The sequence below is a fragment of the Pantoea sp. AG702 genome, assembly GCF_003182295.1.
Lineage (GTDB): Bacteria > Pseudomonadota > Gammaproteobacteria > Enterobacterales > Enterobacteriaceae > Pantoea > Pantoea ananatis.
This window is the reverse complement of record NZ_QGTU01000003.1, coordinates 228,290-285,960: the sequence shown is the minus strand read 5'-3', so window position 1 is coordinate 285,960 and position 57,671 is coordinate 228,290. Positions and strand designations below refer to the sequence as shown.

The following is a 57,671-nucleotide window of genomic DNA, read 5'->3' as shown; positions in this document are numbered from 1 at the left end:
GCGGTTACCGATATTGTCGACGGGTAACATCAGGCTGTTGAGCGGTTCCAGCAGCATAATTAGCCGGTTCGCCACGATTTTCACGTCGCGGCGAACCTGAGATATCGCATGCAGTAACGCCATGCCGTCGATGGTACCCAGTGGATGGTTCGCCACGATCACCACCGGTCCGTGCGATGGGATCTGCTCCAGATCGCGCTCGCTAAGTTCGCAACGGACGTCAAGATGTTCCAGTACCTGCTCGACCATATCCAGCCCTTTCAGGTGGGGATAGCGCGCGGCAAAGCGCTGGAATTCATCTTCACGTAGAATCCACTTCAATATCCGTTTCTGCCAGTTGGCAGGACGCTGGTTCGGCCAGAAACGTTCAATGACCTGATCGACTGAAAACATAGTTAACCTTTCGTGCCTGTCCCGGAGATACAGCGAAAGTAAGTCGCATTGTTTGCACTTTTATGAATTACGGCAGGTCGGCAGGCAAATTTGTTGGCGCGGTCAGCGGCACATAAGCGCCTAAACAGGTTTTCATCAGGAAAAACAGCAGGATAAGACAGGATGTTTCGCCGGTTCGGCGCGGCGCCGGGATATGAAAGATCTTAATACTGGTTGCTATAAAGGCGCTAACGTCTCCTGGCCGCCTCTCAGTAGGAGGCAGCGGGGCCGGTTGCCGCTGCCAAACCTCTGCAGCCACGTCTTCATCCCTTCCGGGCAGCCGGTCCCTGTGCGCGCTACGGGTTGTGCATCATGGCGGCAACCGGGGTCCAGATCTCGGTCATCGCACCCGCTTTACCCGTAAAGGGATCCCGTTTTGGCAACGGGACTTTTTTCACTTTTTCCTGGGACAGTTTGAGCTGGCCGATTTCATCGCGCAGAATTTCAGGCTTCAGCCCTTCAGGATAGGCACCTACCGCCAGGAAATCTTCACTGGCGGAAACCTGTCGATGCCCGACACCCGCAGGGACCAGCACGGCATCCCCTGCCCGCAGGGTAATCATGCGGCCACTGTCGCCCCCAAACAGCACTTCCGCCCAGCCTTCAGCGACGCCAAGAAGCTCATGCGTATTGGGATGGTAGTGCATATAGGGAAACAACTGATCGCGCCAGTCAGGCGGCCAGCCATTTTTTTCAAAGGTTTCCTCGAACCAGGTGGCGATATTCTCTTCGTCCTCCGGCACCACGCGTGGCCAGATAATCAGCGGCAGCGGATTGTTTGGTACGCCGGCAGACGGGCTGGCGAACATCAAATGTTGTGGGTTATTTGATGCCCCAGCTGAAAATGTGCCTGCTGCGAAAGACATCAGCAACATCAGACTGGAAGTTTGGGCAGTCATACAATGTCTCCTTTTTTTCTTTAGTGTGACAAAGGTCGCAGGGTTGGAATGTGCGCTATACATCACAATTTACATAATCACTCTAACTCGCTAACCAAAGCCAAATTAGTTGTTAACAATATCTCCTTAACCCGCTAAGTCTTTTTTATCTGGTAGGATTAATCTGTAAACGGTGCGGCGGCCATCGTTGCCCGCTGAACCGCCCGCTTTTTTGCCGCCGTCAGCGCGAAGATGAAGACCAATACCGCCAGAAAATGACGGGCCGATGACACCGCCCCGATCTGCTGCGCGGGCTGTTGCAAGGAAATAAAAAAACCCGCCAGAGCTGACGGGTCGGTGCACGTTCATAGGCTTTAACGGAAGCGCCTGGCTGGCTCGTTTTACTCAGTAAACAATCCCGGGTGGATTAACCATCGAATGGGTAATCGCCTCATCCTGCTCGCCCCAGCGTTGTAACACCTGGCGATACTGCCCGCCGGCAATGGTGCCATCCAGCGCGGTTTGCAGCGCCGCGGCCAGGCCATTGCCTTTTTTCGTGGTCACCGCTACCCAGGCGCGGTAGGGCCCCTCGCCGACTAATTTCGTCTGGCCGCGTGACGCCACCTTCCAGGCCGCCACGGCGTGCGGACCAAACATCGCATCTGCCCGCCCTGAAAGCAGATACAGCGTGGCCGAGGCATCGTCGGTCAGGTAAATCGGCGTGACCGGTGGCAATCCTTTCGCCCGGTTCTGTGCGTCCCAACTGAGTAAAATACGTTCCTGATTGGTGCCGGAGGCCACGATGATGCGTTTGCCCGCCACGTCTGGCGGAGAAGTTATCGCGCTGATCGGACTGTCCGCCTTGACGGCAAAGGCGTGGTTATCGGCCCGATAGGTCGCAAAATCAAACTTCTTTTTCCGCTCTTCGGTCACCGCGATATTAAACATGGCCACGTCATAGCGCCCGGCACTGATCCCCAGCGGCCAGTCCTCCCAGGAAGCCGGTACCAGTTTAAGTTTCAGCCCGAGGCTGTCCGCCAGCAGGCGGGCAATATCCGGATCGCTGCCAATGCGGGTCACGTTATCCGCCGCCAGCAGCGCCAGCGGCGGTGAGTGAGTGGCTGAAGTCGCTACCGTTAACGTGCCGGGCTCAACAAAATGAAAATCCGCCGGAATTTTTTTAACCGCCTCAGGGTTCACCGGCGCGTGAATCGGCTGTTCATTTCGGGCGACATCCGGTTTTTCCTCGGCAAAAACCGCGCCGCTCACCAGCAGCGCGCACAGCGTCACACAGGCATATCTCATTCTGGCCCCTTAGAGTACGCGCGCCAGAAAGCGGCGCGTTCTCTCATGTCGTGGGTGGTTTAACACCTGGCTACTGCTGCCCTGCTCGACAATTTTTCCGTCCACCATAAACACCACGTTGTCAGCTACCTCGCGGGCAAATCCCACTTCGTGTGTCACGATGACCAGCGTGGTGCCCGATCGGGCCAGCTTTTTAATCACGTCCAGCACTTCGCCGACCAGTTCCGGATCCAGCGCCGAGGTTGGCTCATCAAACAGCATCACCCGGGGTTGCAGCATCAAAGCCCGGGCAATGGCAATGCGCTGCTGCTGCCCGCCAGAGAGATGCCGGGGCCACGCATCGGCCTTATGACGCAGGCCGACGATATCCAGTAGCTCACCGGCACGGATTATCGCTTCACGCTTCGAGAGCTGACGGTGCGCGATGGGCGCTTCGATTAAATTTTGCAGTACCGTAAGATGGGGAAACAGATTGAAGTTCTGAAAGACATAGCCCACGTTAATGCGCTGACGCAGAATCGCCCGCTCCTTCAGCTCATATAGCCTGTCACCCCGACGCTGATAACCAATGTAATCGCCGTCAATCTGGATAAACCCTTCATCCACGCGTTCCAGGTGGTTAATGGTGCGCAGCAGCGTCGATTTTCCCGATCCTGATGGCCCCAGAATCACCGTAACGGAACCGGGTGCCAGATCCAGCGAGACGTTGTCCAGCGCCTTGAGCCTGCCGAAACGTTTGCTGACGCCGGTAATGCTGATGGCTCCGGTGGTAGGGGATAAGCGGTAATCAATGGCTTCGGACATGGCCGATCTCCTCAACAGGATTAAGCGGTGCGACGCGAGTGCGCCATTGTCGCCAGCGCGACGGTTGGGGTTCACGGCTGACGCTGCGAGCCAGCCAGCGCTCAACGCTGTGCTGAATCACTGACAGGACGGTGGTGATAATCAGATACCAGGCCGCGCCGACCATCAGTAACGGGATCACTTCCTGGTTGCGGTTGTAGATCATCTGGATGGTGTAAAACAGTTCCGGCATCGCCAGCACATAGACCATCGCCGTGCCCTTCGCGAGGCTGATAATCTCGTTAAATGCCGTCGGAATAATGGCGCGTAACGCCTGAGGCAGAATGATGCGAAAGGTGCGACGCGACGCGGACAGCCCGAGGGCGGAAGCCGCTTCCACCTGACCATGATCGACACCCAGAAAGCCGCCGCGAATGATCTCTGCACTGTAGGCTGCCTGTACCAGCGTCAGACCAATCACCGCCGCGGGAAACTGGCCCAGCACATTGATGGTCTGAAAATGGCCCCATGACAGCGAGGTAAAAGGCACGCCAAGAGAGAGCGTGTCGTAGAGATAGGAGAAGTTGTAGAGAATGATCAGCACCACGATCAGCGGCAGCGATCGAAACAGCCAGATGTATCCCCATGCCAGGCTGCTTAACAGCCAGGACGACGAGAGCCGCGCCAGCGCCAGTACGCCACCGAACAGCAGGCTGAACACCGTGCCCAGCAGGGTCAACAGCAGCGTTTGCCCCAGGCCATGTAAAATTACCGGATCAAAGAACCAGCGGGCAAACACGCCCCATTCCCAGCGTGGATTAAACGCTACCGACTGCACCACGCCCGCCAGGATAAACAGCGCTACCACGGCGCCCAGGGTGCGGGCGGGATAGCGGGCAGGCACCACATGAAGTTGTTGTTGATGACGCATGCTCGCTCCTTAACTTGCCTGCGCAACGCTGTGCACGTCGATGACTTTGATGAAGCGTAAGCGTCCATCGTGCGGTGGCTGTCCGAAACGCTCCAGATCGCCACTCAGATCGAACTGCGGCTCATAGCCGTGGCCGGTATATAAGCGCACCGCCTCGGGCTGGCGGAAACCGGTGGTCAGAAACAGGCGCTGATAACCGGCGCGCAGCGCCCGTCGCTCCAGCTCTTTTAGCACCACCAGCGCCAGCCCCTGACGGCGCAGGTCGCCACGCGTCCAGATGCGCTTCAGCTCTGCCGTGTGCGCGTCGTAAGGTTTATACGCGCCCATGGCGATAATCTCGCCGTCGCGCTCCAGCACAATAAATAAGCCGTGCGGCGGCAGATACCATTCGGCCTGCTCCTGTTCCTGATGGCGGCTGAAATAATCGCCATAGCGGGCCGCATATTCACCGAATAAACCGGTCAGGATGGGCACCAGCTCCGGCGCATCCGGTGACAGCTCGCGGAATTGCAGTTCACTCATCATGCGCTCCTTAGTCACCCAGACCCGGTGGATTAATCTCGGAATGGTCGATGCGTTCAACGCCCTCGCCCCAGCGATCCAGCACCTTCTGATAGTCACCATTTTGAATGACGCCGTTCAGGGCGGTGCTGATCGGTTCAGCTAACCCACTGCCTTTTTTTACCGTGACGGCAATGTGCGCGGCTTTCGGCCAGCCCCCATCAACGCTGCCGACCAGGCGGGTTTTGCCGTTGAGCGCGGCTTTCCAGGCACCGATCACGTTAGGACCAAAGTACGCATCCGCTCGTCCGGCCTGCAGCGCCAGCGTCTGGGCGGCGTCATCTTTGGTGTAAATCGGCGTGAAAGGCTTAAGGCCCCTGGCCTGATTTTCTTTATCCCAGGCGAGTAAAATCGCCTCCTGATTGGTTCCAGAACCCACAATGATGCGCAGTCCGGCAATATCCTCGGCTTTAGTCAGCGACTGGATTGGGCTGCTGGTTTTGACGTAAAACCCCAGCGAGTCTTTACGGTAGGTCGCAAAATCAAACTTCTCTTTGCGCGCCTTCGTCACGGTGATGTTGGTAATGGCGGCATCATATTTTCCCGAGGCCACGCCGAGCGGCCAGTCTTCCCAGGAGGCCGGCACCACGTTGAGCCTCAGCCCCAGGCTGTCGGCCACCAGCCTGGCGATATCGACTTCGCTACCCAGCAGCGTTTTATTGTCATCCGAAAAAACAGTGAGCGGCGGGGAATTCAGCGCCGCTACCGCCACGGTCAACGCGCCCGGTACGGCAAAATGATAGTTGGCGGGCAGCTGCGCCACCGCGCTGGCATTTTTCGGCGTGTGGATCGGGGCTTTGTTGGCCTCAAGACTGACGCGCTGGCCATTTACGGCGACACTGGTGCTTTCCGCCAGGCTGCCACCGCTGACGCTAAGCATCAGCAAGGCGATAAAACTCGTTTTATGCATAGCAAAGGCTCTTATTGTGAGGTGAATTGATTAACCGGCTGTGGCAAGGCAAAGCTGTCACGCAGCGTTCGGCCCGGGTAGTCACGTCGCGCTAACCCGCGCGCCTGCAAGACGGGCACCACCTGGTCAACAAAACGCTCAAAGGTATCAGGCGTACCGCCGTTGATGATGAAACCGTCTGCCGCCTGGCTTTCAAACCACAGTTGCAGGCCGTCGGCGACCTGCTCCGGTGTGCCATGAAACAGCGGACGTGGCGTGGCCGCTTCCAGCGCAGCCTGACGCAGCGTGTGCCCCTGCTCGCGGGCTTTGCGTTTAATCTCGTCGGTGGTACTGCGGAAACTGTTCTGGCCGATATCACCGAGATCGGGAAAAGGCGCATCGAGTGGATACTGTGAAAAATCGTGATGGTCGAAGAAGCGACCGAGATAGTTGAGCGCATCCTGGATGGAAACCAGCGCGGCGGTGGTTTGATATTGCTGCTCCACCTCCTCTGCATCTCTGCCGACAATCACGCTTACGCCCTGAAAAATATGCAGATCCTGTGGCTGACGGCCGTTTTTCACCAATTGCGCTTTAACATCCCGGTAAAAAGCCTGGGCTTCTTCTCGCGTTGGCTGATGCGTAAAAATGGCATCGGCATGACGCGCCGCCAGCTTTTTGCCGTCCTCCGAGGCACCTGCCTGAAAAATGACCGGTCGGCCCTGCGGCGTGCGGGAAATATTGAGCGGTCCCTGCACCTGAAAGAAGTCGCCATGATGGTTAAGCGTGTGCAGCTTCGCGGGATCGAAAAACTGACCACTCTCTTTATTGCGAACAAAGGCATCCTGTTCCCATGAATCCCACAGCCCTTTCACCACCTGCAGATATTCGTCTGCAATACGGTAACGCAAGGCATGTTCAGGGTGCTGCTGGCGAGAAAAGTTCTTCGCCGACCCTTCCAGCGGAGAAGTGACCACGTTCCAGCCCGCACGTCCGCCGCTCAGGTGATCCAGGCTGGCGAACTGGCGCGCCACGGTAAAGGGCTCGCTATATGAGGTGGAGACGGTGCCTACCAGCCCCAGATGTTCGGTGACGCCAGCCAGAGCCGACAGCAGCGTTAAGGGTTCGAACCGGTTCAGAAAGTGGGGAATCGATTTTTCGTTGATAAATAAGCCGTCGGCGACAAACAGAAAATCCAGTTTGCCCTGCTCCGCTTTACGCGCGATTTTTTTCGCGTAGTCAAGGTTAATGCTGGCATCTGCCTGGGCTGCCGGGTGGCGCCAGGCCGACATGTTTCCAGAGGCGCCATGCAGAATGGTACCCAGTCGAAGCTGTCTTGTGGTCATGATGTGCTCTCTTTTGTGCATCAGGATGCCAGGCAGCTGTCCGGGACAGCCACACAGGCACTTCAGGCGGTTGAAATCAATTCAGGGCGGGTTCACGACATCGGTCGTGAAGATGGTGCAATGCCTGCCGGGCGAGTTGCGCAAAATAGTGAGCGGCGGGCGCTATCGAAGCTTCGTCGGGGGTGAAACCGGCATGATGCAGGCCAAAGTCGCTGGCGCTGCCAATGCTGACAAACGCGCCCGGCACCTGCTGGAGGTAGAAGGCGAAATCTTCCCCACCCAGGTGTAGATCGGCAGTCTGAACCCGATAGCCTACCTGGCGAGCCACCTCACTGCTGAACTGCGCCCAGTCCGCGTCGTTAACCAGTACGGGCGGTCCGGCATGCCAGTGCAGACTGGCCTGAGCGCCATTCGCCAGGGCGATGTTCTCCACCAGCGTGCGAACACGTTTTTCCAGTTCCGCCCGCAGTTGCAGATCGTGGGTGCGGGCCGTACCGCCAAACTCCACCGTTTCCGGCAGCACGTTCCAGGTCTTGCCGCCGTCAACGCGGGTGATACTGAGCACCAGGCTATCGAGCGCATTAAAGCTGCGACTGGTCAGCGCCTGCAGTGCCTGAATGATCTGGCTGGCGACCACGATGGCATCAACGCCCTGCTCGGGATGCGCAGCGTGCGCGCCCTTACCTGTCACGTGGATAACAAACTTGTCGGCATTGGCATAAAACGCCCCACCACGCGTGGCGAAGGTCCCGCTCGGCAAGCCTGGCTCGTTATGCATGCCAAAAATGGCCTGTACCTGATCCAGCACGCCAGCCTGAATAAACTGCCTGGCACCGCACGCAATCTCTTCGGCTGGCTGAAATAAAATACGCACCCGCCCACGAAGCTGATGTTGCTGAGCCTGCAGTTCGAGCGCCGCCCCAAGCATCACGGCACTGTGTAAATCGTGGCCGCAGGCGTGCATGACTCCCGGCTGGCGAGAGTGAAAACTGACGCCGCTGGCCTCGTGGATAGGCAGCGCATCAATATCGGCACGCAGTGCAATCAGGTTTTCACCGCTGCCGATTTCCGCGACCACGCCGGTTTCCAGTGGATAATCCAGCAAGCGAATGCCGGCATTCTGAAGCCACTGGCGTAACCGCGCGGTCGTCGCAAACTCCTGGCCGGAGAGTTCGGGCCAGGTATGTAATTCACGTCGCCATTCAATTAACTGTGCTTCGTTCAGACTCATGGTTTACCTCGGCTAACACATCGTGCTCAGGCGGCGACCCACTGATGGGTGGCCAGTAGCTCCAGCGATCGGTAACGCGCGCGGGGATCGGCAATCGGCGTGTCGACAACAAACTCGTCAATGCTGAAGTTGCGCTGCAGGGCCTCCAGTTGGGCGTGGACCTGTGAAGCGGTGCCTTTCAACAGGGACGGCGTACGAGGCTCAATCAGGTAGTCCGTAAAGCCGCCCTGACGAACATAACGCTCCGCCTGTTCCAGGCTGGCGACGTTCACGCCTGGCCCGTTTTTGACCTGCACGTGGAAATGCCTGAGATCGGCCACCAGCAGCTCGGCCTCGGCGGGCGAGTCAGCTACGACCACCTGCACCGCCACCAGCGCCCGTTTGCCCTGTGCCTGTTGTGAATAGGCCCGCAGAGATCGCGCCAGAAGCTGACGATCGCCGTTGATATGCGCGGCAAACACGAACTGCCAGCCCAGCCGGGCCGCCAGCCGTGCACTCTCTTCGCTCCCGCCTAACAGAAACCGCTGTGCCGGACGGGCCGGTAACGGCGTCGCGCGCACGGCTTCGTCCTCGTCCCGCGGTCCTGTCTCAGGCTTCAGCCAGCTGTCCAGTTGCCTAAGCTGTTCGTCAAAACTGCCCTTTTCGTCCTGATGGACCCCAAGCTGCAGTGCCCGAGTTGAAAGCGGCAGGCCGCCCGGTGCTTTACCGATGCCCAGATCGATCCTTCCCGGCGCCAGCGACGCCAGTAAATTAAAGTTTTCTGCCACTTTGTAGGGGCTGTAGTGCTGCAGCATCACCCCGCCAGAGCCGATACGAATATGTTGAGTTTGCGCCACCAGCCAGGCGATCAACACCTCAGGTGACGGGCTCGCCAGCTGCTCAATATTGTGGTGTTCAGCCAGCCAAAAGCGGTGATAGCCCCATTTTTCAGCCTGTTTCGCCAGCTGCAACGTGCGCTGGAGCGACGCCGCCGGTGTTTCACCTTCCGCTACGGGGGCTTTGTCTAACAGACTTAACTGATATGCCATTCACCTGTCCTCACTCATTTCCGTTATGGGCCAGTGTGGCGATGAGGATATATTTCGTAAAACAATAAATATGAGAATATGAAGTTAAAAAACGGCAATAGAATTTAAATAATAAAGTAATTAACCGAGGGGATTATTATTTCCGCGCGTAAAACATGATCGCGGAGAAGAGTAAAAAATCGCTCAATCACCATTTGCGTATTTTAACTAAGCTTTGATTAATTCCTTATTTTATCCGCGAAAGATCTCGCCTGATGATGTTTCATCAAACTCACGATCTCAGGGCAAGAAAAGCATGGCAAAATTCAGCATGTTATTACACCGTCTCTTTTCAGGTAAACAGAGTTCAGATTGCCAGCACAGCGCAGTAAAAGCGCAGACGGCGCGGGCGGGCTCAGCCTCTGACAGCGCGTTATTCCCCCGCCATCATGTGCCGCGAGATAATAATCAACCTGCCGGTGCGCCGGTTTTATTTACCCATGAAAACGCCCCGACGTTATTACGCGATTACCCCTGGCAACCGAATCATCTTTAATCACCCGTCAGCAGCCTCAGATAAGGCATTGGCCTGTTTAAATAAGGAGACTCATGACGTCATTATTAACGGAACAGCTGGTGCAGTGGCGTCGGGAATTGCACCGGCATCCCGAACTCTCTCATCAGGAGTTTGCCACCACGGAACGTATTACACGCTGGTTAAAGCAGGGTGACATTCGTTTGCTGCCCCTGCCGTTGAAGACCGGCGTGGTGGCGGAAATCGGCCAGGGAGAACCGTTGATCGCTTTTCGCGCCGACATTGATGCCCTTCCCATCGATGAAGGGGTGAACGTACCCTGGCAATCCCAGCGGTCAGGCGTAATGCATGCCTGCGGGCACGACATTCATACCTCGGTGATGCTCGGCGTGGCACATCAGCTTAAGCAACGCGAAGCCACGCTGCCGGGCCGCGTGCGGCTTCTTTTTCAGCCCGCAGAAGAGACGTTTGAAGGGGCCAGCCAGCTGCTTGCCGCAGGCGCGCTGAACGGCGTAAAGGCCATCTTCGGCATGCATAACGCGCCCGATTTGCCGCTGGGCACGCTGCGAACCCGGCCAGGCGCGTTTTACGCCAACGTTGACCGCTTTACGATTCGGGTGCACGGCAAGGGCGCCCATGCCGCACGGCCTCAGGAGGGGATTGACGCTATCGTCATTGCAAGCCACATCGTCACCGCCCTACAGACGCTGCCTGCGCGGGTGTTTAGCGCTCTGGACACAGTCGTTTTGAGCGTCACGCGTTTTACGGCGGGGAACACCTGGAATGTCCTCCCGCAGCAGGTGGAGCTGGAAGGCACGGTCCGCACCCATAATGCGGCGCTACGTCAGCAGATACCTGAGCGTATGACCACGCTGATTCAGGGCCTCGCAGCAGGCTTCGGCGCGCGGGCAGAACTGGAGTGGATAGCAGGGCCGCCCGCCCTGATCAATACGCCAGAATGGGCAGAGGTTGCGCTGGACCAGGCCGCCCAAAGCGGCTATTGCGCGGAAGAGGCTGCAACGCCGCTGATGGGCGGGGAAGATTTTGCCTTTTATCTGCAGCAGGTGCCGGGCGCCTTTGTGAATATCGGCAGTGCCAGCGCGTTTGGCCTGCATCATCCAGCCTTTAATCCCGATGAGGCACTGTTGCGGCCTGCTGTCGACTATTTCACCCAGTTGGCACCGCGCGCCCTGAACATCGTGGCGGCACAGTCCGTGCGTGAAAGCGAAACTGTTATATAAAAAATGGCGTCATCTGTGTCTGAACGGCTTGACTGTTATCTGTTCTAATTGCTATCAGTTGAAAGTGAGGGGAACGATGGACGCCATTAAACAGATCTTGATCGACGAAATTAATACGCTCAACCGTGAAGAACGCCGCGATAACCTGCCGCGTTTCAGCTTCTCTTTTTTGAAAAAGCATCCCGGGCTGTGGGCGGTGATGTATCTGTGCTACGGCCTGTGCGTGGCTCTGATTTTTTCCACTGAGATGCTGGGCTGGCCGGCGTTTTGGTTTGCCACCGCTTTTGTGCTGGTGATGAGCTTTCTGATGTTGCTGGACATCAATCCCAAATACCGCTTCGAAGATATCGATGCGCTGGACCTGCGGGTTTGCTACAACGGCGAATGGTATTACGTGCAGCCGGTGCCTGAACAAGCGGTCTCGCGCATTATGTCTTTACCAGATGCGCCAGAGCGCGTGAAAACAGGGATTGATCGTTTGCTGAAACAGAAAGGCGAAGTGGACTTTTACGACGTTTACTACCTGACATGGGGACATCGCCAGGCCGCGCAGGTTTAATCGCCGGCCATTTCCGCCATAATTTCACCCAGCGTAACAACTGCAGCCTCGGCCCGTGAATCCCAGGGCCAGGCGGTATTGAGCCGGAAACAGTGGCTGAACTGTTCACCTGCAGCAAACATCTGCCCCGGCGCAATACTGATGCCTTTCGCCAGCGCCCGCTGGTAAAGCTGCGTGGTGTTAATGCTGTCCGGCAGCGTGACCCATAAAAAATATCCCCCCGCCGCGTCACTTACCGTTGACTGCGCAGGCAGAACCTTTATCAGTGCCTGGCGGGCCAGCTGCTGGCGCTTGACCAGGCTTTGCCGCAGCCGTTTCAGATGGTTATCGTAGCGGCGGGTTGCCAGAAAATCGGCCAGCGCCAGCTGCATCGGTGCGCTGGTAGAGAGCGTGCTCATCAGTTGCAGACGTTGAATGCGCTGTGCATGCTGACCTGCCGCCACCCAACCCACCCGAAATCCCGCCACCAGTGATTTTGAAAATGATCCACAGTGCAGCACGTTGCCCTCGCGGTCCCAGGCTTTGGCCGGCAGGGGCGGTGCGCGTTCGTCCCACAGCTCTGCGTACACATCGTCTTCAATAAGCGGCACCTGATGACGGGCCAGTAACGCCACCAGCTGCTGTTTACGCGCGGGCGTCAAGGTAACGCCTAACGGATTTTGCAGGGTCGTCATCAGCCAGCAGGCCTTCACCGGCCAGCGCTGAAGCGCATCCTCAAGCTGCTGTAAATCAATGCCGTTCTGGGCATCGCTCGGAATAGCCAGCGCCTTGAGCTTAAGCCGTTCAATCGCCTGGAGTGCACCATAAAAGCTGGGCTGCTCAATCACGACATAGTCGCCGGGTTCGGTCAGGGACTGCAGACTGAGGTTCAGCGCCTCCAGCGCACCGCTGGTGATGACGATTTCATCGGGCGATAAAGTCATGCCCTGGCGGGCGTAGCGCTGGGCCAGCAGCTGGCGCAGCGTCGCATTGCCAGGCGGCAGGTTATGTAACGCATCGGTAGGCGTCAGCTGGTGGGAAACGTTCGCCAGCGAGCGCATAAGCTGGCGCTGGGGAAACAAAGCCGGATCGGGAAACGCTGAACCAAAGGGCACGATGGCCGGATCGCGCGTGGCCTGCAGGATGTCGAAGACAAAGTCGTTGATATCTACCCGCTCGCTAATGGCCACGCTGAGCGGCGCGGCCGCCAGCGCCCGCGGCGCCACGTAATAGCCGGACTGCGGACGCGAGACGATCCATCCCTGACTTTCCAGCAATTCATAGGCATGCAGCACGGTCATCAGGCTCACCCCCTGCCGGGCGACCTGCTGGCGCAGCGAAGGCAGTCGGGTGCCTGGGGGCCAGATACCGGCTTCTATTTGCTGCTGAATGTCGTCCATTAATCGCTGATATTTCGCCACGGCATGTTGCTCCTGATGCTGAGGCGTCACTTTAGCATGTTGAACATCTGTAACAAAAAAAGCCGTGGCGCTAACACTCCAGTTCAGCGGGTTTGTCTGTTTCTGCGCGGGCAAACACGTCCATCTCTTCAATCCGCTCCGGTGGAAGGGGGCGACCGAGCAGATATCCCTGCAGAGTGTTGCAGCCAAGATCGGTAAGAAACGCCTGCTGTTCAGGCGTTTCGACGCCTTCGGCTACCACTTTTAAATGCAGTGACTGCGCCAGCGCAACGATCGCCGACACAATGGTGGCATCTTCTGACTGATGCTGAAGTTCGTTCACGAAGGCCCGATCGATTTTCAGCTCGCTGGCCGGCAGACGTTTGAGATACAGCAGGCTGGAATAGCCAGTACCAAAGTCATCGATCGACGCTTTGACGCCCAGTTCGGTGAGTTCGGTCAGAATGCGCACACTATCATCAGGATTGCGCATGGCCGTGGTTTCGGTCACCTCCAGCGTTAACTGCGCGGCCGGAATATGGTGCAGCGCCAGCGCCTGCTTGACGGTATCGACCAGGTTACTCTGCTCAAACTGCATCGCCGACAGGTTTACCGCCACCGACCACTCAGGATGGCCCTGCAGGTGCCACTGGTGCAGTTGGCGGCAGGCCTCATTAATTACCCAGTTACCAATATTGACTATCATGCCGGTTTTTTCCGCCATCGGCAGAAAGCAGTCCGGCGACAGTAAGCCGTGCCTTGGATGCTGCCAGCGCAGCAGCGCCTCGAAGCCCAGAATCGGGCCATGCGGGGCACAGAATTTTGGCTGGTAATACAGGCGCAGCTCATCGTTATCCAGCGCATGCCACAGGTCGTTATTAAGCTGTAGCTGGCTCTGCGCCAGGATATTCATGGACGGCTGGAAGAAGGTGTAACCGTTTCGACCGTTGTTTTTAGTGTGATACATCGCAGCATCGGCATTAAACATTAGCTCGCGTTCATCCTCGCCATCGCCGGGATACACCACGATACCAATGCTTAACGACACCACCAGATCGTAACGGGAAATGGAGAACGGGCGATCGATGGCTTTCACCAGTTGATCGGCCACCGCTGCCGCATCGTTCGGTTCGGTAATTTCAATCAGCAGAACAAACTCATCGCCACCCAGCCGCGCCAGGGTGTAGTAGCCTTTCATCTGCTCACTCATCCTTTCCGTCACGCTGATCAGCAGACTGTCGCCAATATGGTGACCAAAAGCATCGTTTACCGCTTTAAACCCATCAAGATCCATGAACATCAGGGCAAACTGACTGCACTCCCGGTTGGCTTTGTTAATGGCCTGTTCAAGACGATCTTCCAACAGGATACGGTTGGGCAGTCGGGTCAGGTTATCGTGCAGCGCCAGCTGTGCCAGCTCACGATTGGCTTCCGCCAGCGAACTGGCCAGGATCGACGTTCGGGCCTGCATACGCGCATCCAGCATGGAAACCAGTAGCGTAATGCCGAGAATGGCAAGGGTCACCACGGTCACAACCATGGCTAACCAGTTGCTGTTAACGCCAGCGTCCATGCTATGGCTGCCCGCAGGGAATTCAGCCGCCATCATGCCGGTGTAGTGCATGCCGGCAATCGCGGCGCCCATCACCACCGAGGCGCACACTCGCAGAGTCGCGACGCGTCCCTCATGCCCTTCCCGTAGTTTAAATGCCAGCCACAGTGCGGCAACAGAGGCAGCCAGCGCAATGATCACCGATGTCAGCACCCAGCCCCAGTTCCAGACGATCCCCTGCGACAGCATCAGCGCGGCCATGCCGGTATAGTGCATGGCTACAATGCCCGAGCCCAGCACGATGGCTCCGCCGGCTAAGCGCGGCAGGGGCAACTCCCCATGACAGACCAGCCACAGCGCGAATATTGAGGCGCACACCGCAATACCGGCAGACAGCGCCGTCAGCCGGGCGTCGTAACTCATCATCATGTCCAGATCCATAGACAGCATGCCGATGAAGTGCATTGCCCAAATGCCGATGCCCATGGCAAAGCCGCCGCCAAGCAGCCATACGAGCGCCACTTTACCGGTTGAGGTCGCCACGCGTCCCGCCATATCCAGCGCAGTAAATGAAGCCAGCATCGCCACCAATACCGAAATGACGACAATAAATGCGTTATAAGAGGCCACTAACATAGGGTTTTCCGAACAGCGCCGAATACGCAGCTGTAATAATGGAGTTGAAAAAGATCTTTTGCCTTGTTTACCGTTTATCGGCGCAGAAAAATACTAACTTAGGCTTTTTTAATAGAAGATATCGATGCTTCCGAGCGTCAGGATCAATCGATCCTCATTACAGGCAAAATACATGATAGTCATGCAGCGCGATTTTGCCCGGACGGCTGGGGTGCCGCTTTCCCTTCTCCGCTATCCGCCCATGCGTCTCAGTGACATAGAGCCACCTAAAAACGAGACTTTTTCAAGAACTTAACAGGCGAAAACACCCCAATACTTTCCTTGACGTTCGCCCGTAACCGAAGCGTTTCGGTGAGCGTTTCAGACCGGTGCGAAAACATATCATCGAAACCGAAAGTGGGATAGAGGGCCGGCAGTTTCGCCTTTTTTATTTTCATGCATTAACGGGCGAGGCAGATGAAGGGGGCTAATGTAACAAAATAATAAAAATTTTTACGCGGAGTTTCGCCACAGCGCATAAGCTGATGTATAGTAAAAAAAACTAATATAAAACGTTCAACCCGATGACGCGGTTATCGTCAAAAACGCTGGCAGGATGCTAATAACTTACAGCAAGATTCTAATTTTTCTGGTTTTTTTGTATTACGCCATCAGGTGAAAAAGCACTGATCCTCAATAATCGGTAAGGAATGGTTATGAAATTCAAGCTTTTTCTGTTCGTTGTCGGGTTGACTACGGCGCTGCCTTCCGCGACGTTTGCTGCCACCACCACGGGTGCGATTAACGCGACGCTAACATTAACCACGGGTTGTCTGGTGAACGGGCAGTCCGCCACCACTGGCGTAAATTTCGGTTCGTTAAACTTTGGCAGCAGTGCCGCGACCTTCGATACCCTGAATGCCACCTTAGTGGGCGCGGCGGGTAACGGTATCTACGTGCGCTGCACAACCGGTCAAACCTTTAACGTCCAGGTGACCAGCAGCAATGCGGCACCGGGAACCGTCTACGGCACCGTGTCATCCGCTCCACGCTACCTGGTGCTGGGGGCGGATAATACCCAGGGCATCGCTTATACCCTCTATAGTGACGCCTCCTTTAGCACCGCCATCGCAAATAACACCAATATTGCGCCCAGCGGCACCACCGATCCGACGCTTGGTACCAATTACGCCATCTACGGGCGCGTCGTGGGCGGCGGCTTTAACCCTGTGATACCGGCCGGGACTTACACCGATACGATTAACGTCGCCGTGAACTATTGAGTGCTCGTGTTTGAGTAGCGACAGATGACGGCAAAGTGGTCACCTGTTTCAGTCACCGTTGGCGGGCTGCTGCTGTGGGTGAGTGGTAATGGGTGGGGCATCACGACCAGCTCCACCACATTCCAGGTGTCAGCGTCAATCGTTGCGGGTTGCGTGGTCTCAGGCACGAATACGGGGATCTTTGGCACGCTTAATTTTGGTACCCAGTCGGGGTTGGCCACGAACAGCGTTAGCGCCAGCTATGTACAAAGTTCCACGATTAACCTTGCCTGCACACCGGGCACCACGCTGAGCATGACCATCAATGGCGGCAGTAACTATACCTCGACCCGTAATCTGAAGCTGGCTAACAACACCAACACGGTTCCCTATTACCTCTACAGCAATGCTGCACGTACCACGCCGATTCCGGTGAACACGGCAGTGCCGTTGAGCTACAGCAATGCGAATAACATCACGTTACCAATATATGGCTCGCTGCAGTTACCCGGCCCGACGCGCGCCGGGGTTTATTCGGACACCCTCAGCGTCACGCTGACCTGGTGATAAAAGGACAAAGGAGCTTTACCATGCCATCCCTGCGCGCCCTGTTTTTTCTGTTCACATTTCTGCTGTTGCCTCAGGCTCAGGGCGCTAACTCCGTCATGATTTGGCCCATCGATCCGGCGATTAACCCGGAGGACAAAGCCAGCGAGCTGTGGCTGGAAAACCGTGGCAGCACCACCACCCTGATGCAGGTGCGCATCTTCGCCTGGCAGCAGACGCACAATCAGGAGCAGTATCAGACCCAGCAGCAGGTTGTCGCCAGCCCGCCGCTGATACGCATCGAACCCGGGCAAAAGCAGCTCGTTCGCCTGATTAAACAAGTCCCGCCCGTGGCAGGTAAAGAGATGGCCTACCGCGTCGTGCTGGATGAGATCCCCACCCCACGGTCGGTCGGCGATAATCAGGCCGGACTGAATTTTCAGATGCGCTATTCGGTTCCCCTGTTTGTCTACGGCAACGGACTGGTTCGCGATGACGCCAGGTCTGTACTGAGCTGGCGCCAGGTCAACACTGGCGGTCAGCGCTATCTGGAGCTGACTAATCGCGGTAACGGCCACGCACGTCTCAGTAATGTCACCGTGGGCGGTCAGCGACTCGGAAACGGACTTTACGGTTATGTGCTGGCTAACAGCACCCAGCGTTTTCCTCTGAGAGCCGCGGTCAGCGGTGAACTGCGCGCAGAAACCAATCACGGGCAGTGGCGCAGCGCTGCGGCTCAGTAAAGTGTAATGATGCCGTTTTCGCCGCATCCCGTTGCGCTGGCTATCGCGGGGCTGTGCTGCCTGATACCCGGTTCTGTCTGGGCTGAAACCTTTACGTCGCTCCCGCCGCCGCCCGCAGTGGACAACAGCGCCGCCGGTCAGCGCTACATGTTAGAGCTGGTGGTGAATCAGCAGGCACGGGGCGATATCGTGCCGGTAGAGCAACAAAACGGCCACTTTCTGGTGCGGGCAGGCGATCTGCAGCGTGCGGGGATCCCGCCGGAAAAGTATCAGGGACAACAACAGGTTGATGTTAATCAGCTCGCAGAGGTGAAAGTGGACTATGACGATCGTCGCCAGCGCCTGCTGCTGACGGTACCGCCCGGCTGGCTGCCCGAACAGACGATTGGTGAGAGCAACACCGGACCGCGCTTTCCCGGACGCGTCAGCCCTGGGGCGCTGATAAATTACGATCTCTACGCCACGCGCACCGACGTTGCGGGTACACGTCTGGCGGCCTGGAACGAACTGCGCCTGTTTGGTGATGCCGGACACATCTCCAGCAACGGCGTCTGGCAACAGCAGCTGGAAGGACAAAATCGCTACCAGGATGATGGCTATATCCGCTACGACACCTGGTGGAGCAATGAAAACGAAAACGCCATCCTGAGCTGGCGGGTCGGCGACCTCACGACCGATGCGCTGGCATGGACCAGCAGCGTCCGGCTTGGCGGCATTCAGGTTGCGCGGGACTTCAGCGTACGTCCGGATCTGGTGACCTATCCCCTGCCCGCGTTTTCCGGTCAGGCGGCGGTGCCCTCAACGGTCGATCTGTTTGTTAACGGCTACCGCTCCACTCAGGCCAACGTTCAGCCCGGTCCCTGGTCGCTCACGAACGTGCCCTTTGTAAACGGCGCGGGCAACGCGGTGATTACCACCACGGATGCCGTCGGGCGTCAGGTGGTCACCACGCTGCCGTTTTATGTTTCCAGTAATCTGCTTAAGCCGGGCCTGTCCGATTACGCCTTTTCCGCCGGTGCGATGCGGCAAAACTACGGCATTAAAAACGCGGATTACGGTGCGGCGGCGATGAGCGGCTCATGGCGCTATGGCATGACAGACTGGCTCACCCTGGAAACCCATGGGGAGGGCAGTAACCACCTGGGCATGGGCGGAGCAGGCGCGCAGTTTAAAGTGGGCAGTTGGGGCGTGATCAATGGCGCAGCCGCGCAGAGTCAAATGGACGGGCAGTCTGGCGCGCAGTACAGCTGGGGCTATCAGTACAACAACAGTCGCTTTAGCCTGGGTACGCAGCACCAGGTGCGCAATGCCGGCTTTGGTAATCTGGCCCTGCTGAGCAACCAGCGCAACGGCGGTTCGGATTACCGTTACAGCCTGGCGCGGCGAACGGCGCAGTACAGCGCCAGCATATCGCTCAACCGTTATGGCAGCCTGGGTGCAGCCTATATTGATATTTCCGGCGGCGATAACCAGCGCACCAGCCTGTGGAACCTCTCCTGGAGTAAAAACCTGTGGGGCAATGCCAGCCTGTACGTTTCCGCCAGCCGTGACAGGCAACAGGGCGAATGGAGCGGCGCCGTCTCGCTGGTGATTCCGTTTGGTGAAAACAGCAATGCCTCACTGAGCGTTGAGCGCGATCAGCAAGGTCGACACAATCAACGGGCTTATCTGTCCCGCGCCATGCCCAGCGACGGCGGTTTTGCCTGGGACGCCTCCTGGGCCAACCAGGGCGGGAATAGCGGTGATTACCGGCAGGGCAGCCTGCGCTACCGTAACAATAAAATCGATACGTCTGGCGGATTCTACGGGGATGATGGCAACACTACGCAGTGGGCAGATTTATCCGGCGCGCTGGTGTTAATGGATAACCAGGTCTTTGCCGCAAACACGATCAATGATGCCTTTGTGGTGGTGAAAACCAACTACCCGGACGTCAATGTCCGCTATGAAAACCAGTCGATGGGACGTACCGACAGCAAGGGCTATCTGCTGGTGCCCTCCATCAGCAGCTATTACGCGGCCAAATACGATATCGATACGCTCGACCTGCCCGCCGACATGACCACGCCCAAAGTCGAGCAGCGTTTTGCCGTGAAGCGCCAGAGTGGATTTTTGCTGAATTTTCCGGTTGAGCGTTTACGCGCCGCCAGCGTGATTCTGTATGACAGCCATAACCAGCCGTTGCCGGTATCCAGCCAGGTGATCCGTCCCGGCCAGGCAACGGGCTACGTTGGCTGGGACGGTATCGCCTGGCTGGACGATCTCAGCGAACACAACCCAATTAAGGTCATCGCGCCTGACGGCCGAACCTGTAAAACCGAACTGACCCTGGCGGGTGGCCAGCCGCAGGCATTGAAAACCTACGGTCCGCTGACCTGTCCCCTGCCGCCGCTGCCCGACGGCGCACCGGTACCCAACCCCGAAAACGCGACAGCCGGAATAACACCATGAAAAACCTGATGCTGCTTTGCCTGCTGCTGCTGCCCTCGCTGGGCTATGCCGCCTGTACCCTTCCCGCGTCCAGCGCCAGCTTTGGCACACAAACCACGTTTGTTGCCAATACCAGCGTCAGCACGACCTCCACCAACGCTAACGTTAACTGCGGATCAGGCACGGCCCTGACTCTGCTGAGTAATAATCAGATTACGTTTCAGCTGACCAGCGCCAGCAACACCAACGGCACGCGCGGCACGCTCAAGCGAAGCGGCGATACCGGTAGCGACAATATTCCGGTGCGGCTGTGTACCGACAGCGCCTGCGCCAATGAGCTGACTATTGGCGGATCGGCTTTTGTGTATAACTCGGCCACATTGATCAACCTGGCGGGATTACTCGGCAGCCTGAACTTCGCGATTCCGGTGTATTTACGCACCGTCGCCGGGCAAACCGTGGCGGCGGGCAGCTATACGCTCACCCTGAACATGACCGTCACCTATAACATCTGCACCTCTGTTTCCGCCCTGGGCGCTTGTCTGACCCCGCAGACCGGCAGCGGCGTGATCCCCATTACCGTGACCGTCGTTCTGAGCAATGACTGTACAGCGATTACCGCCCCCAACATTAGCTTTGGCAGCGCGCCGCTGGTCACCAGCTTTGGGGCAATTTCGCAAACCATCAGTGTGTTATGCAGTAAAGGCAGTACCTATACCGTGGGCTTAAGCAATGGCAACAACGCATCAGGCAGCGTGCGCAACATGGCGAGCGGAACCAATCGTTTGAGTTACGAAATCTATAAAGGAACCAGTAGCGATCGCTGGGGGCCGAGTGGCACAGAACGGGTGGGCAGTGCGGCGGCCAATACCGTCAGCACCGATGGACTGACGCGCAGCTATAACTACACTGCGCGCGTCCTCACCACGCAAAACACGCCGCCTGCGGGAAACTACAGCGACAGCGTGGTGGTGGATATTGCGTTTTAAAGGGATGTGCTGACCGGCGTGCTGCCGTGACGAGCGCGATACTGCTTAACCATGCGACCAATGAGCAGCGTACCAAACAGGCCACAGACGGCCGCAAAGGTCAGCCACACGCCCGGCATCGCCTTGTCACCTGTGGCGTGAATCAGATAGCTGGATACTGCTGGCGTAAAGCCGCCAAACAGCGCCGTTGCCAGGCTGTAGGCCATAGAGAAGCCCGCGGCGCGCACTTCCGCTGGCATAATTTCCGCCAGATAAACCACCATGGCGCCGTTATAGCTTGCGTAGAGAAAGGAGAGCCATAATTCCGCCTCGACCAGATGCGCGAAGCTGGGTGAGCCCACCATCCAGTGCAGCACCGGCCAGGCGGTGGCAATCATCAGCACGGTAAACGTCAGCAGCAGCGGGCGACGACCTATGCGATCGGAGAGCGCGCCCATCACCGGTAGCCAGAACAGGTTCGAAATCCCGACAAACAGCGTCACCATAAACGCCTGGGTGTCGCTCATCATCAACACCGTTTTGCCGAAGGTGGGCGTAAAGGCGGTAATCATATAGAACATCACGGTGGTAGTGACGACCATCAGCATACCTGCCAGCACCAGCGCCCAGTTGCTGGCCACCGAACGCATAATTTCGGTCATGGCCGGGTGGTGTTTACGCTGACTGAAGGCTTCGGTTTCTTCCAGCATACGGCGGATATAAAACAGGAAGGGCACGATCAGGCAGCCCACCACGAAGGGAATGCGCCAGCCCCACTCGGTGACGTCATCATGAGAAAGCAGATGGTTCAGACCCAGTCCCAGCAGCGCAGCGAATATCACCGCAATCTGCTGACTTCCGGATTGCCAGCTGACAAAGAAGCCTTTGCGGCCTTTCGGTGCGACTTCGGCCAGATAGACCGACACGCCACCCAGTTCCACACCGGCTGAAAAGCCCTGCAGCAAACGCCCCAGCAGAATCAGAACCGGTGCCGCCGCGCCCAGCGTGGCATAACCCGGTACCAGTGCAATCGTGAGCGTGCCCAGCGCCATCAGGCCAAGCGTTAACAGTAGCCCTTTGCGACGACCATGGTGGTCGATGTAAGCCCCCAGAATAATGGCCCCCAGCGGACGCATCAGGAAGCCCGCACCGAAGGTCATCAACGTCAGCATCAGGGAAGAGAACGGATCGTCACCGGGAAAGAAGGTTTTGGCGATGGCCGTGGCGTAGTAGCCAAACACCATGAAATCGTACATCTCAAGGAAGTTACCACTGGTAACGTTGAAAATGGTTCTGGCCGCACTGGCTGGCGGCTTTTGTAAAGTTTCACTCGGGTTCATCACGGCTTCCTTGGTTTTTTATCCGTTTTAGCCTGCGACAAGCCAGATTAATGTGACACCGATCACCATTTCAGTTTACAAGTCTATAAGTTTCCGTAACAAGAAATTAACAGGAGAGTTACAGCAGCATCTTTGCCTGTTATCAGGCGGAATGAGCAGAAGAAGATTCTGTGAAAACAGACATAAAAAAAGCGCGGCGGAATGCGCGCTTTTTAGCCTTGATAGCGTATTGACGAGGCGCGTTTACCACGCCTGAAGGCCCCGAATGTTGGCTGAATGCGTTGAGCGTTAAGCGGGAAAGCCCGACCGGCTCCAATCGCTATTTCTTGACCGTTTCCATTCCCATCAAGCCGATTTTTAAATACCCGGCCGTGCGCAGTTCGTCCATCACGCTCATCAGGGTTTCATAATCGACAGACTTGTCCGCCTGGAAGAAGATCGTGGTGTCCTTGTTGCCTTCCGTCTGCTGGGTCAGCACGTTGATCAACGACGCTTTATTCACCACCTCGTTACCCACGTACAACTGCTTGTCGGCTTTGATCGAAAGGTAAACCGGTTTTTCCGGACGCGGTTGGGGCGCACTGGTGGAAGCCGGAAGGTTAACACGGACATCAACGGTCGCCAGCGGCGCTGCAACCATAAAGATGATCAACAACACCAGCATCACGTCGATAAACGGCGTGACGTTGATTTCGTGCATTTCGCCATCTGTTTCGGCCTGGTCGTTTAATCGCATCGCCATAACGCTTACCCCAGACGCAGTTTTTGTGCGGCTGCCGGGCGGTTAACGTCAGGCTGGGCCAGGTTTCCCAGGTCGATATCGCGGCTTTGCAGCAGCATGATTTGCGCGGCCACATCGCCCAGCGAGGCTTTGTAGTTGGCGATCATGCGGGCAAACACGTTGTAGATCACCACGGCCGGAATGGCGGCGACCAGGCCAATAGCGGTAGCCAGCAAGGCTTCGGCAATGCCGGGGGCAACCACGGCAAGATTCGTGGTTTGCGTTTTGGCGATACCAATGAAGCTGTTCATGATGCCCCAGACGGTGCCGAACAGGCCGACAAACGGCGCGACCGAACCAATCGTGGCCAGGAAACCGTTACCGCGGCCCGCGTGACGGCAGAAGGCAGCCACCCGACGTTCAAGACGGAAAGCGGTACGCTCTTTGATCCCGGCGGTATCTTCAACGCCAGCAGAAAGTTCCAGCTCATTTTGCGCATCGTTAAGAAGTACCGCGCTGTGGCTGGCGGTTTTGAACTGCTGGGCAGCGCGTGCGGCATCATTCAGGTTGCGGGCTTCACCTAACGCCAGCTGCTCGCGCTTGAGGCGACGTTTGGCCGCGCTCAGCTCAGCATATTTACCGAAGAAAATTGCCCAGGTCACGACCGAGGCCAATAACAGACCAATCATGACCACCTTTACCACGATATCGGCATGCTGGTACATGCCCCATACGGAAAGGTCTGCTTGCATTAAGTCACTGGCTACCACGCTGCTTCTCCAACTTCATCTACTACATGGGTGCGGAATGAAGTGCCGATGATAGCAAAAAACAATCGAATTGATAGTGGTTCTCATTAGTATTTACAATCTTGCAGCCACTGACGACGGTGAGTCAGCACCTGAATAAGCCGCGTCTGCCCTGCCGTTTCTTTAGTCCAATCCTGTCGGGATGCCCGGCGTTGATCGTTTCGCCCCTGTTGGCGGCATCCCGCCCCAAAACGGTTAATTAGCGATCGCTCTCATAAAATAACTTTTTCGTTTCGATGAATGTGAAAATTATGTTGCAGCTAAAAACTGCCTACAGCAGGATAAGTAGAACGTTCTACTAAAACGTTCTACTTACAATAAAAACGCCAATAGGGGCGCAACATCGGGAAAACTCGGTATGACACTGCTATCAGGGTTGGTTAAATCGTTATCGAAGTTATCAATGATTGGTCGGGCGCTCATGCTGCCTATTTCGTTGCTGCCTGCCGCTGGCTTACTCCTGGCATTTGGTAATAAGTTCGAGTTACCGCTGATGATGAACGCCGGAGGGGTGATTTTTGATAACCTGCCGATGCTGTTTGCGATTGGCTCGGCTGTGGGACTGGCCGCCGAATCCGGGATAGCCGCACTTTCCGCCGCGGTTTCCGTCTTTGTCACCAACATCACCATTGGCACCATGCTGCATATCACTCCGGAAATGGCGGCCCAGGGAGGAAAATATGCCATGGTCGTCGGCATTCCGACGCTACAGATGGGCGTATTCGGCGGCCTTATCTGCGGCATCCTCGCCGCCTGGTGCTACAACCGCTTCCATACCCTGCAGCTCCCTGAGTTCCTGGGTTTCTTCTCGGGTAAGCGTTTTGTTGCCATTGCGACGGCATTTTTATCCTTTCTGCTCGGCCTGCTGATGCCCTATGTCTGGCAACATATTCAGGCGGGCATCGATGCGCTTTCGGTGATCGTCAACGGCGATAATCAGGCGGCCTCCACCTTTATTTTTGGGCTGGTGGAGCGCGCCCTGATCCCGCTTGGCCTGCACCACATCTGGTATCCCTCGTTCTGGTACTCCTTCGGTGATTACGTCACCAAAACCGGCCAGGTGATTCATGGCGATCAAACCATCTGGTTCAAAATGCTGGAGGAAGGCATGAAATCCTTTAGCAGCAACGGCTACCAAAATGCGGGCAAATTTATGCAAGGTGAGTATCCGCTTATGCTTTTCGCCCTGCCTGCCGCCTGTCTGGCGATGTACCACGAAGCCCATACCAGGAATAAAAAGATCGCGTTCGGTATCCTGTTTTCAGCGGCGTTGACCTGCTTTTTGACCGGCATCACCGAGCCAGTGGAGTTTACCTTTATCTTTGTCGCGCCCCTGCTGTATGTCTTTAATGCCATCATGGCGGGCCTGGCCTATATGACCATGTATTTACTGCATGCCCATATCGCTAAATCTTTTTCCGCCGGATTGATTGACTACATTAGCTTTGGCATTGTGCCGTCGCTCAACGGATACCAGACTCACTATCTCAGCGCGGTTATCGTGGGCGTACCGATGGCATTGATTTACTATTTCACCTTCCGCTTCGTTATTCGTCGGTTTAATGTAAAAACACCGGGACGAACGGACGTCACGGCGACGACCGATGACAAAACCGATGCAGAGCTGGCTAGCGAAATCATCGTCCTGCTGGGAGGTGAGAAAAACATCCGCTCGGTGGGCGCCTGTATCACGCGCTTACGGCTTGAAGTCGTCAACAGCCATGACGTTGACCGTGAAGGGCTAAATAATCTTGGCGCACGCGGCGTGGTTTTTGTCGGCGATAACGGTATACAAATTATTTTTGGCGCCAGAGCACAATTTATTGCCCAGACGCTGTCCGGGATGACAGGCTGATGCAGGCCTGGCTTTCTGACGATGGCGGGCAAGGCGATAGCAGGCTGAGCAGGTGAATTTCAGGGAGCAGGTTTGAAGAGAGTCAGCATTACTGATGTGGCTAAACACGCCGGCGTGTCGGTTTCGACCGTCTCGCTGGTGCTGCGTCAAAAAGGAAAAATATCCGATGCCACCATCAGGAAAGTTCACGCCGCCATTGATGCGCTCGACTACGTTCAGAATGTGGCAGCCGCCAACCTGCGCGCCAGCACCTCTAACCTTATCGGTCTGATTCTGCGTGATTTCAGCGACAGTTTCTCCGTGAAGGTCATGGCAAGCCTTGTGCAGCAGCTGGAAAAGCAGGGCTATATGGTGTTTTTGGGGCAGCCCACTGACGACGGCGAATCGCTGACGCGCTGCCTGCTCTCCTTTAAACAGCAGGGCGTCGCTGGCGTTGTCTGTCTGGCGTCAGACAGACGAAATGCCAGCCTGCCGTCGCAGCTTCTCCACTGCCCTTTACCCCTGGTGGTGGTGTCCCAGTCGCTGCTGGCGGAGAAGTGTAATCTGGTCATGCGTGACAACCACCAGGCCGCCCACCTGGCGACCCGCTATCTGATTGAACGCGGTCACCGCAATATTGCCTATATTGGGGGAATTGAAGGGGACCTGATCCGTCAGCAGCGCTTACTGGGGTTTCGCAGCGCCCTGACTCAACACGGGCTGGCCGTAAGGGAAGGATTTACGCCATCCTGCCGTGACGATACCCACTCAGCCGCCTTTGCCACGCGTCAGTTACTGGAGCAAAACAACACCATTACCGCGCTGCTCTGTCACTCTCCGGATGCGATAATCGGGGCGATGTCAGGTATTCATCACACCGGTCGCACCGTGGGTAAAGACGTGTTTCTGACCCAACAGGTCGCTCTGATGGGCTTTGAGGACATGCTGCACGTGAACCTCACCTCGCCCTCTTTTACCTATGTTTCCTCCGCCAGTGAAGAAACCGGCCGCCAGGCGGCTGAGCTTATCCTGCGTCAGCTACAAGACCCTGAGCGCCCAAGGCAGCGTATTTTATTATCGGGCCAATTAATTACACGAGAGTCAGCATAAATCGGCATTTTGATTGTCAGAGAAGCGAGTATGTGAAAAATCGCTTTCGGGCGCAGCGGTAAGCCTCTGCGAACGGTGGGTGCGCAAACATAACGATAAACAGCCTATGAGCAACACAATCATAACCAGCCTAACGTCACTTTTACGTCGGAAACGACAGCAGCGCTTATTACGGGATCGCCGTATAGGCTTTAACCGTGCACGCGCGCAAGATCACGCATCACGCGCAGCGCACGCTTCGATATTGCCTGGTCCTGACGGCCATCGCGCTGACGCCACAGGGCCGCTTACTGCGCCCGCCCGTTCTGCAGACGGCTCGTCACCGCTTCCCATCACGACGCCAGACCGGACGATGCTGCTGTGGCTATCCCGCTGCCTGTTATTTGTGTCGCTGCTGCTGCCGGGTTCAAACATGATTTCATCCTGCTCTGGTGCCTGTTATGCGGCGACCAACACGCTGATCACCCTGCACTTTTTCAGGCGCTGTTATGAGTCAGGTAAACCCTCATCCGGCATCGTGAAGTGTTTCAGTCGCCAGTTGCGCAGCGTGGCCCTGATTCGTTTTATCCACGCCTCACGCAATGCGGCGCCGCCGGGCAGACTAAAGCGTTTTCACTACGGTCATCAGTCGGATAAAACGCGAAGGCGCAACGTGCGCCCGCCGTTCCGTGCGGCTCCCGAATCAGACTCAGCCATCCATGTCAGCCCGGCAGAGCCCTCTCTGTTTTCACCGGATGCCTTGCTCAGGTCGCCGCAGGCGCAATCGTTACCGCCCTGTACCACTCCGCACTACAACGCCGCTCCTCCGTTGATCACGCCGCCGCAGAACCCGCTGGCGGCATCCCCGGGCTGTCAGCCCTGAGCAGGCGACACGTCCACAAAGCCTGGCCCAGTGGCGGGTGATTAGCGGATATCGCCAGGGCTTATCCCCCAGCGGGAAGGCGTGCTTCTTTCGCCCGCCCGGCGCTGCTGACTGCGCCCCTTGGCCGTTATCATCGCCACCGTTAACAGGGCCGGGATGGCCAGCACGGCGAAAATAGTGGCGAACCCCCAGCCCAGCGCCAGCATCTCTGCCCCCACCAGCGCGCTGAGAATGGCCCCGATGCGCCCTACGCCGTGCATCCAGCTGGAGCCCGTTGCACGCGCCTCGGTGGGATAAAAGCTGGCCGAAAGCGCATTCATTCCCGTGTTAGCGCCACCGATGCAGAAGCCGATCATCATGGCGCAACCGCCCAGCAGCACCGGGTGCGCCAGCGAAAATCCCATCCCCACCGTGAACAGCGCGCCCGCGCCGTAAATCATCGACAGCGCCCGGTGCGATTCAATCCTGTCCATCAGCCAGCCCGAAAACAGCGAACCGCAGGTTCCGCCCGCCTGGAACAGAGCCGTGATAATGGCGGCCTGCACCACGTCAAAACCGTTATCCTTGATCAGCATGGGGAGCCAGCTGCCCAGGGTATAGAATAAAAACAGTGCGGTAAAATAGGCGCCCCACAGCATCAGGCTGCCAAACCGGTACTGGTCATTGAGTACGACTTTTACCGGCTGCGCCCTGGCCTTGCTGACCGGCGGCAGTTCGACGCTGCACTGCTGCAGATCCAGATCTGGTGCCAGCTTAGCCAGAATACGGTGAATTTTTTTGCTGGCGGCACGCCTTACCACTAAAAAGCACACCGATTCCGGCAGCGCCCAGAGCAGTAACGGCACGAACAGCATTGGCAGGATCCCGCCCAGCATCAGGACAGAATGCCAGCCGAAGTGCGGCATCAGCCAGGAGGCGGCAAAGCCACCCAGCGCTGCGCCAAACGTGAAGCCACAAAACACCACGGTGATAAGGAATGCCCGTCGTCTGGCAGGAGCAAACTCGGCCACCAGCGTGCCCACGTTGGGCATCGCCGCGCCTAATCCCAGACCGGTCAGAAAACGGAACAGGATCATCTGTTCCATATTTTGCGAAAAGGCGGTTATCAGCGTCCAGGCGCCAAAAAAGAACACGCTGTTAATAATCACGACTTTGCGACCCAGCCTGTCTGACAGCGGGCCGGAGAGCATTGCGCCCAGCGCCAGCCCCACCAGGGCAGCGCTGATGATCAGCCCCAGTTCGCGATTGGTGATGCCCCAGTCCGCTTTCAGTTCAGGTGCAATGAACCCCATGATGGCAATATCAAACCCATCGAGGGCGATGATGCAGAAGCCAAAAAGCACCACCATTTTTTGCCACATCCCCAGCGGGCGGCTGTCGATTAACGCCCGAACATCAATTGCTTTGCTTTCCGCCACGGTGACTCTCCGGTGAAATACGTAATGTGGGGTTACTATATGCAGGCGCTGTAATGCGTTAAACGGCGATAATCGAAATTTTGTGCGTTTATCGCACGATTATGCGCGAATTAAACGCCAACCCTGCGTTAATAGATTGTTAAAAAAGACAATTTTTCTGGCAGCATGGGTTCCGTTATCGGCAAAGGATTGTGAGCGGGATCGGGCGGATTTGAGCGGGCGAGAACAGGCAGAAAAGCGGTCTGAGCAGGATAGCGGGCCAGCGAAACTGGCCCATTAACGTCTTACCGCATGGCGGTCAGCCGCACGGGAGCATTGGCCGCGCCAAAGCCACGATAGCCGCCACGTCGTTCCAGCAGCTCAAAGAAGAAGCGGCCCTTTTCATAGGGAAGCGTATAGACGTGCAGCAGCTCCCCGCCCTGTTCGTCTCGATCGTACAGCACATCGTAACGCTGGAGCTGCGCCAGAAAATCGGCGTCGAGATCGAAACGCGCCATCAGGTCCTGATAATAGTTATCGGGAATGTGCAAGGTTTTCAGCCCACGTTCGCGCGCGGCCTTTACCGCACTGAACAGATCGTCACAGCCAAAGGCGACGTGCTGCAAACCTGCGCCCTGATAGGTCGTTAAAGCGCGGGCTATCTGGGTTTCCCGACTGACCGACATGTTTAGCGGCAGGCGAATCGCATCGTTGGGGCTTCGCAGCACGCGGCTACGCACCAGCCCCAGCGGATCGGGCAGTTCCCACTCGGTATCCTGCACAAAACCCGGCACGCTACGCAGGAACATAATCCAGTTATCGCGCGTATCATCCGGCAGGGCAATCGCCAGATGGTCGATGGTCTGCATCGCAGGCTGGGGCGCGGCGCGGTGCGTTAAGTGGAAGTCGCTGTGGTAGCCGTCCTGACCGGCAGGCTCATCTTCCACCAGATAAATCAGGCTGCCGTCAGGCGCACATAACGCCGGGATCTGGCGTTCGTTGGGGCCGGTTTCCCCCTGCCAGATGGCGTAACCGTAATCCTGCGCGCGCGTGATCAGCTTATCGACCCCGCGAACCCGCCAGGCCACCGCACACAGCGAAATACCGTGCTGATGATAATACCCGCTGGCCTGGCTCTCCGGCTGCGCATTCAGAATCACATGCACCTTGCCGTTACGATACAGCGACACCTGCTTGGAGCGATGATCGCCCGCATGAACCAGCCCAAGCTGCGTCAGCCACTGTCCGAGTGCCAAAGCGTCATTGTGGCTGACGGCAAACTCGATGAACTCCAGCGACAACAGCGGCGGCTGGGGCGCAGAGTGGAACAGCCCTTCCCCGGCCAGGGAGGCCAGCGCGCTCGGCAGCAGCGGCTGTCCAACCAGCCAGTCACGGGTTTGCTCCTCCAGCCACAGCAGCGATCGATAACCATCCTGCGCGGTAGGCACCACCGGTGAGGCGCGGAATCCATCGTTGAAAATTTCCAGCGACCAGGCATCCCGGTAGCCATGCGCCGACAGTTGCGTCATAAACTGAGTCAGATTGAATTCGCCCTGGCCGGGAAAACAGCGGAAGTGGCGACTCCACGACAGCACATCCATTTTTAGCAGCGGTGCATCCGCCAGCTGTACGAACACAATTTTCTCCGTCGGGACCGCTTCCAGCCCGTCCAGGCTGTCGCCGCGCGACAGAATATGAAAACTGTCGAGCACGATCCCCAGCGCGGGATGGTTGACGGCCTTGACGCGGGCCCAGGCGTCGCGCCACAGGCTGACGTGTCGTCCCCAGGCCAGCGCCTCATAACCGAGAGTAATACCGTGCTCAGCCGCCAGCTCTGCCAGAGCGGTGAGATCGCTGACCTGTGTGGCGAAGTCGTCACTGCAGTCCGGTGAGACATTGCTGCAGACCAGCATCCGCTGACAGCCCAGCTGTTGCATGACCTCAAACTTGCGCGCCGCGCGCGCCAGGTTTTGCGCCAGCCTGTCACGGGGGCCGCCTTCGAAGTCGCGGAAAGGTTGAAACAGCAAGATTTCCAGCCCGAGCGCTTCACACAGCTGGCGGATTTCCACGGGTGAGCCGGGATAATAGACCAGATCGTTATCGAAAATTTCAACGCCATCGAAGCCTGCGGCGGCAATTGCTCGCAGTTTTTCCGGCAGCGTGCCCGATACCGAGACCGTTGCGACAGAACGTTTCATTGTTGCCTCCTGATAAGCGGTCACGGGGTGACCTTAAAGCAGCCGGTCAGCAGCGAGGCATTCTGCTAACGGAGATTGGCAATTGTTATGAACCAGTTGGAACATTTCGTCAATGTGTAACTGGTCATGATTTTTGGTTATGACAAAGCCGACGATTTTTCACTTTTCTTTTACAAGTTGCGCTTCCTACACTTCCCGCTCTGTACCGAAAATAATAAGGATGCCTGGATGAAAAATGACTGGCCCGCCCGCGAACTGGTTCATCGTGACTATCGTGATCACCCACCGGCGCTTGCGCCTTTGTATAAAACAAGTCTGCTGCGCTCGCCACGCAATGCACTGATTTCTTTGCAGAATTCGCTATCCGAAATCACGGCACCGGTGTTCACCCAGCAGGAACTCGGACCACGAGACAGTGACCTTATCCTCAATTACGCCAAAGAGGGTTTACCCATCGGCGAACGGATTATTGTGCATGGCTACGTGCGGGATGCATTTGGTCAGCCGGTGCGCAACGCGCTGGTTGAGGTATGGCAGGCCAATGCCGGGGGGCGCTATCGTCACAAAAAAGATCAGTATCTTGCGCCCATCGATCCAAATTTTGGCGGGTGCGGTCGCATGCTGACCGACGATAACGGCTACTACTGCTTCCGCACCATTAAGCCCGGTCCCTACCCGTGGCGGAATCAGGTGAGTGACTGGCGTCCGGCGCATATTCATTTCTCACTCTCTGGCGAAGCCTTTGCCCAGCGCCTGATTACCCAGATGTATTTCGAGGGCGATCCGCTGATCGGCCGCTGTCCCATTGTTCAGTCAGTCGGCAGCGAAGCGGCCGTGCGCACGCTGATTGCCGAGCTGGATACCCACTCTGCCGTGCCACTGGACTGCCTGGCCTACCGCTTTGACCTGGTCCTGCGCGGGCACCGCGCAACCTGGTTCGAAAACCGCACTCAGGGGGCGGCATCATGAAACGCTATCTTGCCGAAACGGCGTCACAAACCGCCGGACCTTATGTGCACATTGGTCTGGCGCCCCATGCGGCGGGCTTCGACATTTTTGAAAACAACTTCAGTGAGGTGCTGACCCAGCCGGAAACGCGCGGCGAGCGCATTGTGGTAGAAGGCTGCGTTTACGACGGTTCCGGCACGCCGGTGCGCGACGTGCTGATTGAAGTGTGGCAGGCGAATGCCGAAGGGCGTTACAACCATCCCGCCGATCGGCAGCACGATAAGCCGCTGGACCCGGCGTTTCGTGGCTGGGGACGGACCTGCTCCGACTTCGACAGCGGGATCTGGCGTATCAAAACGATCAAACCCGGTAGCGTGACCGGGCGCGACGGTCGCCCCATGGCGCCGCATCTTAACCTGTGGATTGTGGCGCGCGGCATTAACATCGGACTGAACACCCGGCTCTACTTCGCCGATGAACAGGCGGCAAATGACGCCGATCCGGTGCTGAATGTGATCGAATGGGAGAAGCGACGTCGCACCTTGCTGGCGCGGCGTGAACAGCGCGGCGACGAGACGGTCTACCGGTTCGATATCTGGCTGCAGGGTGAAAACGAAACCGTGTTCTTTGATGTCTGAACCTTAATCTGCCCACGACAATGTCCTTGCCGCTTCGGCGGCAAATTCATAACATGAGTCATGGATAGGGTTTCCCGGTTTAGTCAGCGCGTGCGCGTGCGCCATCTTCACGCTTTTGTGGCCACTGCACAGCAGGGGACGCTGGGGCGCGCCGCGCTCCATCTGGGGATTACCCAGCCCGCCCTGTCCAAGACCCTCAACGAACTCGAATACCTTGCCGGTGAGCCGCTGTTGCTGCGCAGCCGCCAGGGGACGGAACTCACCGCCAGCGGCACGCGATTCCTGCACGATGCCATCCGTATTCTTGATGCGCTGAATATTGTGGACCAGGTGATGCGTCCCGGCAGTGTGCCGCAGCCCGGACCGATGCACATCGGCGCACTGCCTACCGCCATTGTCAGCGTGGTGGCGCCGGTACTAGCTGGCCTGCAGCAGCACTATCCGGGCTGGCGCATTCAGGTCAGCACGCTGGCGAATGATGCGTTGCTGATGGGGATAAAATCAGGGCAGATGGCGCTGGGGATTGGGCGCATGGCCGAACCCGTATTGATGGATGGCCTGAACTTCGAGCTGCTGTATCTGGAAACCCTGCGTCTGGTTGTGGCCCCACATCATCCTCTGCTGCATGCTGGCGTAACGCTGGCTGAAGCCCTGAGCTGGCCGCTGATCCTGTCTCCACGCGGTACGGTGCCGCGCCAGAATGCCGAATCGCTGATGACAAGCCATGGCCTGAGATTACCGGATGGCGCAGTGGAAACCCTGTCAACCACGCTGGCGCGCCGTCTGACGCTGAGTCACGGCTACGTCTGGCTGGTGCCCTACGGCGCGGTGCGCGACGACCTGACCAGCAACCAGCTACGCACGTTGCCGCTTCCCAGCCAGGGGATGGCTGAGGCGGTCGGCATCCTGACCCGCCAGCAGCACGCGCCACCACCCGAGCAGCTGCAGCTGGTGGCGGCCTTGCGGCAACGGGTGCTGGACGTGCCTGTCTGACAGCGCAGTTTACTGGGCGCTGTCCTGCTCATCGAAAACGCTCTGCGCCAGATGGAACGCGGCGTTGGATGCTGGCAGGCCGCAGTAGAGCGCAGCGTGCATCAGCAACTCTTTGATTTCATCCCGGCTGACGCCGTTATTGAACGCGGCCCGCAGGTGCATCTTCAGCTCCGCTTCGCGGTTGAGCGCAATCAGCATGCCGATGGTGATCAGGCTGCGCGTGTGGCGAGTCAGGCCGGGACGGGTCCAGATCTCGCCCCAGGCGTAGCGGCTGATAAAGTTCTGGAATTCGTCATTCAGCGGCGACAGGTTTTCGAGCGTCCGCTCAACGTGGGCGTCGCCGAGCACCGCCCGGCGTACGGTCATGCCCTGCTGGTAGCGCTGCTGCTGGGTCAGCTGTGCGTCAATAAAAGGCTGCAGCGCGCGGTTAAACGCCAGCCAGACCTCGACGCTGGACAAGTGCGAGGCGGGCAGCACGACACGCTGCGCACCCGGGATCTGTTCAACCATGCTGTCTGCATCGGCCAGGGTCGTAACCCTGTCGTCACGCCCGGCAATCACCAGCACGGGTAACGAAATCGCCGCCAGTTCGTGGCGCAAATCGGCTGTCGCCAGGGCTTCACAACAGTCAGCGTAGCTGTCGGCGTCACAGGCGCTGAGCTGGGATACCAGATGGTTTACCGTCGCAGGCGCACGTTCACAGAAGGCCGGGGTAAACCAGCGTGCCGCCGCGCCCTCTGCAATGGCGGCCATGCCGTACTGACGAGCCTGCGCGGCCCGCTCTCGCCAGGCGGCCGACTCGCCGATCTTTGCCGCGCTGTTGGCGATCGTGAGCGTGATCAGGCGTTGCGGATGAAAACGCGCCAGCCAGAGTCCGGTCAGCCCGCCCATTGAAATGCCGCAGAAGTGCACCCTGTCGATGCCCAGTTGGTCCAGCAGCGACAGGACCGCCATCCCCAGCTGTTCCAGCGAGCGGGTTTGTCCGTTCGGTGCCGAAGCACCGTGGCCGGGAACGTCGTAACGTAAAAGGCGATACGTCCCTATCAGCGCATCACGCTGCGGCTGCCACATCTCGGACGTTGTGCCTAAGGAGTTACTGAATAAAATCACCGGGGCATCGTCTGGCCCCTCAAGTATGTAATGCAGCATCATGTGGCCCTCGCAGCCGCTAAAACCTGGTGAATAAAGCGTGACGCGCTGCCCGTGGCGTTCGCCGGATCGAGCAGCCTCTCTAGTTCGGGCCGACTCAGGTGCGCGGCAACGGTTTCATCCGCGCACAGGACGGTCAGCAAACGCTGCTGCGTCGCCAGCGCCCGACGGCAGCACTGTTCAATATGATGATGGGCCTGCTGCCGTCCCAGCGCGTCTGCCAGCGCCAGCGTGACCGCTTCCGCCATGATGAGCCCCTGTGTCAGGCCGAGATTGCGTTGCATGGCTTCTTCATGGACTTCCAGTCCGTCGATCAGCTCTGTGCTGTGTACCAGCGCCGCGCCGCTGAGCATAATCAGCTGCGGCAGGCTCTGCCACTCGGCCTGCCAGCCGCCCAGCGCACGCTCGTGCTCCTGAACCTGACCGGCATACAGACCTGACATCAGGGCCGGCACCCGGTTGGCCGCGCTGAGAATCGCCGCGCTGAGCACCGGGTTACGTTTGTGCGGCATGGTAGAAGATCCCCCGCGCCCCGGCGCCAGGGGTTCACTGACTTCGCCGACTTCGCTCTGCATCAGAAGCGACATGTCCCGGGCCAGCTTGCCCAGCGTACCGGTAAGACCGGCATACCAGCCCGCCAGCTCGGTGATTCTGTCGCGCTGCGCATGCCAGGGCGTAGCGCTTCGCGGCAGCGCCAGCACATCAGACAACGCCTGCTCGACGCGTTCGCCCTTTTCCCCCAGGGATGCCAGCGTGCCCGCCGCCCCGCCAAACTGCAGCGCCAGCACCCGCGGCCGCATGGCCGCCAGTCGCGCACGAAAACGCACCAGCGCATCCAGCGTGCCCGCCAGCTTCAGGCCTAACGTCACCGGCAGCGCGTGCTGCAGCCAGGTCCGGCCGACCATCAGCGTCGTGCTGTGCCGCTCGCACTGAATCGTCAGGGCGGCAATCAGCCGATCCAGCAGCGAAGCCGTGTCGTTAAGCGCGGTGCGCAGTTGCAGCATCAGTCCGCTGTCGATCGCATCCTGACTGGTTGCGCCCCAGTGCACATAGCGCGCGGCCTCGGGCGACGTCGCCGCAACCACGGCAGTGAGCTGTTTAACCAGCGGAATCGCCAGGTTGCCCGCCAGGCCCGCCGCCTGCGTCAGCGCCGCCGTATCGATCGCCTGCGCCTGGCAACAGGCCTGAATACAGTGAGCGGCGGCGTGATCGATCACGCCTGCCGTGGCCAGCGCCTGTGCCAGCCCGGCTTCGAAATCCAGCATTCCCTGTAACAACGCCGTATCGCTAAAGCAGTCGTCAAGGGGAGAGGCCATAAACATGGCGCGGTAAAGAGACATTGGTTATACCCGTTCCAGAATGAGTGCGATGCCTTGCCCCACGCCCACGCACATGGTGCACAGCGCGTAACGGCCGCCCGTGCGCCGCAGCTGATACGCTGCGGTCATGGCCAGCCTGCCGCCTGACGCGCCCAGCGGATGTCCCAGCGCAATCGCGCCGCCGTTGGGATTCACATGGGCAGCATCATCGGCCAGTCCCAGTGCGCGCGTCACCGCCAGCGCCTGGGCAGCGAAAGCCTCATTTAATTCGATCACGTCCATTTGCGCCAGCGTCAGGCCACTCTGAGCCAGCACTTTACGCACGGCAGGCACCGGACCATAGCCCATAATGCGCGGCTCCACGCCACAGGCCGCCATCGCCACAATCCGCACCAGCGGTGTCAGTCCATGTTCTGCCGCCGCGTTCTCGCTCGCCAGCAGCAAGGCGCAGGCCCCATCGTTAATGCCCGATGCGTTACCCGCCGTCACGCTGCCGTCCGGGCTGACCACGCCTTTCAGGCCTGCCAGCGCCGCCAGCGAGGTGCTGCGCGGATGCTCGTCACAGGTGACGTTCAGGGCTTCGCCTTTGCGCTGCGGGATGCTCACCGCCATCAGTTCGTCACTAAACAGGCCCATTTCCTGCGCCCGGGCGGTACGCAACTGACTACGTAGGGCAAAAGCATCCTGATCGGCGCGGCTGATAGCGAAATCACGCGCTACGTTTTCTGCCGTTTCCGGCATGGTTTCGACACCAAAGCGAGCGCGCATCTGCGGGTTGATGAAGCGCCATCCCATCGTCGTGTCTTCCATTTTCAGGGAACGGCTAAACGCGCTGTCTGCTTTGCCGGTCACAAAGGGCGCGCGCGACATGCTCTCCACGCCGCCCGCTATCATTATTTCGGCCTCACCGCATTTGATCGCCCGGGCGGCCGTGCCGATGGCATCCAGCCCCGAGCCGCACAAACGGTTGAGCGTGGTGCCCGGCACGCTGGACGGCAGCCCGGCCAGTAACAGCGCCATGCGCGCCACGTTACGGTTGTCTTCTCCCGCCTGATTTGCGCAGCCGTAAATCACATCGTCAATAGCCTGCGCCACCGAAGCCGGCTGGCGGGCTAACAGCGCCGCTAAGGGTAAAGCAGCCAGATCGTCAGCACGCAGGCTGGCAAGCGCGCCCGCGTAACGGCCAAAGGGCGTACGGAGTGCATCGCAGATAAACGCCTGTTGCATCAGCTTCTCCTCAGGCGGTAGCCAGTTCAGGTTGCAATAAACGCACCGGCGTTAACGCCTGCAGCGCATCAAAACTCAGCCCGGGGCAGCACTCCACCACCAGCGGGCCCTGTGGGGTAATATCGATCACGGCCATATCGGTATAGAGGCGACTGACGCAGCCCAGACCGGTAAGCGGATAGCTGCACTGTTTGACCAGCTTGCACTCCCCTTTTTTGGTCAGGTAATCCATCATCACATAGACTTTGCGCGCGCCGATGGCGAGATCCATCGCCCCGCCTACCGCAGGAATCGCGTCTTGCGCCCCAGTGCTCCAGTTAGCCAGATCGCCGCCGACAGACACCTGATAGGCCCCCATCACGCAGATATCCAGATGCCCGCCGCGCATCATGGCAAACGAGTCGCCGTGGTGGAAAAAACAGCCGCCAGGCAGCAGCGTTACCTGCTCTTTCCCGGCGTTGATCAGCTCTGGATCCTCCTCTCCGGCGACGGGAGCGGGCCCCATGCCGAGGAGCCCATTCTCGCTGTGCAGGAAGATCTCTTTATCTGCAGGCAGATAGTTGGCAATGCGGGTGGGCAGGCCGATGCCCAAATTGACGTAGGCGCCCTCAGGAATATCGCGCGCCACGCGCTGTGCCAGTTGGTCTCGGGTGAGTTTTTGCATAGCCTACTCCTCAGGCGGAAAGGGTCAGGGTCACGGGATTAGCCACGGCCACCAGCCGCTGCACAAAAATACCCGGCGTGACGACGTTTTCAGGATCGAGCTGGCCGAGCGGCACCAGTTCTGCCACCTGCGCAATCGTGGTCGTAGCGGCCATGGCCATCACCGGACCAAAATTTCGTGCCGCTTTGCGGTAAACAAGGTTGCCCCAGCGGTCGCCCTGATGCGCTTTGATCAGGGCAAAATCAGCCTTGAGCGGCTTTTCAAATACGTAATGACGACCGTCGATTTCACGGGTTTCTTTGCCCTCCGCCAGCGGTGTACCAAAGGCGGTTGGCGTGAAAATCCCCCCCAGCCCGCTCCCTGCCGCCTGCATTCTGGCGGCAAGGTTGCCCTGCGGCACCAGCTCCAGTGCAATTTCTCCCCGGCGATAGCGTTCGTCGAACACCCAGGAATCGACCTGGCGGGGAAAAGAGCAAATCATCTTCTCAACACAGCCGGCCTTCAGCAGCGCGGCCAGGCCACTTTCGCCGTTGCCCGCGTTGTTGCTGATCACCGTCAGCCCGCGCACGCCATGGTCAATCAGCGCATCAATCAGCTCCAGGGGCTGGCCTGCGGGTCCAAATCCGCCAATCATGATGCTGGCCCCGTCCGGTATCACCGCAACGGCCTCTGCCAGCGTTGCCACACTTTTATCGATCATCTGCTCTTCCTTTCGCCCGGCACAGGCCGGCTTGTCGTGAATAGCCAAAAAGTAGATCGCTCTGTGACAGCAAACAATACCGATAATCGAAATAGTGTGCGATTATCGGTCACTGACGGGATAAAACAGGACATTGTGATCGCGCACACAGGCGTGCGTGCATCAAGCCACTGACAGGAGAAAACCATGACGGATGAACAACAACGACTGCGCGGTAACAGCGATCCCTGGAAAGGCGATCCCAATTTTATGGCCTCCCTGGCGCGGGGACTGGAAGTGCTACAGGCGTTTACGCCACAGCGCCGCCTGATGTCCGTGTCGCAAATCAGTCAGCGTACGGGCATTCCCCGTGCGGCCGTGCGGCGCTGTCTGTATACGCTGAGCAAGCTGGGGTTTGTGTATGCGGAGGATGGCAAAAACTTTGAACTGCGTCCGCGCGTGCTCTCTCTCGGCCACAACTGGTTAGGCGCAACGCCGCTTGCCAGCGCCTCGCAGCCGGTTTTGCGTCAGCTCAGCCAGACGCTGAACGAGTCCTGTTCGATGGCGGTACTGGACGGGGACGACATTCTCTACATCGCCCGTGCGTCGGCATCGCGCATTATGACGATTGACCTGCACATCGGCAGCCGCCTGCCTGCCAGCACCACCTCCATGGGAAGAGTGCTGTTAAGCGGCCTGGCCAGTGAACCGCTTAACGATTACCTGGCGCGCTTGACCCAGCTGCGTTATACCAGTCATACGCTGGTAAGCAGCAGCGCGCTGCGTGAAGAACTGGCACGCGTCAGGCAGCAGGGCTACGCCATTAACGATCAGGAACTGGAAATCGGGCTGCGATCTCTCGCCGTGCCGCTCAGCGCGCCGGGGGGCCGAATAGTGGCCGCGCTCAACGTGGGCGTGCATGCCGGGCAGGTTTCTGCCGATACGCTGCGCCAGCACCATTTGCCGCTGCTGCAGGAGGCGGCCCGGGAAATCTCTCTGCTGCTGCGTCAATAATCTGTTTTGCCCCTCAACGTCGCTACAAAATTCGTGGTAACGTGAAGGCTGAGTTGCAAGCGGCAAAGTAGAGAGTTATGACCACGAAAAAAATTGATACCACCCTCGTCAGCGCTGGACGCAACAAGCGTTATACCCAAGGCTCGGTGAATGCGGTCATTCAGCGAGCCTCTTCACTGGTTTTCGATAGCGTTGCAGAGAAAAAACGGGCCACCGCAGGGCGCGCGAAAGGCGAACTGTTTTACGGCCGTCGCGGCACCCTGACGCATTTCGCCTTGCAGGATGCCATGACGGAGCTGGAAGGCGGCGCGGGCTGTGTTCTCTATCCTTGCGGCGCGGCAGCCGTCTCCAATGCCATCCTCGCGTTTGTCGAAGCGGGCGACCACATTTTAATGAGCGGCGCCGTTTACGAACCGACTCAGGACTTCTGCACAAAAATACTCAGCAAGCTCCAGGTCTCGACCACCTGGTTTGATCACTGTATTGGTCACGACATCGCCGCGCTGGTTCAGCCTAACACCCGCGTGGTTTTCCTGGAATCTCCTGCCTCCATCACCATGGAAGTGCAGGACGTGCCGGCTATCGTTGCGGCGATACGCGCTAAAGCGCCAGACGCCATCATTATGATCGACAACACCTGGGCGGCAGGCGTGCTGTTCAGCCCACTGGCCCTGGGCGTGGATATTTCTATTCAGGCTGGAACGAAATACCTGATCGGCCACAGTGACGCCATGATTGGCACCGCTGTCGCCAACGCCCGCTGCTGGGACCAACTGCGCGAAAACAGCTACCTGATGGGCCAGATGGTGGATGCCGATACGGCTTACATGGCAAGCCGTGGCTTACGTACGCTGGGCGTGCGCCTGCGCCAGCATGAAGAGAGTGCGCTGCAGGTCGCAGAGTGGCTTTCTGCGCGCCCTGAAGTGGCGCGGGTTAACCATCCGGCGCTGCCCTCGTGCCGCGGGCATGCATTCTGGCAGCGTGACTTCACCGGCAGCAGCGGTTTATTTTCATTCGTGCTGCGGCAAAAACTGAGCCGTGAACAGCTGGCGAATTATCTCGACCATTTTCATCACTTCAGCATGGCTTATTCCTGGGGTGGATATGAGTCACTGATTTTAGCCAACCAGCCCGAAGAGTTAGCGGCCATTCGCCCGGCCGGTGGCGTTGACTTTGAGGGGACGCTGATACGGCTCCACATTGGTCTTGAGCATGTCGATGATCTGCTGGTCGATCTTGAGGCAGGCTTTGATCGCCTGACGCGCTAAAATAGTAAACATGATATAAACCAGGCGCCGACCGTCGTGATATTACACCCGGTCATGGCTGGTTAGCTGTTAACATTCGATCTATAAAAAAGTGTTCAGTCAGCAGAAGAACCGCAACATTTTACCCCTTCACCGCGCAATGCTGTGGTGGGAAGTAAGAGGTCAGCCAGGTCTGAACAGAACAATTGAGTTTCATTTTGACGTAATGGGATAGCTAATGGGTGTTTTACACGAGATTGTGCACGCGCTTTGGCATCAGGACTTTGCCGCGCTGGCCAATCCAGAAGTGGTCTGGATCGTTTACAGCGTAATGTTTATGACGCTATTCCTGGAAAATGGTTTGTTACCTGCCTCTTTTTTGCCTGGCGACAGCCTCTTGCTACTGGCCGGTGCCATGGTGGCTAAAGGCGTGATGGACTTTTTCCCGACGCTGGTGATACTCACGGTCGCCGCCAGTCTGGGCTGCTGGCTGAGTTATCTGCAGGGGCGCTGGCTGGGCAACACGAAGCTGGTGAAGAGCTGGCTGATGCAGCTGCCGGCGCAATATCATCAACGCGCCTGGAATATGTTCAACCGCCATGGTCTGATGGCGCTTCTGGTTGGCCGCTTTCTGGCGTTTATTCGTACCCTGTTGCCTACCATGGCGGGCATTTCCGGACTGTCTAATGCCCGTTTCCAGCTGTTTAACTGGCTCAGCGGCCTGCTCTGGGTCGGCATCGTGGTCACGCTGGGTTACGGTATCAGCCAGGTGCCCTTTATCAAACGTCATGAAGATCAGGTCATGGCGATCCTGATGATACTGCCGATGGTGCTACTGGTGGTCGGCCTGGTCGGCAGCGTCATCGTGATCTGGAAAAAACGTCGCCAGAAACACGCCTGACAGCGGGTAGCGTCAGGCGGGCGGTTCGGCCACCGTCTGGCGCACCCGATTCACTTCCTCTCCCGGCGTCACGCCAAAATAGCGTTTAAACTCACGCGAAAATTGCGACGGACTTTCATAGCCAACCCGCACGGCCGCCACGCTGGCTTTCAGGCCATCGTGCAACATCAGCAACCGCGCCTGATGCAGACGATAACGTTTAAGGTACTGTAACGGCGACGTCTGCGTGACGGCCTTAAAGTTATGGTGAAACGCCGACACGCTCATGTTCACTTCCGCCGCCAGCGCATCCACGCTGAGGTTATCGGCATAGTGATTCTCAATGCGGCGCAGCGCGCGGGCGATCTGGCTGAACTGCGTCTGCCGACTCACCAGCGAGAGCAGCGCGCCGCCTATCGGCCCGGTCAGCACGTAATAAATAATCTCCCGCACAATATGCGGCCCCAGCACGCGCGCATCGCGCGGCTGCGTCATCACATCCAGCAGGCGTTCTGCGGCACACAACATGGGCTCGGTTAACCAGCCGGAGTGAATACCGGAGGTGAGCGGCTGTGGCTGAAACCCTTCGTCGTCACCTATATCCATCAGCAGATCCTGCAGACTGGCCGTGTCCACGCGTAAACACATTCCGGCCAACGGCTGCTCCGGTGAGGCCCAGGTTTCGCATTCGACCGGCAAGGGCACGGTCAGCATTAAATATTTTGTGGCGTCGTACTGAAAAACCGTACTGCCGAGATAGCCGGTTTTACCGCCCTGAAACAGAATGACGATGCCCGGCTGATACATGATGGGCGTGCGCGGACGATACTGATCGGCGTAAATCAAAGAAACGTTTTCTACCGGACAGCGCTGGTGACGGCCATGTGTCATCAGCGTGACCACCTGCTGAGCCAGACGTTGGCACAATGCGTCGTGAGGCATAATCACTCCAGAAAATAAAACAGCAGTTTGCCGCGCGCCTGGTTAATTCGCCAGCAAAATGGAGAATCAGGCAAGAAGTTTACAGGATCAGGCAGGGTTATCCTGTGCGGTTCACAGGCAGCCTGAAAATTGTTAGCTAGACTTAAGCACAGCGAGGATTCACTGGTTTACTGCAAATGTAAGGAGCATGTTATGGCAGACCAACCCATTATCAAACTGCACGATGGTAACATGATGCCGCAACTGGGACTTGGCGTGTGGCAAGCCAGCGTCGAAGATGCCCGTCATGCCGTGCTGAAAGCGCTGGAGGTCGGCTATCGCTCAATTGATACCGCCGCCGCGTATAAAAATGAAGAAGCCATAGGTCAGGCGCTACAGGAAACGGAGGTCGCGCGTGACGATATCTTTGTCACGACCAAGCTGTGGAACAGCGACCAGCAAAACGTTCAGCAGGCGCTGGAAACCAGCCTGGAAAAACTCAAGCTGGATCAGGTTGACCTCTATCTGATGCACTGGCCGTGTCCAGAGAATGATCACTACGTTGAAGCCTGGAAACACATGATCGCGCTGCAGCAGCAGGGCCTGGTGAAGAGCATCGGCGTGTGCAACTTTAATCAGCCGCACCTGAAGCGGCTGCTGGAAGAGACGGGCGTGACTCCGGTCATCAACCAGATCGAGCTGCATCCCATGCTGCAACAGCGCACGCTCCATGCCTGGAACGCCATGCACCAGATTCAGACTGAATCCTGGAGTCCGCTGGCCCAGGGCGGTGAAGGCGTATTCGATCAGGACATCATCAAATCGCTGGCGAAAAAATACGGTAAAACCCCGGCGCAAATCGTCATCCGCTGGCACCTGGACAGCGGCCTGGTGGTGATCCCTAAATCCGTCACGCCTGCGCGCATTGAAGAAAATTTCAAGGTGTTTGATTTCCGTCTGGATAAGACGGAAATGAGCGAGATTGCGAAGCTGGACAGCGGTAATCGCCTGGGGCCTGACCCGGATACGTTCAACGGCTGACCATCGCCTGCCTCGACTTAACAAGAGAGTGGGTACGCATCGCCTCTCCCGGCTGGGGGAGGCTTTTTTTATGGCTGCGCGGGAGCGGGGAGTTTTAAGATTTTTTAAAATCTGTGTCAAAGGACATCATTGATGATCAGCCTGCGTCAGACGCATTCGTCTTCTCCGGCACAAGATGAGCGGCTCGCCAGCACATCGCCACATCCTGCGCCTCGTTAAGTCAAATCCCCCCTCTAAAACCTTGCCTTATCCGCCAGCAATACGGTTATCTGTGCCGTTTAAAAACGGGCTCAGCCTGCTGGTGGCTCCGTTTCCTGTTAGCGCGTCACGCTTTGCAACACACCGCCGGGCTGACTGACTGTGCCGGTCTGATAACCGGGGTGATAATGATTAACGTTATGATCTTTTAGCCTGGCTCTGCTGCCCGCCCACCCCCGTTCAAGGGTTCGCGGCATTAAGGCGCAGTGAAGTAAAGCGTAACGTTATCAACCCAGGAGCCTGTCATGTCGGTTATCAATACCAATATCCTGTCATTGATCGTTCAGAATGACCTTTTCCTTTCGCAAAACGCGATGTCGACGGCCATTGAACGCCTCTCTTCCGGACTCCGCATTAACAGCGCTAAAGATGATGCTGCCGGGATGGCGATAGCTAACCGTCTGACCTCAAGGATCAACGGAATGACGGTTGCCACCCGAAACGCCGGTGAGGGTATTTCGCTGTCACAAACCGCTGAGGGCGCGCTCGATGAAATAAACAACAACCTGCAACGTATACGCGACCTCACGGTACAGGCACAAAATGGAAGCAACTCCGCTGCGGATATCGACTCGATTCAGACCGAAGTGAACCAGCGCATGGAGGAAATTAACCGCATTACGGCGCAAACGGATTTCAATGGCATTAAGGTGCTGAATACCGGATCGGGTGCGTCCGAGTATCGCTTTCAGGTCGGTGCGGAAGACGGTGAAACCATCAGCATCGATATTGATTCGAGTGACCGGTACAACCTGCTAAAAGCGGGAACAACCGGCACCACGCTCAACGTCCGGCAGATGACATCAGGTGATACCGTTAACGGGGCCGCACGTACGGTTGCCGCAGAGGGTTTTGACGTTCTGAAAGGCGCAGTGACTGGCGGAGCGAACGGGACAGCGACGGGGAACTCGCCTCTGACTGATATTGACCGGGCGATTCAGTTCGTTGACACGCAACGCAGCATGATGGGGGCAGACCAGAACCGCTTTCAGTCCGCTATCGCCAACCTGGGGAGCATGGTGACCAACCTCACTGCCGCACGGAGCCGGATAGAGGATGTTGATTACGCGACAGAAGTATCGGCGCTGTCACAGGCGCAGATTTTACAGCAGGCCGGCGTAGCGATGCTGGCTCAGGCCAACCAGATGCCCCAGTTGATGCTGCAGCTTCTTCGGTTTTAATCTCCGAAGGGCACGGGCAGGAGAGGCTCTCCTGCCCTGTTGAAGCACGTGTGCCGCTAAGACAGCGTAGGTTGCGTCAGCAGCTGACCTGCCGTGCCGCGATCCGCCAGTTCCAGCGTCTGGCTGTGATAGACAAACGGAAAATGCTCAGAAGAACTTTGCGTAAAGCTCACCAGAAGCTCTACGTCTCCGTCCACCCAGACCGTGTCCTTCCAGCCGCGATCTTCGCCCATCGGCTGAGCACCGTTTACGCTCTTAATCAGGAACATGACGCCCTGGATGTGGAAAGATTGCGGACGATCGGCGCGAATAATCCAGCGTTCGAACGTGCCCTGCTGCGCGGTAGAATCAATGCGGTTCATATCCCAGACGGCACCATTGATGCCCGGCAGGCTGTCGCCAATGCGGAACTCACGCGTGCGCACCGAGGCGCCATCCAGAATCTGATCGGCCAGCAAACGCATCGGCAGGTTATCCGTCACCAGCGGCAGCAGGCCGGTAGGCCGCAGCGTAAGCACCAGCGTTGAGGTCAGGATCGTGGAGGGCTCAAAGAAACCGCGCAAACGATCCATAATGCCCGCCGCCGTGCCTGCCGTGATGGAGACTTCATCCCCTTGCGACATATCCACTAAGACTTCACGCCGTTCGCCCGGCGCCAGAGTTAAGCGCTGTACGGCGACGGGTGACGGCAGAAAGCCCTGATCGCTGGCAATCACCGTGAAGGGCCGGTTGTCACTGAGGCTCAGTTCATAACGCCGCGCATTGGAGGCGTTGAGTAACCGCAGACGGACCCAGCCACGTGATACCTCGACAAAAGGGTTACGCACACCGTTAACCAGCAGCGTATCGCCGAGAAAACCGCCGTCGCCCGGTGGGTCATAAACCGGCGTGGCAAAGTTATCCAGCCGTTTATCCTGAATAATCAGGGGGAAATCATCCACGCCATAGTGTTTCGGCAAAGGTAGCTGCTTGCTGATGTCATCCTCAATCAGCCACATGCCCGCCAGGCCGTTGTAGACGTGCGGGGCCATGCGATTTGGCGTGTTGGCGTGATACCAACAGGTCGCGGCACTCTGGCGAATCGGTAAAACCGGCGCCCAGTCGACCCCGGCTGACATCATGCGCGGCGCGCCGCCCATCAGTGCGCCCGGCACCTGCAGGCCGCTGACCGTCATTGAAACGGGTTCATTGAGGCGGTTGCTGTAAATCAGTTTGACATCATCACCGCTGTACACGCGCACCGTGGGGCCGAGGTACATGCCGTTGATGCCCCAGACCGGGACTTTATTGTTATCGCCGTTAAACGACCAGTGGCTGCGCTGCAGGGTCAGAAACAGCGGCTGACCGCGGCGAGATTCCAGTAGCGGCGGGACAGGCAGGGGCGTATCACCTCCCGCAGAAGCGGCACGCGCCGCATGAGGCACAAGCGCGGCACTGAGCGCCGCACCGGCAGAAAGCTGGATAAACTGACGTCTGCTGAAAGACATTGAATTTCAGACCTTTTACGCGTGGCGCTGAACCGCCAACTCTGTTTTTATTGCTGTCATTGCTGTGCTGCGTGCACGGCGAGCAACGTCATGCTGACTCGCCGTGGGGCATCCATGCAGAATAGTCCGATAAAGGGCTTATCGGTTAGATTTTACCGTTTTTTTCGCGTTCTTCGACTTCGGCGTTCAGCTCTTCCAGCTTGGCCGCCATCAATTCCCGGCAGTGAGTCGCCAGCTTGCGCACCGAAGAGGATTCAAATTGTTTCACGTCCACCGGCGGCAGCATTTCCACAATCACCAGTCCGTTTTTCAGGCGGTTGAGGTTAATCTTGCCGTGAGTATTCGATACTACAATTGGAATGATCGGCACGCCTGCGGCAACGGCGGCATGAAATGCCCCGGTTTTAAAGGGTAACAACCCACGACCACGGCTGCGCGTGCCCTCCGGGAACATCCAGAAGGAGATGCGTTTTTTATTAAACTGATCCACCAGCTCACCGATCGTCCCGTGTGCTTTGGCGCGGTTGTCACGATCGATCAGCAGGTTGCCGGTCAGCCAGTAAAGCTGACCAAAAAAAGGTATCCACAACAGGCTTTTTTTACCGACGGTGACCGTTGTTGGCTGCACAATCTTGGCTGCGGTGACCATATCGTAGTTGTTCTGGTGGTTAGCGATGTAAATCGCGTTGCCGTAGTTATCCGCGCCTTCGGGGCGACGAAGCTCAACTTTAAGCCCAAACAGCGTCGATAATTTGCCAAACAGGTGACCAAAGGTCGCAACGTGGCGCGGATTACGTGGCGAGAACAGGCACCAGATACAGCCAAAAAAACTCAGCAATATTGAATAAATCACTACGATAATAGTGCGTAATATCAGTAACATACTTTCCTCAATGTGACACGGCTGGCCGGGGCCAGCCGGGTGAATTACGCGTCGCTGTCCGCGCTGCCGGGACGTGCCGGCGCATCCAGTTCGACCCGATCAATTTTTTGCAGGCCGCGCGGCAGCAGTGTGCCACGACGGCCGCGATCGGCACGGAACTTCTGCAACTCTTCACTGCGTAACAGCAGCTTGCGTTTGCCAACGTGCAGCGTAATCGCACTGCCCGGTGGCAGGATCATCAGCCAGGCCAGTTTATCCGCTCCCGACGCGGCATCCGCCGACGGAATCGAGATAATCTTGTTGCCCTTGCCCTTCGACATCTGCGGCAGTTCGCCGACCGGGAACATCAACATCCTGCCCGCCTGCGTAATGGCCAGCAACATGTCATCTTCGTGATGAACAGCCATGGGCGTCATCACGCGGGCATTTTCAGGCAGCGTCAGCAGCGCTTTACCCGCACGGTTGCGCGAAATCAGATCGTTGAAGGTGCAGATGAAACCGTATCCGGCATCAGACGCCATCAGCAAACGCTGCTCTTCCGGCTCCATCAGCACCTGCTCCATAACTGCACCCGGCGGTGGCGTCAGCTTACCGGTCAGCGGCTCGCCCTGCCCGCGTGCCGACGGCAGCGAGGTGGGATCCAGCGTATAGCTGCGTCCGGTGGAATCGATAAAGGCCACAGGTTGGTTACTCTTGCCGCGCGCCGCCGCCAGATAGCTGTCGCCCGCTTTGTAGCTCAGCCCTGCCGGGTCGATGTCATGTCCTTTAGCACTGCGCACCCAGCCCATCTGCGACAGCACAATGGTGACAGGCTCGGACGGCACCAGCTCGGTTTCACTCAGCGCTTTCGCTTCTTCACGCTCACGCAGCGGTGAACGGCGGTCGTCGCCAAAATTGTTGCTGTCTGCCTGCAGCTCTTTTTTCAGCAGCGTATTCATTTTGCGTTCGGACGCCAGAATCGCCTGCAGCTGATCGCGCTCTTTTTCCAGCTCGCTCTGCTCGCCGCGAATCTTCATCTCTTCCAGCTTGGCCAAATGACGCAGCTTGAGTTCAAGGATCGCTTCAGCCTGGGTTTCGCTAATGTCAAAGCGCGACATCAGTACCGGTTTCGGCTCGTCCTCGGTACGGATGATATGAATCACTTCATCAATATTGAGGAACGCCACCAGCAAACCGTCAAGGATATGCAAACGGCGCAGCACGCGATCTAAACGGTAGTTCAGACGGCGGCGCACGGTGTCACGACGGAACACTAACCATTCAGACAGGATCTCCAGCAGGTTTTTCACCGCCGGACGGTTATCCAGGCCGATCATATTGAGGTTGATGCGGTAGCTTTTTTCCAGATCGGTGGTGGCGAACAGGTGGTTCATGACCTGCTCAAGATCGACGCGATTGGATCGCGGCACGATCACCAGCCGTGTGGGGTTTTCATGATCGGATTCGTCACGAAGATCCTCTACCATCGGCAGCTTTTTGTTGCGCATCTGGTTGGCGATCTGCTCCAGCACGCGCGCGCCGGATACCTGATGCGGCAGCGCGGTAATCACCACTTCGCCGTCTTCTTTTTTCCACACCGCGCGCTGACGCACCGAACCGCGTCCGTTCTGATAGATTTTGCGAATCTCGTCACGAGGCGTGATGATCTCGGCTTCAGTCGGGAAATCCGGGCCCTGCACGATTTCCAGCAGCGCATCCAGGCTGGTTTTCGGATCGTCAATCAGGGCGATAGCGGCCTGCGCTACTTCACGCAGGTTGTGCGGCGGAATATCCGTTGCCATGCCCACCGCAATGCCGGTGGTGCCGTTCAGCAGGATGTTCGGCAGCCGCGCCGGCAGCATCTTGGGCTCCTGCATCGTGCCGTCAAAGTTCGGCACCCAGTCAGCCGTGCCCTGCCCCAGCTCGCCCAGCAGCACTTCGGCATACTTCGACAGGCGCGACTCGGTGTAACGCATGGCGGCAAAGGATTTAGGATCGTCCGGCGCGCCCCAGTTTCCCTGACCATCGACCAGCGGATAGCGGTAGGAGAACGGCTGTGCCATCAGCACCATGGCTTCATAGCAGGCGCTGTCGCCATGAGGATGGTATTTACCCAGCACGTCACCGACGGTACGGGCGGATTTTTTAAATTTGGCGGTGGCGTTCAGCCCCAGCTCTGACATGGCATAGACAATGCGGCGCTGCACGGGCTTTAAACCGTCGCCAATATAAGGCAGCGCGCGGTCCATGATGACGTACATGGAGTAATTTAAGTACGCATTCTCAGTAAACGTATGCAGGGCAAGACGCTCTGCACCATCCTGCGTCAATTCGCTCATTAAGTCCTCATCCTCACATCGTGACCCGCAACGGCGGATCACCCGGCGGTTGTTTGGCGAGGATAGTACCTTATTCGTGGGTGTTAGTCACAGGCCAGACGCAGTCAGGCCTGGGGTTTTTTCCCGGTTGACCTATCGCCGAAAATCCGCCTCAGGACAAAATGCCGAATGTCTTATTTATAATAGTTTGTGACCGCGCTCGCAATTAATTACCGGCGACGTTATAGCGTATTAATCCTGTCCCGTTTCGGGGACAACATTTAGTATTGTTGATTCGCCTTCCACGCCCTACATTCAATTTTAACGCTGTTACACACTTTTATTTTTTTCCAGGTTGGATTTAACGAATTGCCACTTAAGCACCGCTAACGAAATAATAGACAGGTGACTGAATGCAGAATCTGACTTCACGACAACACCGGTTACTGAAATTACTGCTGCAGGCGGGTACGCCGCTGGCTTTAACGCAATTAGCCCAGCAGTTAACCGTTTCTGAAAAAAGTATTTATCGCGATTTGCAAAGCCTGGAAATCTGGCTGGGCGCCTGGCAGGCACAGCTGATCAAGCTGCCCGGTCGCAGCGTGATACTGCAAACCGAGGATATCGCGCAACGCCTGCGATTACAGCAGCATCTGGCCAGTGAAGAGAACTGGTCTGAAGGTTTAAGCAACAATGCACGCCGGGTGAAAATTCTGTCACAGCTGCTGAGGGATGCGCCGCGTGAAACCTCCATCAGTAAGTTATCTGAACGCTATTTCATTAGTCACGCTTCTATCGTCAACGATTTAAAGGTCATTGAAGAGTGGCTACAACCGCTGGCGCTGGCGCTGGTAAGAAGTCAGAGCGGTACGCATGTCGAAGGCAGTGAGCAGGCATTACGTCAGGCGATGGTATCGCTGATTAACGATGTTATGCAGCATAACGGTGGCAGTAACACGGCGCTACCGCGGCTGGACCCGGGCAGTTACCAGGCGCTGATCCACTATTTTGGCGAGGAGGATGTGGCGTTTGTGCAGACCTTACTGCAGCAGATGGAGCAGCAGCTTGGCTATCCACTGAGCGATGCGTACTACATCAATCTGTCCACCCACATCCTGATTATGATCCACCGCATGTCGCAGGGTAAGGCTTTATCTCTGCCCTTAGAGCTGAGCGCTCAGGAAATGGATAATCGCATTCTGAAGATTGCCCGTCAGATGGTGCGACAGGTTGAACAACGTTTAGACCAGTCAGTGCCGGCGGATGAAGTCGGATTTATTTATCAGTACATTATTTCGTCGGGCATTGTGGTTGAAGAACGCGGCAGCGATATGTTGCCGCAATATCAATTATCGAATGAAGCCTCGCGTAATATTACGGTTGAATTAATTCGCTGCTTCTCAGAACTTATTCAACAGGACCTCACTGCCGATCCTTTATTATTTGAAGGTTTACTTTTCCATATTAAGCCATTACTTAACCGGCTGAAATATCATATTAGCATTCGTAATCCATTGCTCGATGATATTAAAACGGAGCTGAGTGAAATTTTTACGCTGACTCAGCGGGCCATGCAGCTTACCGCCGCGCGTTTTCATTACGGGTCGATTGCGGACGACGAAGTGGGCTATTTATGTGTCCATTTTCAGGCCGCGCTGGAACGGCAAATCGCCCATAAACGCATTTTGCTGGTCTGTTCCAGCGGCGTCGGCACCTCGCATCTCCTGAAGAGCCGTATTCTGCGCGCGTTCCCGGACTGGATTATTGCGGGCGTCATTTCGGCCAGTAACCTCGGCGATTTTTGCCAACAGGAGCCGGTTGATCTGGTGATCTCGACTATTCACCTCGACACCTCGCTGTTTCCTACCGTGTATGTGACCGCGTTTTTCAATGATGACGATATTCGCCGTGTGACTGACGCCATGATTGGCAGCCAACTGCCGAAGGCCGTTAACAGCGCCCTGGCAGAACATTAACTGAATGAGGTCTGACTGATGGATATTTCTCGCATTCTTACGCCACGCCGCGTCAATCTCAACCTGCAAGCCAGCAGTAAAGAGGAGGCCATCATTGAACTGACCGATTTGCTGTTCAGTGACGGTGCGATTAGCGATAAACAGGCCTTTATCAAGGATGTCTGGCTACGCGAGGCAGAGGGTTCGACAGGGTTTGAAAATCACATTGCCATTCCCCACGGGAAATCGTCAGCCGTGAAACAGACCACGTTAGCTATTGGGCGCAGCCAGCAGGATATTCCCTGGGAAACGCTGGATGGCAGCCAGGTGCGCTGCATCATCCTGTTTGCCGTTCGCCTTGAAGATCAAAATACCCCCCATATTCGCCTGCTGTCCCAGGTGGCCAGTGCGCTGGCCGATGATGAGGTGATTGCGCAGTTGCTGGTGGAAAACGACCCCAGCGAAATCATTCGGCTGTTCAGTCAGTACGCCGAAACCGACCTCTGTTAATCCTACACGTCCGAGGTAGACCATGAACATTGTCTGTGTTGCCGCCTGCACGGCGGGTATCGCGCATACCTACATTGCGCGCGAAAAACTGATCAAGGGAGCCCATGCCCTTGGTCACACCATCCACGTGGAAACGCAGGGCACCATTGGTACTGAAAACGCCCTCGATACGGAAACCATCGCCGCCGCCGATGTCGTCATTCTGGCGGTGGATGTCAAGATCAACGGTGAGGAACGCTTTCGCGGCAAACCGATCGTCAGGGTGAAAACTGAAGTGGTGATCAAGTCGCCGATTAAGTTTCTGGAAAAAGTGGCGGATTCACTGGCGCGTGCCTGAGGAGATCCACAATGAACGATAACAAAAGACAGTACGGACAGGAGATCAAAGGTCATCTGTTGACGGGGATCTCCTGGATGATCCCGCTGATTGTCGCCGCCGGGATCTGTATCGCGCTGGGCCAGGTCATCGGTGGTCCGGACGTAGGCAAACATCCCGGCACGATTGCCTGGATGCTGAACCAGATGGGCGGCTGGGGCATGGGATTGATCGTGCCGTTGATTAGCGCCGCCATCGCCTACTCGATTGCCGACAGGCCGGGCTTTGCGCCTGGCTTAATCGTAGGCTTTATCTGCGGCCAGATCGGCACGGGTTTTATCGGCGGCATCCTTGGCGGCTTCCTGGTGGGTTATACGGTGATTCTGTTGCGCCGCAGCATTCGGCTGCCGCAGTCGATGCAGGGCCTGATGCCGATCATGGTGTTACCGGTGCTGAGCACCATTATCGCCGGGCTTTTGATGATGACCTTCATCGGCCAGCCCATCGTCTGGTTGCAGAAGGCGCTGATTGCGCTGTTGGAATCCATGCAGGGCGGTTCGAAGTTCGTTATGGGCGCCATTCTGGGGGCGATGGCCACCTTCGACTTTGGCGGGCCGGTCAATAAAACCATGTCGCTGTTCGCGGATGGCATGCTGGTCGACGGTATTTACGGACCGGAAGCGGTCAAATTTGTCGGTTCGATGATCCCGCCCTTTGGTATCACCCTTTCCTGGCTGTTAACCCGTCATAAGTACACCAGCGCGGAAAAAGAGGCGCTGAAGGCGGCCTTTCCCATGGGGATCTGCATGATCACTGAAGGTGTGATCCCGATTGCCGCCCGCGATCTGCTTCGTGTCGTCGGCAGCTGTGTGGTGGCTTCCGCCGTCGCCGGCGGGCTGATTATGGTCTGGGGCGTCGAAGCGCCCGTGCCTCACGGCGGCATGTTCGTAGTGCCCCTCTTCACCAAACCCTGGCTGTTCTGCCTGGCGCTCGGTATCGGCAGCACGATCTGTGGCGTGATGCTATCGCTGCTGAAAAAGCCGGTGACCGAAGCCGACGAAGAGTTTGACGACGTGGAAGACCACAGCGTTCGCGACGACGACATTAAATTCACACTGGAATAAGGAGTGCGTATGTACGCGGCAATGAACGACCTGATCGCACGGGCTGCCCGTAATCAGTATGCGGTACTGGCCATCAACTGTTTCAATCTGGAGAGCGCACGTGCGGCAGTGAAGGCGGCGGAGGAGCAACGCGCGCCCCTGATCCTGAATGTTTATCAGGGGCACAGCCGCCATTTCCCGCCCGCTGTAGCCGTGCCCTTGGTTCAGGCGCTGGCAGCGAATGCCCGCGTGCCGATCGCGCTGGCGCTTGACCACGGAAAAGCCTTTCCGCTGATTGGACAGGCCTTTCGCGCCGGGTTTACCGGACTGATGATCGATGCCTCCTCCGAGCCGCTGGCAGAAAATATTCGCCAGACGGCAAAAGTGGTCGAGATGGCGCATACCGCCGGGGTTTGTGTGGAGGGCGAACTGGGGCATATCGCCGATGCCCCAACCTATGCGCTGGCAGACGCTGCGGTGAAAATGACCCAGGTGGCGGACGTGGTGCCCTTTCTGGAACAGACGGGCATCGATCTGTTAGCGGTGTCGGTTGGGACCGCGCACGGGCTCTATCCCGCTGGCGTCAAACCGCAAATCGACTTTCAGCGTCTGGCTGCGCTGCATGGGGTTTCGCCGGTTCCCCTGGCGCTGCACGGCGGCAGCGGCACGCCAGCCGACGATATTCGACGCGTCAGTCAGCACGGCGTCGCCAAGATTAACGTTGGCGCGGCGGTCTTTGATGCAGGCAAGCAGGCGCTCCATCAGGCGCTTAAGCAGCATCCCGCTGCTGAGCTGCCTGATCTGCTGGCGCTGATGGAGGCCGCCTGCTGCGAAGTCGTACATGACTATCTGAGCTGTTCCGGCTCCGCTAATCAGATCTGATTTTTTTCTGCTGTAACCCGGTGCGCGTCTCTGAACGTCAGCGCAGGGCATCCCTTTGTCGTAAAACAAGCTGAGGAAGATTTAACATGTTGATTTCAATGAAAGAGATGTTAAGCCCCACCCGCCAACACCGCTTTGCTATAGGCGCATTTAACGTGGCCGACAGCTGTTTTATCCGCGCGGTGGTGGAAGAAGCCGAAGCCACACAAACTCCGGCCATTATCTCTATTCACCCCAGCGAACTGGCGTTCGTGACGGATGCGTTTTTTGGCTATGTTCGGGAGCGCACCCTGAAAAGTACCGTGCCCTTTACCCTGCATCTGGATCATGGTGCTTCGGTTGCCCACGTGCTGCGCGCTATTCAGTGTGGCTTTACATCGGTCATGATTGACGGCTCGCTGCTGCCCTATGAAGAAAACGTGGCGCTGACCAAAGAGGTAGTGAAGCTGGCGCACGCGGTGGGCGTATCTGTCGAGGGCGAACTGGGGACCATTGGCGATACCGGCACCTCGGTAGAGGGCGGCGTCAGTAAAGTGATTTACACCGATCCCGCGCAGGCGGAAGACTTTGTGCAGCGCACCGGCGTGGATACTTTAGCGGTGGCAATAGGCACGGCGCACGGTATCTATCCCAAAGATATGAAGCCCGAACTGCAAATGCATATTCTGCGGGATATCTCGCAACGCGTGTCCATTCCGCTGGTCTTGCACGGCGGTTCGGCGAATCCCGATGCCGAAGTGGCGGAGGCGGTTACGCTGGGCGTGGGTAAAATCAATATTTCCAGCGATATGAAATATGCCTATTTCCAGAAGGTGCGCGAAGTCTTAACCCGCGAAACCTGGTGGGACCCTAACGTTATCTATCCCGAAGCGATTGAAGCCGCTAAAGCGGTGATCCGCTACAAAATGAATTTGTTTGGCGGACTGGGAAAAGCGTCGCTGTATTGAGTACTGAAGGGTAAAAATGTGTGGTTGGTGTTCCGTGCGGTTCCCACCGCCACGGTATCGGATCTGACGTCCTCGCGCCGCTAACGCGGTGCCTTCGCGGCGTTCGTCAACCTGACGAACCAGCGGAGACGGTACTTCCTGTACCGGCTCCGCTTTTTGCCCGCGTCCTGCGGGCAAATTCTGGCTTCCTCGCTCTGCTCAGCGCTGCGAATTGTCTGTTCCGCTCCCGTGGCGGTGGGCACAGTGACGCATGTGCGCCGTTTCGGACGGCTATCTGCAGTTTTGAAGCCCGGCGTTAACACATCAGGTAAACCCCCTGCTTTCACCTTACTTCATCACACCCATCCACTGCTGGGCGATCTGCGCATATTCCCCGGTCGCGGTGCTCAGATGCAGCCACTGATCGACATACTGCTTCCAGCTCATATCATCACGCGGAATCATGTAAGCCTTTTCACCGTACTGGAGCGGTTTATCCGGGTTGAGCGCACATAACGTAGGAAAGCGTTTCTGCTGATACAGCGCCTCGGAGGCATCGGTGATCATCACATCGGCTTTATTATCCACCAGCTGCTGGAAGATGGTCACGTTATCGTGAAACAGCGTTAACGCAGCCTGAGGTAAGTGGCTGTGAACAAACGCCTCGTTCGTGCCCCCTGCTGGCTCAACCAGACGCACGCTGGGCTGGTTCATCTGTTCGACCGTCTGGTACTTCGCCTTATCGGCGCATCGCACCAGCGGAATTTTACCGTCCACGCCTAACGGCTGCGCAAACCAGGCCGTTTGCTGGCGCTTCAGCGTGACCGATACGCCACCCAAGGCGATATCGCACTGCTTCGCGATAAAGTCCTGCATCAGGGTTTTCCAGGTAGTGGGTACCCATTGCACCTTCGCCCCCAGTGACGCGGCCAGGGATTCAGCCATGCTGATATCCAGCCCTTCATAGCTGCCATCCGGTTTCAGGAAGCTGTAAGGTTTGTAGTCCCCGGTAGTACAGACTTTCAGAGTTTTGGTGTTAAGAACGCTGTCCAGACGCGACTGGGCCTGCGCGCCGCCAGCCACCAGCAGTAACGTGATTACGAGTGTTTTTTTCATCATTGTATTTTTTCGGCAGTGAGTTTGCGCTGGTATGGTGACATAACCTCGGGGGTTATTGCGCTATTCGCAAAAGTGTTGTGATCATTCTCGCATTTTTCTCCCGCGCATCGCGGCCTAAGCTACCCCCCATTGACGCATACGGGAGACAAGCTTAATGAGTAACATTTTAATTATCGATGGCGGTAAAACCTTCGCCCATTCGAAAGGCGAGCTGAATCATACGCTGACCGAGGTGGCCGCCAGCCAGCTGCGTGATCTGGGCCATGAGGTCACGATCACCGTTGCCGACCACACGTATGTTGTGGCCGATGAGGTGCAAAAATATCTCGACAGCGACGTGGTGATTTATCAAATGCCGGGCTGGTGGATGGGTGAACCCTGGACCGTGAAACGTTACATCGATGAGGTTTTCACCGACGGCCACGGTAAGCTGTATGCCAGCGATGGCCGCACCCGTGCCGACGGCGCAAAAAAATATGGTTCAGGCGGACTGATTCAGGGCAAAAAATATATGCTGTCCCTGACCTGGAACGCACCACTGGAGGCCTTTACCGACCCTGAGCAGTTCTT

At 57.4% G+C, this 57,671-nt stretch carries 52 protein-coding genes and 1 pseudogene (2 of these 53 running past the window's edge); 25 read left to right on the top strand and 28 right to left on the bottom strand.

Going from position 1 to position 57,671, the window contains the following annotated elements; all coding sequences use genetic code 11:
• The 10 genes from DFO57_RS10885 to DFO57_RS10835 form a co-directional block, all read right to left on the bottom strand.
• On the bottom strand, positions 1-393 hold the 5' end (the start) of the coding sequence (locus tag DFO57_RS10885; protein WP_013027186.1) for a lysophospholipid acyltransferase family protein. Its footprint begins 1,314 nt before the window's first position; only the first 393 of its 1,707 coding nucleotides appear in the window; the start codon lies at positions 391-393; its stop codon lies beyond the left edge, outside the window.
• A gap of 335 nt (positions 394-728) precedes the next feature.
• Positions 729-1,331, bottom strand: coding sequence for a cupin domain-containing protein (locus DFO57_RS10875; RefSeq protein ID WP_072138304.1), 603 nt, complete (start codon positions 1,329-1,331; stop codon positions 729-731).
• 384 nt (positions 1,332-1,715) lie between these two features.
• Positions 1,716-2,615 (bottom strand): ABC transporter substrate-binding protein, encoded by a 900-nt coding sequence (locus DFO57_RS10870; RefSeq protein WP_072138305.1) that lies wholly within the window; start codon positions 2,613-2,615, stop codon positions 1,716-1,718.
• Between the two features lie 9 nt (positions 2,616-2,624).
• On the bottom strand, positions 2,625-3,419 hold the full coding sequence (locus tag DFO57_RS10865; RefSeq protein WP_015699521.1) for an amino acid ABC transporter ATP-binding protein: 795 nt from the start codon (positions 3,417-3,419) through the stop codon (positions 2,625-2,627).
• On the bottom strand, positions 3,403-4,329 hold the full coding sequence (locus DFO57_RS10860; RefSeq protein ID WP_014594602.1) for an amino acid ABC transporter permease: 927 nt from the start codon (positions 4,327-4,329) through the stop codon (positions 3,403-3,405). Before DFO57_RS10860 ends, DFO57_RS10865 begins: the two co-directional genes overlap by 17 nt.
• A gap of 9 nt (positions 4,330-4,338) precedes the next feature.
• Positions 4,339-4,851: a GNAT family N-acetyltransferase gene (locus DFO57_RS10855; protein WP_014605056.1), complete on the bottom strand. Its 513-nt coding sequence runs from the start codon at positions 4,849-4,851 to the stop codon at positions 4,339-4,341.
• A 10-nt stretch (positions 4,852-4,861) separates the two neighbouring features.
• Positions 4,862-5,800, bottom strand: coding sequence for an ABC transporter substrate-binding protein (locus DFO57_RS10850; protein WP_014594604.1), 939 nt, complete (start codon positions 5,798-5,800; stop codon positions 4,862-4,864).
• A gap of 11 nt (positions 5,801-5,811) precedes the next feature.
• Complete coding sequence (locus DFO57_RS10845; RefSeq protein ID WP_041457806.1) at positions 5,812-7,125, bottom strand: LLM class flavin-dependent oxidoreductase; 1,314 nt, start codon at positions 7,123-7,125, stop codon at positions 5,812-5,814.
• Between the two features lie 76 nt (positions 7,126-7,201).
• Entirely contained in the window at positions 7,202-8,356 is a 1,155-nt protein-coding gene (locus DFO57_RS10840; protein WP_019104824.1) for an amidohydrolase, read from the bottom strand.
• Between the two features lie 26 nt (positions 8,357-8,382).
• The gene (locus DFO57_RS10835; protein ID WP_072138306.1) at positions 8,383-9,384 is read right to left on the bottom strand and encodes an LLM class flavin-dependent oxidoreductase; all 1,002 of its coding nucleotides are present in this window, start codon (positions 9,382-9,384) and stop codon (positions 8,383-8,385) included.
• A 588-nt stretch (positions 9,385-9,972) separates the two neighbouring features.
• Here DFO57_RS10835 and DFO57_RS10825 point away from each other — a divergent pair.
• Together DFO57_RS10825 and DFO57_RS10820 are read left to right on the top strand one after the other, a co-directional pair.
• Positions 9,973-11,139, top strand: a complete 1,167-nt coding sequence (locus tag DFO57_RS10825) for an amidohydrolase (protein ID WP_024471041.1) — start codon at positions 9,973-9,975, stop codon at positions 11,137-11,139.
• A 76-nt stretch (positions 11,140-11,215) separates the two neighbouring features.
• Entirely contained in the window at positions 11,216-11,698 is a 483-nt protein-coding gene (locus DFO57_RS10820) for a YlaC family protein (protein ID WP_014594608.1), read from the top strand.
• Here the strand turns inward: DFO57_RS10820 and DFO57_RS10815 are convergent.
• Both DFO57_RS10815 and DFO57_RS10810 read right to left on the bottom strand, forming a co-directional pair.
• Positions 11,695-13,098, bottom strand: coding sequence for a PLP-dependent aminotransferase family protein (locus DFO57_RS10815; RefSeq protein ID WP_024471042.1), 1,404 nt, complete (start codon positions 13,096-13,098; stop codon positions 11,695-11,697). The genes DFO57_RS10820 and DFO57_RS10815 overlap by 4 nt on opposite strands.
• 70 nt (positions 13,099-13,168) lie before the next feature.
• Positions 13,169-15,265, bottom strand: a complete 2,097-nt coding sequence (locus tag DFO57_RS10810; protein ID WP_110015342.1) for a bifunctional diguanylate cyclase/phosphodiesterase — start codon at positions 15,263-15,265, stop codon at positions 13,169-13,171.
• 695 nt (positions 15,266-15,960) lie between these two features.
• On the opposite strand from DFO57_RS10810, the gene DFO57_RS10805 reads away from it, so the two are divergent.
• From DFO57_RS10805 to DFO57_RS10785, 5 genes are read left to right on the top strand one after another with little or no spacing between them, the layout of a single operon-like run.
• On the top strand, positions 15,961-16,527 hold the full coding sequence (locus tag DFO57_RS10805) for a spore coat protein U domain-containing protein (RefSeq protein WP_014594610.1): 567 nt from the start codon (positions 15,961-15,963) through the stop codon (positions 16,525-16,527).
• A 24-nt stretch (positions 16,528-16,551) separates the two neighbouring features.
• Entirely contained in the window at positions 16,552-17,073 is a 522-nt protein-coding gene (locus DFO57_RS10800) for a spore coat U domain-containing protein (RefSeq protein ID WP_013027201.1), read from the top strand.
• A 23-nt stretch (positions 17,074-17,096) separates the two neighbouring features.
• Complete coding sequence (locus tag DFO57_RS10795; protein WP_072139050.1) at positions 17,097-17,795, top strand: molecular chaperone; 699 nt, start codon at positions 17,097-17,099, stop codon at positions 17,793-17,795.
• Positions 17,796-17,801: 6 nt separating this feature from the next.
• Positions 17,802-20,246 (top strand): fimbria/pilus outer membrane usher protein, encoded by a 2,445-nt coding sequence (locus tag DFO57_RS10790; protein ID WP_110015341.1) that lies wholly within the window; start codon positions 17,802-17,804, stop codon positions 20,244-20,246.
• Positions 20,243-21,214, top strand: coding sequence for a spore coat protein U domain-containing protein (locus DFO57_RS10785; RefSeq protein ID WP_072404582.1), 972 nt, complete (start codon positions 20,243-20,245; stop codon positions 21,212-21,214). Before DFO57_RS10790 ends, DFO57_RS10785 begins: the two co-directional genes overlap by 4 nt.
• On the opposite strand, the gene DFO57_RS10780 is transcribed toward DFO57_RS10785, so the two are convergent.
• The 3 genes from DFO57_RS10780 to exbB form a co-directional block, all read right to left on the bottom strand.
• Positions 21,211-22,533 (bottom strand): MFS transporter, encoded by a 1,323-nt coding sequence (locus DFO57_RS10780; protein WP_014594614.1) that lies wholly within the window; start codon positions 22,531-22,533, stop codon positions 21,211-21,213. The genes DFO57_RS10785 and DFO57_RS10780 overlap by 4 nt on opposite strands.
• Before the next feature lie 319 nt (positions 22,534-22,852).
• Entirely contained in the window at positions 22,853-23,275 is a 423-nt protein-coding gene (gene exbD, locus DFO57_RS10775; RefSeq protein ID WP_013027206.1) for a TonB system transport protein ExbD, read from the bottom strand.
• Between the two features lie 5 nt (positions 23,276-23,280).
• Entirely contained in the window at positions 23,281-24,006 is a 726-nt protein-coding gene (gene exbB / locus DFO57_RS10770; protein WP_014594615.1) for a tol-pal system-associated acyl-CoA thioesterase, read from the bottom strand.
• A gap of 415 nt (positions 24,007-24,421) precedes the next feature.
• On the opposite strand from exbB, the gene DFO57_RS10765 reads away from it, so the two are divergent.
• The 3 genes from DFO57_RS10765 (at position 24,422) to DFO57_RS10755 (ending at position 27,869) form a co-directional block, all read left to right on the top strand.
• Positions 24,422-25,918, top strand: a complete 1,497-nt coding sequence (locus tag DFO57_RS10765) for a PTS transporter subunit EIIC (protein WP_110015340.1) — start codon at positions 24,422-24,424, stop codon at positions 25,916-25,918.
• A 72-nt stretch (positions 25,919-25,990) separates the two neighbouring features.
• Positions 25,991-27,007, top strand: coding sequence for a Mal regulon transcriptional regulator MalI (malI, locus tag DFO57_RS10760; protein ID WP_013027209.1), 1,017 nt, complete (start codon positions 25,991-25,993; stop codon positions 27,005-27,007).
• Positions 27,008-27,251: 244 nt separating this feature from the next.
• On the top strand, positions 27,252-27,869 hold the full coding sequence (locus DFO57_RS10755) for a hypothetical protein (RefSeq protein WP_231858597.1): 618 nt from the start codon (positions 27,252-27,254) through the stop codon (positions 27,867-27,869).
• Positions 27,870-27,910: 41 nt separating this feature from the next.
• On the opposite strand, the gene DFO57_RS10750 is transcribed toward DFO57_RS10755, so the two are convergent.
• Both DFO57_RS10750 and DFO57_RS10745 read right to left on the bottom strand, forming a co-directional pair.
• Entirely contained in the window at positions 27,911-29,287 is a 1,377-nt protein-coding gene (locus tag DFO57_RS10750; RefSeq protein ID WP_014605042.1) for an aromatic acid/H+ symport family MFS transporter, read from the bottom strand.
• Between the two features lie 284 nt (positions 29,288-29,571).
• Complete coding sequence (locus tag DFO57_RS10745) at positions 29,572-31,464, bottom strand: bifunctional sugar phosphate isomerase/epimerase/4-hydroxyphenylpyruvate dioxygenase family protein (protein ID WP_014594619.1); 1,893 nt, start codon at positions 31,462-31,464, stop codon at positions 29,572-29,574.
• A 228-nt stretch (positions 31,465-31,692) separates the two neighbouring features.
• Here DFO57_RS10745 and pcaH point away from each other — a divergent pair, with 228 nt between their 5' ends.
• Genes pcaH through DFO57_RS10730 form a run of 3 tightly spaced genes read left to right on the top strand, consistent with a single transcriptional unit; the run spans position 31,693 to position 34,043 of the window.
• Positions 31,693-32,433 carry a protocatechuate 3,4-dioxygenase subunit beta gene (pcaH, locus tag DFO57_RS10740; RefSeq protein ID WP_024471045.1) on the top strand — a complete coding sequence of 247 codons (741 nt, stop codon included), beginning with the start codon at positions 31,693-31,695 and terminating at the stop codon, positions 32,431-32,433.
• Complete coding sequence (pcaG, locus tag DFO57_RS10735) at positions 32,430-33,050, top strand: protocatechuate 3,4-dioxygenase subunit alpha (protein WP_013027214.1); 621 nt, start codon at positions 32,430-32,432, stop codon at positions 33,048-33,050. Before pcaH ends, pcaG begins: the two co-directional genes overlap by 4 nt.
• A gap of 60 nt (positions 33,051-33,110) precedes the next feature.
• A complete protein-coding gene (locus tag DFO57_RS10730; protein WP_028715803.1) occupies positions 33,111-34,043 on the top strand; it encodes a LysR substrate-binding domain-containing protein in 933 nt (310 codons plus the stop codon).
• 9 nt (positions 34,044-34,052) lie between these two features.
• Here DFO57_RS10730 and pcaC read toward each other — a convergent pair whose 3' ends face one another.
• From pcaC to DFO57_RS10705, 6 genes and pseudogenes are all read right to left on the bottom strand, one after another.
• Positions 34,053-34,439 carry a 4-carboxymuconolactone decarboxylase gene (gene pcaC / locus DFO57_RS22875; protein WP_210497953.1) on the bottom strand — a complete coding sequence of 129 codons (387 nt, stop codon included), beginning with the start codon at positions 34,437-34,439 and terminating at the stop codon, positions 34,053-34,055.
• Positions 34,440-35,195, bottom strand: a pseudogene (gene pcaD, locus DFO57_RS22870) (3-oxoadipate enol-lactonase); the annotation flags it as partial.
• A complete protein-coding gene (locus DFO57_RS10720) occupies positions 35,192-36,532 on the bottom strand; it encodes a 3-carboxy-cis,cis-muconate cycloisomerase (RefSeq protein ID WP_014605040.1) in 1,341 nt (446 codons plus the stop codon). The gene DFO57_RS10720 and the pseudogene pcaD, both read right to left, overlap by 4 nt.
• A 3-nt stretch (positions 36,533-36,535) precedes the next feature.
• Entirely contained in the window at positions 36,536-37,738 is a 1,203-nt protein-coding gene (pcaF, locus tag DFO57_RS10715; protein WP_014605039.1) for a 3-oxoadipyl-CoA thiolase, read from the bottom strand.
• A 10-nt stretch (positions 37,739-37,748) separates the two neighbouring features.
• Positions 37,749-38,402, bottom strand: a complete 654-nt coding sequence (locus DFO57_RS10710) for a 3-oxoacid CoA-transferase subunit B (protein WP_013027219.1) — start codon at positions 38,400-38,402, stop codon at positions 37,749-37,751.
• Between the two features lie 10 nt (positions 38,403-38,412).
• Positions 38,413-39,102 (bottom strand): 3-oxoacid CoA-transferase subunit A, encoded by a 690-nt coding sequence (locus DFO57_RS10705; protein WP_014594624.1) that lies wholly within the window; start codon positions 39,100-39,102, stop codon positions 38,413-38,415.
• A 186-nt stretch (positions 39,103-39,288) separates the two neighbouring features.
• Here DFO57_RS10705 and DFO57_RS10700 point away from each other — a divergent pair, with 186 nt between their 5' ends.
• The 3 genes from DFO57_RS10700 to DFO57_RS10690 all read left to right on the top strand — a co-directional run bounded on the left by DFO57_RS10700 (position 39,289) and on the right by DFO57_RS10690 (position 42,243).
• Positions 39,289-40,095, top strand: a complete 807-nt coding sequence (locus tag DFO57_RS10700; protein ID WP_013027221.1) for an IclR family transcriptional regulator C-terminal domain-containing protein — start codon at positions 39,289-39,291, stop codon at positions 40,093-40,095.
• Between the two features lie 77 nt (positions 40,096-40,172).
• Complete coding sequence (metC, locus tag DFO57_RS10695; protein WP_013027222.1) at positions 40,173-41,363, top strand: cystathionine beta-lyase; 1,191 nt, start codon at positions 40,173-40,175, stop codon at positions 41,361-41,363.
• A gap of 217 nt (positions 41,364-41,580) precedes the next feature.
• Positions 41,581-42,243 (top strand): DedA family protein, encoded by a 663-nt coding sequence (locus tag DFO57_RS10690; RefSeq protein ID WP_013027223.1) that lies wholly within the window; start codon positions 41,581-41,583, stop codon positions 42,241-42,243.
• A 12-nt stretch (positions 42,244-42,255) separates the two neighbouring features.
• Here the strand turns inward: DFO57_RS10690 and DFO57_RS10685 are convergent, their stop codons facing one another.
• Positions 42,256-43,164 (bottom strand): AraC family transcriptional regulator, encoded by a 909-nt coding sequence (locus tag DFO57_RS10685; protein ID WP_014605038.1) that lies wholly within the window; start codon positions 43,162-43,164, stop codon positions 42,256-42,258.
• A gap of 192 nt (positions 43,165-43,356) precedes the next feature.
• Here DFO57_RS10685 and dkgA point away from each other — a divergent pair, with 192 nt between their 5' ends.
• Positions 43,357-44,184: a 2,5-didehydrogluconate reductase DkgA gene (dkgA, locus tag DFO57_RS10680; RefSeq protein WP_014594626.1), complete on the top strand. Its 828-nt coding sequence runs from the start codon at positions 43,357-43,359 to the stop codon at positions 44,182-44,184.
• A 503-nt stretch (positions 44,185-44,687) separates the two neighbouring features.
• Positions 44,688-45,623, top strand: coding sequence for a flagellin (locus DFO57_RS10675; protein WP_014594627.1), 936 nt, complete (start codon positions 44,688-44,690; stop codon positions 45,621-45,623).
• Between the two features lie 56 nt (positions 45,624-45,679).
• Here DFO57_RS10675 and ftsP read toward each other — a convergent pair whose 3' ends face one another.
• The 3 genes from ftsP to parC form a co-directional block, all read right to left on the bottom strand.
• Entirely contained in the window at positions 45,680-47,110 is a 1,431-nt protein-coding gene (gene ftsP, locus DFO57_RS10670; RefSeq protein WP_013027227.1) for a cell division protein FtsP, read from the bottom strand.
• Between the two features lie 145 nt (positions 47,111-47,255).
• On the bottom strand, positions 47,256-47,993 hold the full coding sequence (locus DFO57_RS10665; protein WP_014594628.1) for a 1-acylglycerol-3-phosphate O-acyltransferase: 738 nt from the start codon (positions 47,991-47,993) through the stop codon (positions 47,256-47,258).
• A gap of 44 nt (positions 47,994-48,037) precedes the next feature.
• A complete protein-coding gene (gene parC, locus DFO57_RS10660) occupies positions 48,038-50,311 on the bottom strand; it encodes a DNA topoisomerase IV subunit A (RefSeq protein WP_014605037.1) in 2,274 nt (757 codons plus the stop codon).
• 392 nt (positions 50,312-50,703) lie between these two features.
• Here parC and DFO57_RS10655 point away from each other — a divergent pair, with 392 nt between their 5' ends.
• The 6 genes from DFO57_RS10655 (at position 50,704) to DFO57_RS10630 (ending at position 56,003) form a co-directional block, all read left to right on the top strand.
• A complete protein-coding gene (locus DFO57_RS10655; RefSeq protein ID WP_015699499.1) occupies positions 50,704-52,266 on the top strand; it encodes a transcription antiterminator in 1,563 nt (520 codons plus the stop codon).
• An 18-nt stretch (positions 52,267-52,284) separates the two neighbouring features.
• Complete coding sequence (locus DFO57_RS10650) at positions 52,285-52,755, top strand: PTS sugar transporter subunit IIA (RefSeq protein ID WP_014594631.1); 471 nt, start codon at positions 52,285-52,287, stop codon at positions 52,753-52,755.
• A gap of 22 nt (positions 52,756-52,777) precedes the next feature.
• The gene (locus DFO57_RS10645; RefSeq protein ID WP_013027232.1) at positions 52,778-53,092 is read left to right on the top strand and encodes a PTS fructose transporter subunit IIB; all 315 of its coding nucleotides are present in this window, start codon (positions 52,778-52,780) and stop codon (positions 53,090-53,092) included.
• Between the two features lie 11 nt (positions 53,093-53,103).
• Complete coding sequence (locus tag DFO57_RS10640; RefSeq protein ID WP_110015339.1) at positions 53,104-54,195, top strand: PTS fructose transporter subunit IIC; 1,092 nt, start codon at positions 53,104-53,106, stop codon at positions 54,193-54,195.
• A 9-nt stretch (positions 54,196-54,204) separates the two neighbouring features.
• A complete protein-coding gene (locus DFO57_RS10635) occupies positions 54,205-55,056 on the top strand; it encodes a class II fructose-bisphosphate aldolase (RefSeq protein WP_015699498.1) in 852 nt (283 codons plus the stop codon).
• An 86-nt stretch (positions 55,057-55,142) separates the two neighbouring features.
• Positions 55,143-56,003 carry a ketose-bisphosphate aldolase gene (locus DFO57_RS10630; protein ID WP_014605034.1) on the top strand — a complete coding sequence of 287 codons (861 nt, stop codon included), beginning with the start codon at positions 55,143-55,145 and terminating at the stop codon, positions 56,001-56,003.
• Positions 56,004-56,330: 327 nt separating this feature from the next.
• On the opposite strand, the gene DFO57_RS10625 is transcribed toward DFO57_RS10630, so the two are convergent.
• Positions 56,331-57,098, bottom strand: a complete 768-nt coding sequence (locus DFO57_RS10625; RefSeq protein WP_110015383.1) for a transporter substrate-binding domain-containing protein — start codon at positions 57,096-57,098, stop codon at positions 56,331-56,333.
• A 157-nt stretch (positions 57,099-57,255) separates the two neighbouring features.
• Here DFO57_RS10625 and DFO57_RS10620 point away from each other — a divergent pair, with 157 nt between their 5' ends.
• Positions 57,256-57,671: the 5' portion of an NAD(P)H-dependent oxidoreductase gene (locus DFO57_RS10620; RefSeq protein WP_110015338.1), read on the top strand. The gene runs 166 nt beyond the window's last position; only the first 416 of its 582 coding nucleotides appear in the window; its start codon is at positions 57,256-57,258; its stop codon lies off the right edge, out of view.

Coding starts and splice junctions, on each gene's coding strand:
- DFO57_RS10875 (WP_072138304.1), bottom strand. CDS start 1,331: ATGACTGCCCAAACTTCCAGTCTGATGTTGCTGATGTCTTTCGCAGCA.
- DFO57_RS10870 (WP_072138305.1), bottom strand. CDS start 2,615: ATGAGATATGCCTGTGTGACGCTGTGCGCGCTGCTGGTGAGCGGCGCG.
- DFO57_RS10865 (WP_015699521.1), bottom strand. CDS start 3,419: ATGTCCGAAGCCATTGATTACCGCTTATCCCCTACCACCGGAGCCATC.
- DFO57_RS10860 (WP_014594602.1), bottom strand. CDS start 4,329: ATGCGTCATCAACAACAACTTCATGTGGTGCCTGCCCGCTATCCCGCC.
- DFO57_RS10855 (WP_014605056.1), bottom strand. CDS start 4,851: ATGAGTGAACTGCAATTCCGCGAGCTGTCACCGGATGCGCCGGAGCTG.
- DFO57_RS10850 (WP_014594604.1), bottom strand. CDS start 5,800: ATGCATAAAACGAGTTTTATCGCCTTGCTGATGCTTAGCGTCAGCGGT.
- DFO57_RS10845 (WP_041457806.1), bottom strand. CDS start 7,125: ATGACCACAAGACAGCTTCGACTGGGTACCATTCTGCATGGCGCCTCT.
- DFO57_RS10840 (WP_019104824.1), bottom strand. CDS start 8,356: ATGAGTCTGAACGAAGCACAGTTAATTGAATGGCGACGTGAATTACAT.
- DFO57_RS10835 (WP_072138306.1), bottom strand. CDS start 9,384: ATGGCATATCAGTTAAGTCTGTTAGACAAAGCCCCCGTAGCGGAAGGT.
- DFO57_RS10825 (WP_024471041.1), top strand. CDS start 9,973: ATGACGTCATTATTAACGGAACAGCTGGTGCAGTGGCGTCGGGAATTG.
- DFO57_RS10820 (WP_014594608.1), top strand. CDS start 11,216: ATGGACGCCATTAAACAGATCTTGATCGACGAAATTAATACGCTCAAC.
- DFO57_RS10810 (WP_110015342.1), bottom strand. CDS start 15,265: ATGTTAGTGGCCTCTTATAACGCATTTATTGTCGTCATTTCGGTATTG.
- DFO57_RS10805 (WP_014594610.1), top strand. CDS start 15,961: ATGAAATTCAAGCTTTTTCTGTTCGTTGTCGGGTTGACTACGGCGCTG.
- DFO57_RS10800 (WP_013027201.1), top strand. CDS start 16,552: ATGACGGCAAAGTGGTCACCTGTTTCAGTCACCGTTGGCGGGCTGCTG.
- DFO57_RS10795 (WP_072139050.1), top strand. CDS start 17,097: ATGCCATCCCTGCGCGCCCTGTTTTTTCTGTTCACATTTCTGCTGTTG.
- DFO57_RS10790 (WP_110015341.1), top strand. CDS start 17,802: ATGATGCCGTTTTCGCCGCATCCCGTTGCGCTGGCTATCGCGGGGCTG.
- DFO57_RS10785 (WP_072404582.1), top strand. CDS start 20,243: ATGAAAAACCTGATGCTGCTTTGCCTGCTGCTGCTGCCCTCGCTGGGC.
- DFO57_RS10780 (WP_014594614.1), bottom strand. CDS start 22,533: ATGAACCCGAGTGAAACTTTACAAAAGCCGCCAGCCAGTGCGGCCAGA.
- exbD (WP_013027206.1), bottom strand. CDS start 23,275: ATGGCGATGCGATTAAACGACCAGGCCGAAACAGATGGCGAAATGCAC.
- exbB (WP_014594615.1), bottom strand. CDS start 24,006: ATGCAAGCAGACCTTTCCGTATGGGGCATGTACCAGCATGCCGATATC.
- DFO57_RS10765 (WP_110015340.1), top strand. CDS start 24,422: ATGACACTGCTATCAGGGTTGGTTAAATCGTTATCGAAGTTATCAATG.
- DFO57_RS10745 (WP_014594619.1), bottom strand. CDS start 31,464: ATGAAACGTTCTGTCGCAACGGTCTCGGTATCGGGCACGCTGCCGGAA.
- pcaH (WP_024471045.1), top strand. CDS start 31,693: ATGAAAAATGACTGGCCCGCCCGCGAACTGGTTCATCGTGACTATCGT.
- pcaG (WP_013027214.1), top strand. CDS start 32,430: ATGAAACGCTATCTTGCCGAAACGGCGTCACAAACCGCCGGACCTTAT.
- DFO57_RS10730 (WP_028715803.1), top strand. CDS start 33,111: ATGGATAGGGTTTCCCGGTTTAGTCAGCGCGTGCGCGTGCGCCATCTT.
- DFO57_RS10720 (WP_014605040.1), bottom strand. CDS start 36,532: ATGTCTCTTTACCGCGCCATGTTTATGGCCTCTCCCCTTGACGACTGC.
- pcaF (WP_014605039.1), bottom strand. CDS start 37,738: ATGCAACAGGCGTTTATCTGCGATGCACTCCGTACGCCCTTTGGCCGT.
- DFO57_RS10710 (WP_013027219.1), bottom strand. CDS start 38,402: ATGCAAAAACTCACCCGAGACCAACTGGCACAGCGCGTGGCGCGCGAT.
- DFO57_RS10705 (WP_014594624.1), bottom strand. CDS start 39,102: ATGATCGATAAAAGTGTGGCAACGCTGGCAGAGGCCGTTGCGGTGATA.
- DFO57_RS10700 (WP_013027221.1), top strand. CDS start 39,289: ATGACGGATGAACAACAACGACTGCGCGGTAACAGCGATCCCTGGAAA.
- metC (WP_013027222.1), top strand. CDS start 40,173: ATGACCACGAAAAAAATTGATACCACCCTCGTCAGCGCTGGACGCAAC.
- DFO57_RS10690 (WP_013027223.1), top strand. CDS start 41,581: ATGGGTGTTTTACACGAGATTGTGCACGCGCTTTGGCATCAGGACTTT.
- DFO57_RS10685 (WP_014605038.1), bottom strand. CDS start 43,164: ATGCCTCACGACGCATTGTGCCAACGTCTGGCTCAGCAGGTGGTCACG.
- dkgA (WP_014594626.1), top strand. CDS start 43,357: ATGGCAGACCAACCCATTATCAAACTGCACGATGGTAACATGATGCCG.
- DFO57_RS10675 (WP_014594627.1), top strand. CDS start 44,688: ATGTCGGTTATCAATACCAATATCCTGTCATTGATCGTTCAGAATGAC.
- ftsP (WP_013027227.1), bottom strand. CDS start 47,110: ATGTCTTTCAGCAGACGTCAGTTTATCCAGCTTTCTGCCGGTGCGGCG.
- DFO57_RS10665 (WP_014594628.1), bottom strand. CDS start 47,993: ATGTTACTGATATTACGCACTATTATCGTAGTGATTTATTCAATATTG.
- parC (WP_014605037.1), bottom strand. CDS start 50,311: ATGAGCGAATTGACGCAGGATGGTGCAGAGCGTCTTGCCCTGCATACG.
- DFO57_RS10655 (WP_015699499.1), top strand. CDS start 50,704: ATGCAGAATCTGACTTCACGACAACACCGGTTACTGAAATTACTGCTG.
- DFO57_RS10650 (WP_014594631.1), top strand. CDS start 52,285: ATGGATATTTCTCGCATTCTTACGCCACGCCGCGTCAATCTCAACCTG.
- DFO57_RS10645 (WP_013027232.1), top strand. CDS start 52,778: ATGAACATTGTCTGTGTTGCCGCCTGCACGGCGGGTATCGCGCATACC.
- DFO57_RS10640 (WP_110015339.1), top strand. CDS start 53,104: ATGAACGATAACAAAAGACAGTACGGACAGGAGATCAAAGGTCATCTG.
- DFO57_RS10635 (WP_015699498.1), top strand. CDS start 54,205: ATGTACGCGGCAATGAACGACCTGATCGCACGGGCTGCCCGTAATCAG.
- DFO57_RS10630 (WP_014605034.1), top strand. CDS start 55,143: ATGTTGATTTCAATGAAAGAGATGTTAAGCCCCACCCGCCAACACCGC.
- DFO57_RS10625 (WP_110015383.1), bottom strand. CDS start 57,098: ATGAAAAAAACACTCGTAATCACGTTACTGCTGGTGGCTGGCGGCGCG.